We start from the raw sequence: 55,810 nt of genomic DNA, 5'->3' as shown, positions 1-55,810 counted from the left end.
ATCCACCGGGCGATCCCGCAGGCGACGAACGTGACGTACCTCGTGACGGCGGGCGGGGCGTCCGTGTACCACCCGGGCGACTCGTTCGACCAGCCGGGGGAGGCGGTCGACGTGCTGCTGACGCCGGTGTCGGGGCCGTGGATGAAGCTCGGGGAGGCGGTCGACTATGCGGCGGCCGCGCAGGCGACGTACCTGGTGCCGATCCACGACGCGCTGAGCTCGGAGCTGGGCCACGCGATGGCGGCGCGCCAGCTGTCGACGCCGGCCCTCGCGGGGGAGCACACGTTCCGGCGGCTGGCGCCGGGCGAGTCGCTCACCCTGTAGCGGTCACAGGAACGGTGCGAGCGGGGAGACGAGCCGTTCGCCGACCTTGTTCAGGGTGCGGCGGGCGGCCCACTCCTCGCGCGTGAGCTCACGGGCGTTGGTCAGGTCCATCGTGAAGATCCGCTCGAGCGTGGCCGCGACGTCGGTGTCGACGATCTCGAGGTTGATCTCGTAGTTGCCCGTCAGGGAGAGCCGGTCGATGTTGGCGGTGCCGATCGTGGACCAGCGGCCGTCGACCGTGGCCGTCTTGGCGTGGATCATCGCGTCGGTGTAGAGGAAGATCCGCACCCCGCCGCGCAGCAGGGTGGCGTAGTGCCCGCGGGCGAGCCAGTCGGCGACGACGTGGTTGGAGCGTTCGGGCACGAGGACGCGCACGTCGACGCCGCGGCCGGCGGCGGCGAGCAGCGCGGCGAGGATCTCCCGGTCGGGGATGAAGTACGCCTGCGTGATCTGGACGTGGCTCGTGGCGCGGTCGATCGCGTCGAGGTACACGTTCCGGATGGGGAAGACGAGGTCGCTCGGGGAGTTGCGGGCCGCGCGCAGCTGCGGCAGCCAGGTGGTGGAGCCGACGTCCTTGAGGACGGGCAGGTCGGGGGTGCGCCACCGGTTCCAGAAGTCGACGAACGCGTTGCGCAGCTCCCACACGGCGGGGCCGGCGAGCCGCAGGTGGGTGTCGCGCCAGTGCCGCGCGTACAGGGCGCCGATGTTGTACCCGCCGACGAACCCGATCTCGTCGTCGACGACGAGGAGCTTGCGGTGGTCGCGCCCCGACGCCCGCAGCGGGGAGACGAGCACGCCGGCGCGCACCCAGGGGAAGCGGAGCACGTGGATGCGCGCGGACAGGTCGAAGAAGGAGCGCCGCACGACGAGATTCGCGAACGCGTCGTAGACGACGTACACCTCCACCCCGCGGGCGGCGGCGGCCTCGAGCGCGTCGCGGAAGCGCTGGCCGACGTCGTCGCCCTTCCAGATGAAGGTCTCGAAGAAGATGCGCTGCTGCGCGGCGTCGATCGCGTCGAGCATCGCCGCGTAGAGGTCGTCGCCGAAGGTGTAGACGGTCGTGGTGGTCGCGCCGACCGTGCTGATCGCGGGCGGGGCGGTCGGGAAGGGGGCGTCGAGCGGGTGGGCGTGGCGGCGCACCCGCTCGGCGGCGACGAGCGCGAGCCCGGTCGCCACGGGCACCGCGGCCGCGACCAGGCCCACACGGGCGGCCGCGCGGCGCACGCCGGCCCACCCGATCCCGGCCGGCGGCGTGACGGACAGGCGCGGCAGCCGGGAGGTCAGGGCGGTCAGGCGTGGCACGGGACTCACGCTATCGGTCGGCCGGTGTGGGTGCAGACCGCGCGGCGACGTCCGCGCAGGTCGCGCAGCGTGCTGTGCGTCATCCCGCCGTCCCCGTGGGCGCTCGGACGTCCTCCCCGTCGACGGCGGCGGCGTCGTCGTACGGCTCGGCGCCGACGCCGGTGATCGCGGCGTCGAGCGTCGCCGTGAGGGGGTGGGCGCGGATGGCGGCGGCGAGCTCGCCCTCGATGCGGTCCAGGTAGACGCCCGTGGTGGCGATCGACGCGTGGCCCAGGAGCTCGGCGACCACCTTGACGTCCCAGCCCTGCGCCACCAGGAGGGTCGCGGTGGTGTGCCGCAGCGCGTGCGGCGTGGCCGGGCGGCGGTACGCGGCCGGCATGCGCCCTACCGCCCGGGCGAGGAGCCCGCGGATGGCCTGCGTGTCGACGCGTCGGCCGCGCCACGTGAGCAGCAGGGCGCGCTGGGCGTCGTCGTCGTCGGGGCGCAGCGCGGCGAGGCGCGGGCGCAGGCCCGTGACGTAGTCGTCGAGGGTCGCCGCGAGCGGCTCGGACAGCGCGACGGTGCGCACGGCGCCGCCTTTGCCGAGGATGCGCCAGCGGGTCTGGCCGGGCTCGCGCGCGAAGTCCTCGACGTCGGCGCCCGCGAGCTCGGAGACCCGTGGGCCCAGGACCAGCAGGAGCGCGACGACGAGGCGGTCGCGCAGGGCGAGGTCCTGGTCGCGGCGGGACGGCTCCGCCGGCGCAGGAGCGGCGGACGTCTCCAGGAGCGACTGCGCCGCCGCCGACGTCAGCGCCGTGCGGGCGACCCGCAGGCCGCCGCGCACCCGGGCCGGCGGGGCGGCCCACAGCATGGGGTCGGCCTGCACCCAGCACTCGCGCGCCGCGTGCGAGAAGAACCGCGTCGCGGACTGCCGGAAACGGTTGACCGTCGCCGTCGAGCGGCCGGGGCCGCGCTTGCGGTCCGGGTCGGCGAACCGGCCGTCGGGGGAGGACTGGTAGCGCACCAGGGCGTCGTCGACGTCGTCGCCCGTGACGTCGTCGAGCACGCGCTGCGGGCCGAGCAGCGCGGCGAGCTCGGTGACGTCGCGCGTGTACGAGCGGGCCGTGGCGGGGGAGAGGACGCCGCGGACGGCGTCCTTGCGGACGGCGGCGAGGTAGCGGTCGGCGGCCTCGGCGACCGTGAGGAGGGTGAGCCGGGGTGGGGCGACCAAGGGAGGACCTCCTGCGGGGCTGCGGCAGGGCTGCGACCTGCGACGACAGAGGCGATGCTAGGAGAAGGGTCCGACAGGCGTTCACGTTATGTCAGACGGCGGTGTTGTGCCATACACAGTGGTTTGGGTGATATGTCCGGCTCGTGACGTCTCAGGGTCGCGCGGGGAGACGTCCGGGGTCGATCTCGGGGGTTCGCCCGATGTGGCGCCGCCGTCCCGGTTCGTACGGTCGGTGCATGCAGCAGACCGAGCGCCCCGGGGCGAACCCGCCGAGCCCGCCGAGCCCCGGGGTCGCCGTCTGGCGCGAGGTCGCGTGGCGCACCGCGATGACGCTGGGCCTGGTCGCGCTGGTGAAGCCCGTGGCGGAGGCCGTCGCGCGGGCCGCGCACGCCGACCTGGGGGCGAAGGTCCCGCCGGCCGTCGTCCTGGGGATCTCGCTCGTGTGGATCGTCGTCGTCGCGGCCCGGCGGCACACGCCGGCGGTGGCGACGCTCGTGGCCGCCGGCATGGTGCAGGCGTTCGCGGGTGCCGTGCTGGCGCTCGCGACCACCTGGGTGTTCGACGGCGTGCCCGGCGGGCCGCTGGTGCACCCGACGCAGCTCGTCGTCGCGCTCGGCGCGGGCGCGCTGTGGGGGCTCGTGTGCGGCGTCGTGGCGCAGGCGCTGCAGAACGCCCGTCAGGGGCTCCGGCCCTCGTGAGGGGACCGTCGTCTCCCTCAAAATGACATAATGTGCATTATCGGTGTCTGGCTAGAGCCCCTCCCGACGCTGCTCGATCCCCAGGAAGCGGCGTAGCCCGTCGGCTCCCTCGACCACGACGTCGTCGCCAGGACGGACGAACGTCGCGGGCGTCACGACGACGCGCTGCTCGTCGACCCCGACCGTGCCCTGCTGCGTGTGCTGCACGATCCGGTGCCGGCCGTTGTCCGTGTACCCGACCTTGCGGCTGACGGCCGCCGAGGCGTGGTTCCCCACGATGTACCCCGACTCGCACCTGCTCGCTCCCAGCTCGTCGAACGCGAGCCCGACGGCCATCTGCCGCATGAGCGTGCCGGTGCCCGACCCGTGGTGCGCTCGGCCCAGCCACGAGCCGGTGGCGACGACGCCCGTGTGGGCGAAGTCCCTGGCGTGCAGGTCCTGCATGCCGACGAGCACCCCGTCACGACGGACAGCGAGCGCCAGCCGCCATTCGTGCGGCGCGAAGGTCGCCCGCTGCGTCCACCACCACGCCAGCGACGTCGTCGGGAACCCTGCCGGGGCGCCGAGCGCGAACGGCTCGGCGTGCCAGTCTCGGAGGAACGGCATGGGCAGGCCGGGGTCCTCGATGCCGCCGTGGACCAGCTCGACGAGCTCGGGCAGATCGTCGTCACGCAGGACGCGAAGCTCCACGGGCCCGCAGGCGATCCGCAAGGCGAACGGAGGAAAGATCTCTTCCAGGGTGAGCATGCTGGATTGTCTCCGACAACCCCCGCCCGCCGACAGCGAGCTCGGTGTTCGGTCCGCTCCCCCGCGGCACGGCGCTCAGCGCCTGGTCTCGTACCTGGTCAGGAGCACACCGTCGGGGAACGTCCGGGTCTCCACCAGGTTCAGGTCCACCCAGCTGTCCAGCGCCGTGAAGAACGGCGTCCCGCCCCCTACCAGGACCGGTGCGGTGGCCAGCAGGTACTCGTCGATCAGCCCGGCCCGCATGGCCGCCGCGGCGAGCGTGGCGCCGCCGATGTCCATGTGTCCGCCGTCCTCGGCCTTGAGCCGGGCGATCTCGGCGACCGCGTCGCCGGAGACGAGGCGGGCGTTCCCGTCGACCGCGCCGATCGTCGAGGAGAACACGACCTTGGGCATGTCCCGCCAGCGGTGGGCGTACTCGACCTCCGCCGGCGTGACGCCCGGCTGCTGGTCGGCGGTCGGCCAGTGGGAGCTCATCGTCTCCCAGAGCCTGCGCCCGTACAGCGCCAGGCCCGTCGCCCCCACCCGGTCCGACCAGAACTGGAACAGCTCGTCGCTCGGCACGCTCCAGCCGATGTCGCCGCCCGGCGCGGCGACGTAGCCGTCCAGGCTGACGTTCATGCCGAAGGTCAGTCGTCGCACAGTCCTCAGCCTCCCCCGCGATCCGTCCTCGGCACGTTCAGACCGGCGTGGCGCCGGGGAGTCATCGGTGGGCCGATTCCTCTCAGGTTCCGTGTCGCGCGTCGTCGCGGGTAGCCTTCGCCCCATGACCGGCGCCCGGCGAATGACGGCCCCCCTCGTGGGGTCCCTCGCCGTGCGCTGATTCGCAGCCAGTCGAGCCCACACCGGTGGGCTCGACCGACACGCGGGCCCGCTGCCGACCAGACAGCCCAGGAGGTCCCGCCATGACCCCGTACTACGTCACCACGGCGATCCCGTACGTGAACGCCGCGCCCCATCTGGGGCACGCGCTCGAGTTCGTCCAGGCCGACGTGCTCGCCCGCCACCGAAGGCTGCGCGGGCACCCTGTCCGGTTCCTGTCCGGGACCGACGACCATGCCTTGAAGAACGTCATCGCCGCGCGGTCCGCCGGGATCCCGGTCGCCGACTACGTCGGGAGCGCCGCAGACCGGTTCGAGGCGCTGCAGCGGCGCCTCGAACTGAGCTGCGACGACTACATCCGGACGTCGTCCGACCCGCGGCACCGGCCCGGCGTCGAGTACCTCTGGCGGCGGTGTGCCGATGCCGGCGACTTCTACCAGCACACGTACGAGGGCCTCTACTGCGTCGGGTGCGAGCAGTTCTACGAGGCCGACGCCCTGGCGGACGGGCTGTGCCCCGAGCACGGTACGGCGCCGGAGCCCGTCACCGAGACCAACTGGTTCTTTCGCCTCTCGCGCTACGGCGACCAGATCCGGGCTGCCATCACGTCCGGCGCGCTGACCGTCAACCCTCCCCAGAAGCGCAACGAGGTCCTCGCGCTCGTCGACGCCGGCCTGAAGGACTTCAGCGTCTCGCGCCCGGCAGCGCGCGCGGACGGCTGGGGCATCCCCGTCCCTGGGGACCCGAGCCAGGTGGTCTACGTGTGGTGGGACGCGCTGGCCAACTACGTCACCGCGCTCGGCGTCGACCAGCACACCGATGCCTACCGGACGTGGTGGTGCGGCGACGGAGAGCGTGTGCACGTGATCGGCAAGGGCATCACCCGGTTCCACGCCGTCTACTGGGCGGCGCTCCTGCTGTCGGCGGGCGAGCCGCTCCCCACGACGATCCACGTGCACGACTACGTCAACCTGGGCGGGGCGAAGCTCTCCAAGAGCACCGGCAACACCGTCGACCCGATCGACCTCGTGGACGCCTACGGCATCGACGCCTTGCGGTGGTGGGTCACGCGGGAGGTCACCCTCCTGGGCGACACAGAGTTCACGACCGCCCGCCTGGTCCAGGCGCACGACGCCGACCTGGCCAACGGGCTCGGCAACCTCGCCCATCGCACGTTGACCTTGCTGCACAAGCACTACGGGGGCCGCCTGCACCCCGACGACGGGCCGGTCGCCGGGCCCGGCTGGAGCAGCGTCGGGCTTGACAGCGCCTGCGCCGTCCTGCCGGCGAAGATCGACGCCGCCCTCGCAGCGGCAGACTTCCGCTCCGCGACGGGACAGGTCACCGCCGTCGTCGACATCGCCAACCAGCTGCTGAACGCAGCGCAACCCTGGAAGGACGCCAAGGATCCCGACGGCGACCCGCGACGCACGCGGCGCCTGCTCAGCACGGTCGTGCGAGCCTGCAGGACGATCGCCACCGAGCTGACGCCCTTCTGCCCCACCGGCGCGACGGCCCTGGGCGAGCAGCTGGGCGAGGGCGAACGCAGCGGACCTCCCGCACCGGTGTTCGGCCGCCTCGGCTGACCGGCGGGTGGGGTTGCCCCGCTCCCCCGCCGCGTCGAGCAGCGCCCGCGGAGCGGCCCTGTGAGCGAGCCGACGCCGCTGCCGGACGCCGTGCTGCTCGTGGCCGCGCGTCCGTCGTGACAGAGTGCACACGGACGGCGTGCACACGGACGGCGTGAGCGAGAGGACGGGCACATGACCCAGGTCGAGCTTCACCGCGACGCCCTGCGTGCCCTCCCGGCCGAGGAGGTGCCGGCGTACCTGACCGCCCGGTCAGGTCTTCCGGGGCCACGCTCGAACCTCGAGCTCCTCACGGCGTTCGGGGATGTCGCGCCGGCCGGCCTGATCCTGGACCTCGCCGCCAGCCCCGACGAGTACCTGCGCGCCTGCGGCACCGCCGCGGTCGGCAGGCTCCTCGTCGAGAGCCCTGCGGACACGGCCCTCACCGCGCTGCTGCACGCCCGCGCCGCGGACCCGTCGTGGCGCGTGCGCGAGGCGGCCGCGATGGCGCTCCAGCGGGTGGGCGACGTCGACGGCGCCGCGCTCCGCCTCCTGGTGCAGGCGTGGGCGCACGACCCGCACCCGCTCGTGCGCCGCGCCGCGATCGCCGGCGTCTGCGAGCCGCGGCTGCTGCGCGACCCCGCCACCGCAGCGGCAGCCCTCGCCGCGTGCCGGGCCGCGACCGACTCCGTCGAGGCGCTGCCCGCCGACGCACGCCGCGACCCGGACGTCCGCACGCTGCGCCAGGCGCTGGGCTACTGCTGGAGCGTCGCCGTCGCGGGCGACCCCACGGCCGGACTCCGGGCCTTCGCCGCCCTGGAGCGCTCCCCCGACCCCGACACCGCGTGGGTCGTGCGGGAGAACCGGAAGAAGGCGCGGCTCGTGCGTCTCCTGCCCGCCTGACGGAGACCCCGCCGAGCGTCAGCGCAGCCGGCGCACCGGGACGTCGAGCTCCGCCGACCGGCCCGGTGCCACGCGCTCGACGCGGAACACCGGCCGGTCGTCCTGTTCGGCGACGGCCTCCACGAACACGCCGTCGCGGAACAGGATGGCGGCGTGGTCGTCGACGGCGTAGCCGGCCTCGAGCGACCCGTCGGCCACCCAGCGCTGGTACCGCTCGCGGCGACCCGGCTCGCCCAGGTAGTGCGGGCACGCGCTGCCCGCGACGAACCCGAGCCCGTCGGCCAGCGGTGCGAGCGGACCGAACGAGTCGGTCGAGGACCCGTCGAACCAGCAGTTCATGCCCGCGCTGATCCCCGCCAGGACGGTGCCGTGCGCCGCCGCCTCGGCCAGGATCGACGGCAGCCCGTGCAGGCGCCAGAGCGCCAGCAGGTTCGCCGTCGAGCCGCCGCCGACGTAGACGACGTCCTGCTCCAGGAGGACCTTGGGGTCCGCGTAACCCCAGGGGGCGTGGCAGAACAGCGAGAGCACCGACGTCTCCGCCCGGCCCGCGAACGCGGCCTCGAAGCGCTGGCTGTAGCCGTCGGCGTCCCCGCTGGCCGTCGGCACGAAGCAGACGCGCGGGTGGTCCTTGCCCGTGAGGTCGAGCAGGAAGTCGTCGATCGCCGATGTCCCGTCGTCGGACATCGAGAAGCCACCGCCGCCGAGCGCAAGCACTGTTCCGAGCATGGTCGGAGGCTAGGGCATGCCGCGCGCTCCGCGCAGGTCTCCGTCCGCCGCCACGGGCAGGCCCGCCGGCCTCCGGGCCGCCTAGCCTTCGTCGTGTGAGGCGCCTGGCTCGGACCCTGTCGTGGTGGGCGAAGGACTACGCCTTCGCCGTCCGCCGGCAGGTTCGTGGAACGCTCCGCCGTCGCGGCGCGCGGGAGCTCGGATCGGGCAGCCTCCGCCCCGTCGTGCTGCTGCCCGGCGTCTGGGAGCCGTGGGGGTTCCTCGGGTCGCTCGGCGACACCCTGCACGCGGCCGGGCACCCGGTCCACGTCGTCCCCGGCCTCGGGCGCAACGGCCGCCCTGTCGCCGACGTGGCCCGCGACGTCGCCCGTCTTCTCCAGGCCCGCGACCTGCGCGACGTCGTCCTCGTCGCGCACAGCAAGGGCGGGCTCGTCGGCAAGTGCGTCATGGCCGACCTCGACCCGCAGCGCCGGGTCACGCACCTGGTCGCGGTGTGCACGCCCTTCGCCGGCTCGGCCTACGCGCGGCACCTGCCCTCCCGCACGCTGCGCGCGTTCTCCCCGGACAACCCGACGCTGCGGCGCCTGCACGAGCGGACCGACGTCAACGCGCGCATCACGACCATCACCGGCGTCTTCGACCCGCACATCCCGGCCCGCGTCGCGCTGCCGGGCGCGACGAACGTCGTGCTCGACGACGGCGGGCACTTCCGGCTGCTCGACCACCCTGAGGTCCGCGCGATCGTCCTCGACGTCGCGAGCCGGGCGGCAACGACGGGGCCCTGAGCCCGCGAGTGTCAGGCGGCGGGCTGGGGCATGGCTCGGGGCCAGGTCTGGGTGATCTCGTGGTGGTCGCCGTCGACGGTGACGTGTGCGGTGGCGCCGTTGAGCAGCGGGAGGTGCGGGGGGACGTGGCCGATCTCGACGTCGAGGACGATCGGGATGTCGAGGCCGCCGAGGGCGTCGAGGGCGGCTTCGTGCTGGGTCATGCCGCCGTCGCCGGTGCCGGCGGGGGCGTTGGTGCGTCCGAGGAGGATGGTCGTGGCGTGGTCGAACCAGCCGGTGTAGCGCAGGTGGTGCAGGTTGCGGCAGATGGTGTAGGCGTCGTCGTCGGCGGCCTCCAGGTAGACGACGAGGTCGCCGTGCTGGGTGCCGAACTGGCGGACGTCGGCGTAGGGGGTTCCGGCGATGCCGGCGAGCACCTCGATGCATCCGCCGATGAGGGTGCCGGTGGCGTCGAGGCGGTCGGTGCCGTGGAGCTGCCAGGTGCCGGGGCGGGGGTCTTTCCAGGTGGTGGCCGTGGGGGTGGCGAGCGGGTGCCACCCGGCGACGACGTGGCTGTCGTGCTGGGTGACGGGTCCGGTGGACTCGGCGAGGTCGAGCCAGTGGGTGAGGCCGGCGGGCGCGGTGTAGGGGGTGTCGGCGAGGTTGTCGCCGTGGAGCGTGGGCAGGCCGGCGCGCAGGGTGAGGGGGACCATCCAGGCGGTGGAGTCGGAGTAGCCGACGACCCAGGTGGGTTCGGCGGCCGCGAGGGCGTCGTAGTCGAGCTGGTCGAGGAGGTCGAGGGCGGTGCCGGCACCGCCCCAGGGCGGGACGACGGCCCGGACGGTGGGGTCGGTGAGCATGGCGGTGAGCTCGGCGGCGCGTGCCTCCTTGGGGGCGGAGACCCACCGGTCGGCGCTCATGCAGTCACCGACGACGACGTCGTACCCGCGGCGGCGGAGCCACTCGATGCTGAACGCGATGCGTGCCTGGGCGCGCTCCCCGACCCCGGCGGAGGGTGAGGTGACGCCGATGCGGTCGCCGGGGCGCAGCGGGGGCGGGAAGCGGAGCGTCATGGCGTGCATCCAACCACGTCAGGGCGCTGCGCCCGGTCGCGGTCAGGCGTTGTACATCTCGTGCATGTTGGGGGCGGGGCGTTCTCCGTAGGCGAGGCGCTGGGCGAGGCGGGCGAGGCGTTCGCCGACGGTGCGCTTGTCCTGGGGGTGGAGGTCGTTGAACTCGCCGACGTCGTACCCGGCGGCGAGGCCGGTGCGCGGCAGGGTCAGGACGTGGCGTTGCGCGTCGCGGAGGGTCTCCCAGCGGGCGAGCAGGTCGGGGTCGGTGGCGGTGCCGGCGCTGGGGTCCCAGTGGGCGAGCTGCTGGACGAGCACGGGCAGGTCGTCGCCGAGGAGGGCGCGCCAGGAGGTGACGAGCGCGGTGAGGTGGTCGGCGTAGGTGTCGGGCTGGGCGGTGTTCGACTCGCCCTGGTACCAGCAGATGCCGGCGAGCCCGGTGCCGGCGAGCGGGGCGATCATGCCGTTGTAGAGGCCGCCGGGCAGGTTGCGGGCGAACGTGGTGGCGGGGGCGTCGGCGGCGACGGTGCCGGTGCGGCGTCGCCAGGGGCCGGTGAGGTCCCAGGTGCGGGTGTCGGTGGCGACGAACCGGTTCTTGAACGGGGTCCACCGGCCGGCGCCCTGGAACGCGAGGAGGCGCACGGCGAGGGTGACGTGCTCGGCGTCGGGCAGGGTGATGTCGTAGTTGCGGGGCGGGTAGGCGTAGTGGGTGACGCCGACGCGCACGCCGTCGACGTAGACCTCGTCCTTGTCGGTGGCGGTGCCGAGGAAGATCGCGGCGGCCTTGCCGCGTTCGGCGGCGGGGACGTCGAGGGTGGTGCGGAACCAGGTGGCGCCGCTCCCCTCGACCGGGTCCGTCAGGGGTGCGTGCTCCCAGGCGGTGTCGTCGTGGGACGGGGCGGCCCAGCCCTCGGCGAGGCCGGCGTCGGCGGCGTCGAGCGCGTCGAGGTAGGCCTGGGTGACGGCCTGCTCGGCGGCCTCCTGCGCGGCGACGACGGCGGGGTCGGCGCACCGGTCGGCGGCCGTGAGGTCGACGCCGAGGCGTTCGAGCTCGGTGCGCGGGAGCCAGGCGTCGATGGGGGTGCCGCCGACGCCGGTGGCGATGATGCCGACGGGCACGTTGTACCGCTCGCGCAGAGCGCGGGCGAAGAAGTACCCGACGGCGGAGAAGTCGGGCGCGGTGGCGGGGCTGAGCGACGTCCACGCCACCCCGGTCGCGTCGAGCGGGTCCAGCGGTCCGGCGACGCGCGCGACCTGCGGGACGGCGACCTGTCGCAGCAGCGGGTCGGTGACGGTCAGCGCGTCGGGGAACGCGTGCCGGGTGCGGGAGAGCCAGAGCTCCATGTTGGACTGCCCGGCCATGAGCCAGACGTCGCCGACGACGACGTCGCGGCGGTGCAGGGTGTCGGCGCCGCACGTGACGGTCAGGGTGCGGGGCTCGGCGGAGGCGGCCAGCGGCCCGAGGGTGACGGTCCAGGTGCCGTCCGCGGCGGCGGTGCCGGTCCAGGCCTCGCCGCCGAGGCCGAGGGTGACGGGCGCGCCGGGGGTGCCGCGGCCGGTGACGGTCAGGGGCCGGTCGCGTTGCAGGACCGTCGAGTCGGCGAGCAGGGCGGGGATCTGGAGGTGCACGGGGCCAAGGGTGCCCCGAATGGGTGGCGCGGCGCCAGCAGGCGGCGCGCCGGCGTCCGCGCGCGACGCCGGGCCCGCGTCGGGTGACGCCCGATCCCAGCGTCGCCCGGCGGCGCGGCGGTCAGGACGCGACGTACTCCGCGAGGTGCTGCCCGGTGAGCGTCGACCGCTGGGCGACGAGCTCCGCCGGCGTCCCCTCGAAGACGACCCGGCCGCCGTCGTGCCCGGCGCCCGGGCCGAGGTCGATGATCCAGTCGGCGTGCGCCATGACGGCCTGGTGGTGCTCGATGACGACGACGGAGCGGCCGGCGTCCACGAGCCGGTCGAGCAGCGCGAGGAGGTGGGCGACGTCGGCCAGGTGCAGGCCCGTGGTGGGCTCGTCGAGGACGTAGGTGCCGCCCTTCTCCCCCATCTGCGAGGCGAGCTTGATGCGCTGCCGCTCTCCCCCGGACAGCGTCGTCAGCGGCTGGCCCAGGTTGACGTAGCCGAGCCCGACGTCCACGAGCCGGTCGAGGATCGTGTGCGCGGCCGGGAGCGGGGCGGGGCCGCCCTGGGCGAAGAACGCCTCGGCGTCGGCGACGGGCATGGACAGGACCTCGGAGATGTCCTTGCCGCCGAGCCGGTACTCGAGCACGGACGCCATGAACCGCTTGCCGCCGCAGTCCTCGCACGGCGTCGTCACCGTGTCCATGAAGCCGAGCTCGGTGTAGATGACGCCGTTGCCCTTGCACGTGGGGCAGGCGCCCTCGGAGTTCGCGCTGAACAGGGCCGGCTTGACGCCGTTCGCCTTCGCGAACGCCTTGCGGATCGGCTCCAGCAGGCCCGTGTACGTGGCGGGGTTAGAGCGGCGCGACCCGCGGATCGCGCCCTGGTCGATGACGACGACGTCGTCGCGCTTCGCGAGCGACCCGTGGATGAGCGAGCTCTTGCCCGACCCGGCCACGCCCGTGACGACCGTGAGCACGCCGAGGGGGACGTCGACGTCGACGTCCCGGAGGTTGTGCGTTGACGCGCCGCGGATCTCGACCGCACCCGTCGGGGTCCGCACCGTCTCCTTGAGGTGGGCGCGGTCGTCCAGGTGCTTGCCCGTGAGCGTTCCCGAGCCGCGCAGCCCGTCGACCGTACCCTCGAAGACGATCTCTCCCCCGCCCGTGCCCGCGCCCGGACCCATGTCGACGACGTGGTCGCCGATCGCGATGGTCTCCGGCTTGTGCTCGACGACCAGCACCGTGTTGCCCTTGTCGCGCAGCTGCAGCAGGAGGGTGTTCATCCGCTGGATGTCGTGCGGGTGCAGGCCGATGGTCGGCTCGTCGAACACGTACGTGACGTCCGTCAGGGCCGACCCGAGGTGGCGCAGCAGCTTGATGCGCTGCGCCTCGCCGCCGCTGAGCGACCCCGACGCGCGGTCCAGCGACAGATAGCCCAGGCCCAGCTCGACGAACGACCCCAGCGTCGCCCGCAGCACGTCGAGCAGCGGGCCCGCCGCGGGCAGGTCGAGGCCGGCCAGCCACTCGGTCAGGTCGCTGACCTGCATCGTCGCGACGTCGGCGATCGACTTCCCGGCGATCTTGCACTCCCGCGGGCCTGCCGTCAGGCGCGTGCCCTCGCACTCGGGGCACGTGCCGAACGTGGCCGCACGCTCCGCGAACGCGCGGATGTGCGGCTGCATCGCGTCCGGGTCCTTCGAGAAGACCGACTTCTGCAGCTTCGGGATCAGGCCCTCGTAGGACATGTTGATCCCGGAGATCTTGACCTTCGTCGGCGCCTTGTACAGCAGGTCGTCGCGCTCGCGGGCGGTGAAGTCCTTGACCGGCTTGTCCGGGTCGAAGAACCCCGACTCGGCGAAGCCCTTGACCATCCACCCGTCGGCCGTGTACCCGGGCACGAGGATCGCGCCGCCGTACAGCGACCTCGACTCGTCGACGATCTCCGCCAGGTCGAGGTCGGACACCTCGCCGCGGCCCTCGCACTTCGGGCACATGCCGCCCAGGTAGACGCGCCCCTTGACGGCCGTCTTCTCCGTGTGGCCGTCCTTCTCGACCGCCATCATCCCCGAGACCGTCGACGTCGGGACGTTGAAGGAGAACGCGGTGGGCGGGCCGACGTACGGCTCGCCCACCTTGGAGTAGAGCACGCGCAGCATGGCGTGCGCGTCCGTGACCGTGCCTACCGTCGAACGCGGGTTCGCGCCCAGGCGCTCCTGGTCGACGACGATCGCCGTCGTCAGGCCCTCCAGGACGTCGACGTCGGGGCGCCCCGACGACGGCATGTACGTCTGCAGGAACGTCGAGTACGTCTCGTTGATCAGGCGCCGCGACTCCGACGCGATCGTGTCGAAGACCAGCGAGCTCTTGCCGGAGCCCGAGACCCCGGTGAAGACCGTCAGCCGCCGCTTGGGCAGGTCGACGGAGACGTCCTTGAGGTTGTTCTCCCGGGCCCCCTGGACGCGGATGGTGTCGTGGCGGTCGGCGGCGATCGTCATGGGCGCCACGCTAGCCACCGCCGCCCACACGCGCCCTGTCAGCCGACCTGTCAGCCGGCCCGTCAGCCGGCCCGTCAGCCGGCCTGGTTGAGGCGGACCTGGTTGCCCGCCGGGTCGCGGAACGCGGCGTCGCGCAGCCCGTACGGCTGGTCGGTGGGCTCCTGGACCACCTCGGCACCCGCGCCGGCGATGCGGTCGAAGTCCTCGTCGAGGGTCGGCGTGGACAGGACGATGGTGGCGTACGTGCCCTTGGCCATCATCTCGGCGATGGTGCGGCGCTCGTCCTCGGTGATGCCCGGGTCGACCGCCGGCGGGTGCAGCACGATGCCCGTCGCGGAGCCCTTCGGTGCGACGGTGATCCAGCGCATGGTGCCCTGGCCCACGTCGAGACGGACCTCGAAGCCGAGCACGTCGCGGTAGAACGCGAGCGAGGCGTCGGGGTCGGTGTGCGGGAGGAAGGTGTTGTAGATGTCCATGCCGTTCAACCTACGGCCGGGTCCGCAGGCGTGGCTTCTTCGATCCTGACCGGTTGCCCGCCCGCCCGGCGCAACGGCCGGGTCGCCACCTTGACCACGCACGTCGGCAGCCCCTTCGCGTCCGCCGCGGCCCGCTCCCGGTACACCGACGGGGCCATGCCCACCAGCTCCGTGAACCGCGTCGAGAACGTCCCCAGCGAGTGGAACCCCACGGCGAAGCACACCTCGGTGACGCTCAGGTCGCCGCGCCGCAGCAGCGACATCGCCCGCTCCACGCGCCGCGTCATCAGGTACTCGTACGGCGACTCCCCGTACGCCGCCTTGAACTGCCGGCTCAGGTGCCCCGCCGAGACGTGCACGCCGCGGGCCAGGGCCTCCACGTCCAGCGGGAGCGCGTACTCCCGGTCCATCCGGTCCCGCACCCGGCGCAGCAGGGCGAGCTCCCGCAGCCGCTGGGCCTGGGCGTCGTCCATGCCCCCGATCGTGGCACCGCCCGCCTCCCGAGGACAGTGCGGCCCGCCCCGCCTAGGTTGGGCCCATGCTGCTCGCGCACGACGACACGCCCGCCGGCTCCACCGCCCCCGCCGTCGTGCTGCTGCACGCCGGCGTCGCCGACCGGCGCATGTGGGACTCCGTCACACCCGCCCTGCGCCACGCCTACCGGGTGGTGCGCCCCGACCTGCGCGGCTACGGCGACACCCCCCTGCCGCCCGAGGAGTACGCCGACGCCGACGACGTCGCCGCCCTGCTCGACCACCTCGGCGTCGACGACGCCGCCGTCGTCGGCGCGTCCCTGGGCGGACGGGTCGCGCTCGAGCTCGCCGCCCGCCACCCCGCCCGCGTGCGCGAGCTCGTCCTGCTGTGCCCCGGCCTGCGCGTCCCCGAGCAGACTCCCGCCGCGCAGGCCTTCGACGACGCCGAGGAGGCCCTCCTGGCCGCCGGCGACATCGAGGGCGTGGTGCGGCTCAACGTCACCACCTGGCTCGGCCCCGACGCCGCCCTGTCCGCCCGCGAGGCGCTCGCGGCGATGCAGCGCCACGCCCTGGAGGTGCAGCTGGCCGCCGGCGAGGCGGAGCGGGCCGACGGCGTCGGCCCGCGGCCGCTGCGGGTGGACGTCGACCCGGCGCGCGTCGCGGTGCCCGCGCTCGTGGTGTCCGGGGCGCACGACCTCGACCACTTCCGCGCCGTCGCCGCGCACCTGGCCGCCACGATCCCCGGGGCGGAGCACGTCGAGCTGTCATGGGCGGCGCACCTGCCGGCGCTCGAACGGCCCGCCGCCGTCGTCTCGCTGCTCCTGGACGCGCTGCGCGCCGACCCCGACGTGCACCGGCCCTGACGGCGGAGGCGCCGCGGGCCCCTCAGCGCCAGCCGAGCGCCGGGGCGACGTGCGTCAGGATCGACTCGATGACGTGCGCGTTGTAGTCGACGCCGAGCTGGTTGGGCACCGTGAGCAGCAGCGTGTCGGCCGCGGCGACCGCCTCGTCGCCCGCGAGCTCCGCGATCAGCTCGTCCGGCTCAGCCGCGTACGAGCGGCCGAAGATGGCCCGCGTCGTCTCGTCGATCATGCCGACCTGGTCGGAGTCCTGGTTGCGGGCGCCGAAGTAGGCGCGGTCCTCGTCGCTGACGAGGGCGAAGATCGACCGGCTCACCGAGACGCGCGGCGTGCGCTCGTGCCCGGCGTCCTGCCACGCCTGCCGGAACGCCTCGATCTGCTTGCGCTGCTGGACGTGGAACGGCTCGCCCGTCTCGTCGTCCTTGAGGGTCGAGCTCATGAGGTTCATGCCGAGCTCGCCCGCCCAGCGCGCGGTCGCGTCGGAGCCGGCGCCCCACCAGACGCGCTCGCGCAGCCCTTCGGAGTACGGCTCGATGCGCAGCAGCCCGGGCGGGTTGGGGAACATGGGGCGAGGGCTCGGCTGCGCGAACGCGCGGCCCTCGACCACCTGGAGAAAGGTCTCGGCGCGCTTGCGGGCCATGTCGGCGGGGGTGTCGCCCTCGCCGGGCTCGTACCCGAAGTAGCGCCAGCCGTCGACCACCTGCTCGGGTGACCCGCGCGAGATGCCGAGCTGGAGCCGGCCGCCCGCGATGAGGTCCGCGGCGCCGGCGTCCTCGGCCATGTACAGCGGGTTCTCGTAGCGCATGTCGATGACGCCGGTGCCGATCTCGATGCGGCTCGTGCGCGCGCCGACGGCGGCGAGCAGCGGGAAGGGCGAGCCGAGCTGCCGGGCGAAGTGGTGCACGCGGAAGTAGGCGCCGTCCGCGCCGAGCTCCTCCGCCGCGACCGCGAGCTCGATCGACTGGAGCAGGGTGTCAGACGCGGACTGCGTGCGCGACGTCGGGTGGGGCGTCCAGTGGCCGAAGGACAGGAAGCCGATCTTCTTCACGCACGCGGCAACGCCGGGGTCCGCGGGCCGATTCCCGCGGACCCCGGCGTGCACCGGCAGGCCGGTCAGCCGACGGTGATGCGGTCCAGCGCCGGCGGGGTGATCGGCGAGGTCGCCGTGAGGTGCTGGGCGAACGCGTCGAGGTCGACGGGGCCGCTCCAGATGAGCGAGCGGTCCGGCTGGAGGAAGACGGAGAACCCGTCGCCGCCGCCGACCAACCGGAGACCGCGCCGGTCCGCCAGAGGCGACCGAGAGCTCACGCGCTCGCTATGGTGACGCCATGCCTGACCGCCTCGCGTCGGTCGGCGAGGACTCCCCCGTGCGGCCCGACGTCGTCGTGCTGCTCGCCGAGCACCTGGCCGACATGTACGCCACCTCGCCGGCCGAGTCCGTCCACGCCCTCGACCCGGCCGCGCTGGCCGGGCCCGGGATCACGTTCGTCACCGCCCGCGACGCCACCGGCACGCTCCTGGGCTGCGGGGCGCTCACCACGCTCGGCCCCGGGCACGGCGAGCTCAAGTCGATGCGCACGGCCGCCGGCGCCCGCGGGCGCGGCGTCGCCACCGCCGTCCTGGAGCACCTGCTCGCGCTCGCGGCGCAGCGCGGCTGCGCGCGCGTCAGCCTCGAGACCGGGACGGAGGACTACTTCGCCGCCGCCCGCCGCCTGTACGCGCGGCACGGGTTCGTCGAGTGCCCGCCGTTCGGCGCGTACGTGCTCGACCCGCACAGCGTGTTCCTCACCCGCGAGGTCCGCCCGCCCGGGTGACGCCGGCACGTCCGTGACATGCCGGAGGCCGGGTCCCCGTCAGGGACCCGGCCTCCGGCGTAGGGGCGATCAGTCGGTGCCGAGCTCCATGGCGGCGGCGTCGAGGAGCTGCTCGCCCTCGGGTGCCTGGCCGCGCGAGGCGATCGCCTGCGCGCCGCCCTCCTCGAGCTCCAGCTCGCCGATCAGCGGCGTCGACTCGCCGGCGCCGATGAGCGCGGCGTGGGCGCCGCCGACGAGTCCGAGCGTGGCGTACTGCTCGAGCTTGGCGCGCGAGTCGGCGATGTCGAGGTTGCGCATCGTGAGCTGGCCGATGCGGTCCGTGGGGCCGAACGCCGAGTCCGCGACGCGCTCCATCGACAGCTTGTCGGGGTGGTAGCTGAACGCCGGGCCGGCGGTGTCGAGGATCGAGTAGTCCTCGCCGCGCCGCAGGCGCAGCGTCACCTCGCCCGTGACGGCGGACCCGACCCAGCGCTGGAGCGCCTCACGGATCATGAGCGACTGCGGGTCGAGCCAGCGCCCTTCGTACAGCAGGCGCCCGAGGCGGCGGCCGTCGTTGTGGTACTGCGCGACGGTGTCCTCGTTGTGGATGGCGTTGACGAGCCGCTCGTAGGCGATGAACAGCAGGGCCATGCCGGGGGCCTCGTAGATGCCGCGCGACTTCGCCTCGATGATCCGGTTCTCGATCTGGTCGCTCATGCCCAGGCCGTGGCGGCCACCGACGGCGTTGGCCTCCAGCACCAGGTCGACCGCCGACGCGAACGTCGCGCCGTTGATGGAGACAGGGCGGCCCTGCTCGAACCCGACCGTGACGGTCTCGGGGGCGATCTCGACGGACTCGTCCCAGAACTTCACGCCCATGATGGGCTCGACGGTCTCGAGGCCCGTGTCGAGGTTCTCGAGCGTCTTGGCCTCGTGCGTGGCGCCCCAGATGTTGGCGTCCGTCGAGTAGGCCTTCTCGGTCGAGTCGCGGTACGGCAGGTCGTGGGCGGCGAGCCACTCCGACATCTCCTTGCGCCCGCCGAGCTCGGTGACGAACTGGGCGTCGAGCCACGGCTTGTAGATGCGCAGGTTCGGGTTGGCGAGCAGGCCGTAGCGGTAGAACCGCTCGATGTCGTTGCCCTTGTAGGTGGAGCCGTCGCCCCAGATCTGCACGTCGTCCTCGAGCATCGCGCGCACCAGCAGCGTGCCGGTGACGGCGCGGCCCAGCGGCGTCGTGTTGAAGTACGAACGGCCGGCCGAGCGGATGTGGAACGCGCCGCAGGTCAGGGCCGCGAGGCCCTCCTCCACGAGCGCCTCGCGGCAGTCGACCAGGCGCGCGCCCTCGGCGCCGTAGGCCGCCGCGCGGCCCGGGACGGACGCGATGTCGGGCTCGTCGTACTGGCCGATGTCGGCGGTGTACGTGAACGGGATCGCCCCGTTCTCGCGCATCCACGCGACGGCGACGGAGGTGTCGAGACCACCGGAGAACGCGATGCCGACGCGCTCGCCGGCCGGGAGGGAGGTGAGAACCTTGGACACGGAAAGAGTATGCACCGGGTTGCATACTCATGCAAAACCCGGGCGCGCGGCGTGCGAGCGCTGTTGCCGCACCTCGCCCACCTGGGCCGAGCACCGCACCTGTCACGGACCAGCGCCGCGCGCGGTCGGAGAAGCGACCACGAAGTGTCGACCGACCACGGCCGCAAGGAGCGCGCGATGCCCGTCCCCGCCACCGCAGGCCCGCCACCGGACGGCCCCGAGCCCACCGAGACGCTCGGGGCGCTGGTCCGCCGGCTGCGCCGCACCGCCGACCTCACCCTCGAAGGGCTCGCCGCCGCGTCCGGCGTCAGCGACCGCGCCCTCAGCGACATCGAACGCGGCGCCGCACGCGGCCCCCAGCACCGAACGATGCTCGCCGTCGTCGACGCGCTCGGCCTCGTCGACGCCGACCGGGCGCGCGTCCTGCGCGCCGCCCGCGAAGGCCGCCGCCGGCCGCCCGCCGAGCCGGGCGGCCTCGCCCTGCCCCGCGGCGTCCCCGACTTCACCGGCCGCGACGCCGAGCTCCGTACCCTGGAGACCGCCCTGCGCCCGCCCCACCCCGACGGGCCCGTCCTCGCCGTCGTCACAGGCCCACCCGGCTACGGCAAGACCAGCCTCGCCGTCCGGGCCGCGCAACGCCTCCACGCCTCCTTCGAGTCCGTGCTCTACCTCGCCCTCGGGGAACCCGACCGGCACTCCCCCGCCACGATCGCCGCCCGCGTGGTGCGAGCCCTCACCGGCACCGAGGCCCGCCGCGGCGAGGAGCCGGACCAGCTCCGCACGGCCCTCGCGGCCCGCCGTGCGCTGCTGGTGCTCGACGACGTCCGGGCCGAGGCGCAGGTCCGGGCCCTGCTGCCCGCCACGGGGAGCTCGGCCGTGCTCGCCACGGGCCGCCGCTCGCTCGCGGGCCTCGAGGGCGCCGTGCGCGTCGACCTCGGCCGCCTGCCGCTCGACGACGCGCACGCGCTGCTGCGGCGCATCGTGCCGGCCGAGCAGGGCACGGCGGCGGGCGTCGAACGCCTGGTGCGGCTGTGCGACGGCGTGCCGCTCGCACTGCGCATCGCGGGCAACCGGGTCGCGAGCCGCCGCTGCTGGACGGCGGACGCGTTCGCCGACCGGCTCGCGCGCGCGGAGCGGCCGCTCGACGCCCTCGTGGCGGGCGACCTGGGCGTGCGCGCGACGATCGCGGTGTCGCACGACCTGCTCGGGCCCGGCGCCCGGCGCCTGTTCCGCCGGCTCGCGCTCGTCGACGCCGCCACGTTCGGGGCGGACCTCGCCGCCCGGCTGGCGCAGGAGCCGCGCGACGACGTCGAGGAGCACCTCGACGAGCTGGTGTCCCTGGGCCTGGTGGAGACGGCAGCGCACGACCGGTACGCGCTGCACGACCTGCTGCGCCTCTTCGCCTGCGAGCAGCTCGCCGCCGCGGACGACCTGGCCTGGGCGGCGCACGCCCGGGCCGCGGCGGCGGTCGCGGCGGCCGCACGCGGCCCGCGGCTGGTGCCGCACGGCGCGCGTGCCTGACCCGTTCCGCGCGGGCCAGGCACGCGCGCCGTACGTCAGCGGCCGGTGACGCCCGCGACGGCGGCGAGGATCGTGGTCGTCACCTCGTCCGGGTGCGAGACAGCGAGCGCGTGGCTCGCCCCGGGGATCTCCTGCGCCGCGCGGGCGCCGGCACGCTCGGCCTGGTAGCGCTGGAGCTCGGCCGGGATGTTGAGGTCGAGCTCGCCCCAGACGAACCAGGACGGCAGCGTGCGCCAGGGTTCGCCGGGCACGTCGAGCCCGCCGCGCAGCGCCGCCTCGGTGACGGGCCGCTGGGTGGCGGCGAGCAGCGCGGTGCGCTCGGGTGCGACGTCGGCGGCGAACTGTGCGGCGAACCTGGCGGGCGCGATGCGCAGCTCGACGCCGCCGTCGGCGAGCGGGTAGCCCTCGAGGGCGTCGGCGAGGGTGCTGCCGGGGAACTTGCCGGACAGCTCGAAGGCGGACTCGCCGACGGCGGGCGCGAACGCGCCGACGTAGACGAGCCCCTGGACGGCGGGGGCGCCGGCGGCGGCCTGCGTGACGACGAGCCCGCCGTAGGAGTGCCCGACGAGGACGACGGGCCCGCCGACGGAGGCGGCGACGTCGCGCACGTACGCGGCGTCGCCGTCGAGGCTGCGCAGCGGGTTGGCGGCGGCGATCGCGGTGACGCCGCGGGCCTGGAGCCCGGCGACGACGCCCTCCCAGCTGTCGGATCCGGCGAACGCGCCGTGCACGAGCACGACGGTGGGGGTGGTGGTCATGACGGTTCCTTCCGGTCGGTGCACGAGGGGTCTCAGAGGGTGCCGAGCGCGACGCGCAGCACGTGGACGGCCTGCTCGACGGCGGCGGTGGTGGCCCGGGACGGGCGCAGCGGGTTGAGCATCATGAAGTCGTGGATGATGCCGTTGTAGCGCAGGCTCGTGGTGGGCACGCCGGCCAGGGTCAGGCGGCGGGCGTACGCCTCGCCCTCGTCGCGCAGGACGTCGTTCTCGTCGACGACGACGAACGCCGGGGGCAGCCCGCCGAGCTCGTCGAGGGTGGCGCGCAGCGGGGACGCGGTGATCTCGGCGCGGGCGGCGTCGTCGGGGGCGTAGCAGTCCCAGAACCAGGCCATGCCCTTCGCGGTGAGGAACGGGCCGTCGGCGAACTCGATGTAGCTGGCGGTGTCCTGCGCGGCGTCCGTGACGGGGTAGTAGAGCGACTGGTGGCAGAAGGCGACGTCGCCGCGCCGCTTGGCGAGCAGCGTGAGCGCGGCCGTCATGTTGCCGCCGACGGAGTCGCCCGCGACGGCGAGGCGGCTCGCGTCCAGGCCGTGGTCCGCACCGTCGGTGGTGATCCAGCGCGCGACGGCGTAGCCCTGCTCGATCGCGACGGGGTAGCGCGCCTCGGGCGAGCGGTCGTACTCGACGAACACGACGGCCGCCTGCGCACCGACGGCGAGCTCGCGCACCAGGCGGTCGTGCGTGCCGGCGTTGCCGAGCACCCAGCCGCCGCCGTGCATGTACAGCACGACGGGCAGGGGGCCGTGCGTGGCGGGCGGGCGCACGACGCGGACGCGGACGTCGCCCACGGCGGCGGGGACGGTGAGCCACTCCTCGTCGACGCCGGGCTGGTCGACGGGTGCCGCCTGGATGTCGTCCAGCACCTTGCGCGCCCCCTCGGGGCCCAGCTCGTAGAGGAACGGCGGTTCGGACGTGGCGTCGGCGATGGCCTGCGCCTCCGGCTCGAGAACGGGTGAACTCATGGCTGCTCTCCTTGGGACGGTGTCCGGCGCGGTGCCGGACACCGCCAGGGTCACCGGCTCGGGGGCCTGCGGACCACGAAGGAACCACGCAGGAGTCCGGACGCTGCGTGCCCGTTCCGACGGCCTGCCGATGTCACAGACGGACGCGCTGTCCGGTCAAGAGGGTGAGTCCACACAGGAGGGCACACCATGCACGACATCCTCATCGTCGGCGGCGGGTACGCCGGGTTCTACGCGGCCTGGACGCTGGAGAAGCGGCTGCGCCGCGGCGAGGCACGGGTCACCGTCGTCGACCCGCGCGGGTACATGACCTACCAGCCGTTCCTGCCCGAGGTCGCGGCCGGGTCGGTCGAGGCGCGGCACACGCTCGTGCCGCTGCGCTCGCACCTGCGCCGCACCCGCGTCATGACGGGCCACGTCATCCGCATCGACCACGCGCGCCGTACCGCCCACGTCCGCACCCCCGACAGTCGGGACCATGCGCTCGCCTACGACACCCTCGTGGTCACCGCGGGCGCCGTCACGCGCACCTTCCCCGTGCCCGGCCTGGCGACCGAGGCGATCGGCCTGAAGACCGTCGAGGAGGCCGTCGCCGTGCGCGACCGCGTCCTGACGGCGTTCGCCCGAGCCGCCGAGCTGCCCCCCGGCCGCGAGCGCGCGAAGGAGCTCACGGTGACGGTCGTCGGGGGCGGGTTCACGGGTGTCGAGCTGGTCGGCGAGCTGCTCGCCCTCGGCAAGGACCTGCTGCGGCGCTACCCCGAGATCGGCGCCGACGAGCCCGCGTTCCACCTCGTCGAGGCGCGCGACCGCATCCTGCCCGAGGTCACCGACGCCCCCGGACGGTGGGTGGTGCGACACCTCGAGTCGCGCGGCGGGCACGTCCACCTCGACACCCAGCTCCGCTCCGCGGCCGGCGGGCACGTCGTGCTGTCGACCGGCGAGGAGTTCGACACCGGGCTGCTCGTGTGGGCGGCCGGCAACGGCTCGCACCCCGTGGTCGCGAACCGCACCGACCTGCCCGTCGACGAGCGCGGCCTGCTGCGCGTGCGCGCCGACCTTCGGGTCGGCACCGACGACGCCCCGGTGCCCGGCGCCTGGGCCGCGGGCGACAACGCCGCCGTGCCGGACCTCGCGGCGGGCGACCCGCCCGCCCGCACCGTCCCCAACGCGCAGCACGCGGTCCGCCAGGGCCGGCTGCTCGCCCGCAACATCGTCGCGGACCTGCGCGGGCGGGCCCCGCGCCCGTACCTGCACCACAGCCTCGGCGTCGTCGCGACCCTCGGCCACGGGCACGGCATCTTCCAGTACCGCCGCATCGTGGTCCGCGGCCGGCTGGCCTGGCTCATGCACCGCGGCTACCACGTGCTGGCCGTGCCGACGTGGGAGCGCAAGGTGCGCGTCGCGCTGGGGTGGCTCGCGGCTGGCGTCTTCGGCCGCGACCTCACGCCCCTGCCCGACATCGGCCGGCCGCGCCAGGCGATCCTCGCCGGCGGCGACCCCGACCTGGTCCTGCCGCCCGTGCCCGCCGACGCCGGTCCGCGGTCCTCCGCCGACGCCGGTCTGCGCTCCCCCGCCGGGGCGCTCGCGGCCCGCTGACCCGCGGGCGGTCCGGGCGGTTCCGCCCGGACCGCCCGCGCCCTAGGGTGGGCCGCATGCCGACAGCCGTGGCGCTCGACCAGGCAGTTCCCGACGACGACGTCGCCGCGTTCCTCGCGATCCGCCCGCGCCTGTTCGGCGTCGCGTACCGGATGCTCGGCTCGGCCGCCGAGGCCGACGACGTCGTGCAGGACGCCTGGCTGCGGTGGCAGCGCACGGACCGCTCCCTCGTGGTCAACCCGGCCGCGTTCCTCACGACGGCGACGACGCGGCTCGCGATCAACGCGCTCACGAGCGCGCGGGCCCGCCGCGAGACGTACGTGGGCCCCTGGTTCCCCGAGCCCGTCGACACGAGCGCCGACCCGTTCCTGGGCGCGGAGCGGGCCGAGGCGCTCGACCTCGCCGTGCTCACCCTCATGGAGAAGCTGAGCCCCGCGGAGCGGGCCGCGTACGTGCTGCGCGAGGCGTTCGGCTACTCCCACCGCGAGGTCGCCGACGCGCTCGAGACGTCCGAGGCGAACGCCCGGCAGCTCGCCCGCCGGGCGCGGCTCGCGCTCGCCGCCGACCGCCCCGCCGACCGTGCCGCCGCCCCGCCGGAGCGCCGCCGCGAGCTGCTCGAGGCGTTCGTCGCCGCCGCCCACGAGGGCCGCGTGGCCGACCTCGAGCGGCTCCTGGCCCGCGACGTCGTCATGCGCAACGACGGCGGCGGCAAGGTGCACGCCGCCCGCAAGCCCGTCGTCGGCATCGAAGCCGTGCTCGCGGTCCTGGAGCACGCGTTCGCCCGCTGGTGGCCCGCCGACGCCGTCGCCATGGAGGTGGCCGACCTCAACGGCGCCCCCGCGGTGCGGATCACCGACCGGGCGGGCGCCGTGGTCGGCGTCCTGTGGTGCGACGCCGACGACGCCCTCCGGACGATCTGCACCCAGGTCAACCCCGACAAGCTCGCGCACCTGACGCGCTGACTGTCACATCGGGGCGCGCTGCCCGGTCGAGAGGGGTGAGGGGCAGGCGAAGGGCCCGCCCCCGCAGACCGGAGGTAGTCATGAAGGTCGTAGTCATCGGCGGCACGGGCCTGGTCGGGTCGCAGGTCGTCGCGCTGCTCACGGCGCAGGGTCACGAGGCCGTCCCGGCCTCGCCGGACTCGGGCGTCGACACCGTCACGGGCGCGGGCCTGGCGGAGGCGTTCGCGGGCGCCGACGTCGTCGTCGACCTGACGAACTCGCGCTCGTTCGCCGACGACGACGTGATGGCGTTCTTCACCACGTCGACGGCGAACCAGCTCGCCGCGGAGGCGGCCGCGGGCGTCGGGCACCACGTCGCCCTGTCGATCGTGGGCGCCGACCGCGCCCCGGAGAGCGGGTACCTGCGCGCCAAGGTGGCGCAGGAGCGGCTCATCCACGACGGTCCCGTGCCGTGGACGGTCGTGCGGGCCACGCAGTTCTACGAGTTCCTGCCGGCGATCGCGGACTCCGCCACGAGCGACGGCGTCGTCACGCTGCCCACGGGCGCGTTCCAGCCGCTCGCGTCGAGCGACGTCGCCGCGGCGGTCGCGCAGGCCGCGGTGGCCCCGGCGTCGAGCACGACGATCGAGGTCGCGGGCCCGGAGCGCTCCGCGATGGACGCGGTGGTCCGCTGGGCGCTGGCCGCGAAGGGCGACCCGCGCACGGTGGTGGGCGACCCCGAGGCCCGGTACTTCGGGACGCACCTGGACGAGACGACGATCGTGCCGGTCGGCGACGACGCGCACCTCGCGTCGACCACGCTGGCGCAGTGGACGGAGCAGCGCGCGGCGGCCGTGGCGGGCTGAGCCGCGCCGTCGGCGCGGGCGTCCCGGCGACCGGCCGGGGCGCCCGCGCCCTCGCGCTACAGGGCGCGCAGCCGCGCCCGCTCGGCCGGGTCCAGGTGCTCGGTCGCGTAGCTCAGCGCCGTGCGCGGCATGCGTGCGGCGTGCTGCTCCAGGAAGTCGAGCAGCGTTGCGCGCGACACGCGCTTGCCGACCTCGCGCAGCATCCAGCCGACCGCCTTGTGCACGAGGTCCGCGCGGTCCCCCAGCAGCCGGGCGGCGTACGTCAGCGCGGGGCCCGGGTCGCCGGCCTTGGTGAACGCGAACGTCGCGAGCATCGCCACCCGCCGCTGCCACAGGGACGACGACGACGCGAGCGGGTCGAGCACGGCCGCGACGTCGTGCGCAGGCGGCCCGAGCAGCCAGTCGCCGACGAGCCACTCGGCCGAGGAGTCGACCAGGTCCCAGTTGTCGACCCGCCCGGCGCGGACCGCGTCGAGGTAGCGGGCGTGCAGCGCGGCGCGCTCGGCGTCGTCGCGCGTGCGGACCCGCGAGGCGCGCTGGTAGCGCGCGACAAGCACGAGCAGCGCGGCGGCGCGGTGCTCGTGGACGGGGCTGTCGAGGAGCACCGACGCCTCCGCCGGCGGCATGCCGGCGGCGCGGCGCACGAGCGCGCGCACCTGCGGCACGGTGACCCCGGCGATGACGTCGCCCTCGCCGTACTGGCCGGGACCCGTCTGGAGGTAGGTCGCCACCGTCGCCGCCCGGACGGGGTCGGCGAGCGCGTCGATGGCGGCGGCCAGGGCGGACGCGGTCAGGAGCTCGTCGCTCACGGTCGGCCCCGGGCCGGCTCAAGCGGCCAGCGCGTGCCCGACGGCGCGGACCAGGCCGGTGGTGCTGAGCGCGCCGCGGCGGTACCGCTCGACGGCGTCGGAGAGCTCGGCCGCGTTGCGCGCCCGGAGCGAGGCGGGGCGGCCGTGGCCCGTCCACACGGGGCGGTCGAACACGGCCTCGCGCACGGCCGGCCCGCGGAACAGGCGGCCCGGCAGGGAGGCGCGCTGCGGGCCGGCCTCGAGCGGGTCGCCGTGCGGCGGCGCGCCGGGGATGCGGGCCAGGAGCGAGGGGCGGTACCGGGCGCCGGGATCCCACCGTCCGGCGGGGGGCTCGGACGCGCGGACGCCGCTCGTCGCGCGGGGCACGCCCACGGGCTCGGGGCGTCGCACGGTCGCGGTCGCCGTGGGGTCGACCCCGGGATCCTCGGCCATCGTCGCTCCTCCCGCGCGGCGCCGGAGCCGCGTCCACCCGTCGTCCCGCCCCATTGTCCCGCACGTGCGACCTGCGGCAACAGCCCCGCGGGGGTCAGGCCTCGGCGAGCGCGGCCAGCCGGTCGACGGACGCCTGGAGCTTCGCCGGCGTCGTCGCCCGGGCCCGCTCGAACCGCTTCTGGTCCGTCAGCCCGGTCCAGTCGTAGGTGTGCGTGACGCGGGTGGTGGCGTCGTCGAGCGGCTCCAGCTCCCAGCGCCACAGGTGGCCGGGCTGCGGGGCGGCCACGGGCGCGGGCCTCCACGCGATCCGGCGGCCCTCGGCGAACTCCACGACGTGGTTCTGCCGCACGGTGCCGCCCGTGTTGGTCATGAGGAACGAGTCCCCGACGGCGTGCACCCGCTGCCCGGGCGCGGCCTGCGACAGGTTGCCGTTGCCGTCCCACTCGGGCTGCCGGGCCGGGTCGGCGATGAGCTCGAAGATCGCCTCGGCCGGGGCGGACACCACCCGGCTCGCGGACACCACACGCGTCTCGTCGGTCATGCGCCCATCCAACCACCGCCCCGCGGGGGGCGGCGTGTCGGCATGCGCCAACCCGGGGGCGGGCCGGGTCGGTTCGGCCGAGAATCGTCAGGACTGACCACGGCCGCCGCGGCGGCCCCGTCCGGGAGGCCCCCGCATGCGCATCGCCGTGCCCAAGGAAGTCAAGAACAACGAGTACCGCGTCGCGGTCACGCCCGCCGGCGTGCACGAGCTCGTCCGGCACGGCCACAGCGTCCACGTCGAGGCGGGCGCCGGCGCGGGGTCCTCGATCACCGACGACGAGTACCGCCACGCGGGCGCCACCATCGAGCCCGACGCCGCCACCACCTGGGCCGCGGGCGAGCTCGTCCTCAAGGTCAAGGAGCCCGTCCCGGCCGAGCACGGCTTCCTGCGCGAGGGGCAGGTGCTGTTCACCTACCTCCACCTGGCCGCCGACCGGGACCTCACCGACGAGTTGCTCGCCCGCGGCGTCACGGGCATCGCGTACGAGACCGTGCAGACCGACGCCGGGGCGCTGCCGCTGCTCGCGCCCATGTCCGAGGTCGCCGGGCGGCTCGCCCCCAGGTCGGCGCCGCAGCCCTCCTCAAGGCCGCCGGCGGGCGGGGCCTCCTGCTCGGCGGCGTGCCGGGCGTCGCGCCCGGGCACGTCGTCGTCCTGGGCGCGGGGGTGTCCGGCATGAACGCGGTGCGCGTCGCCGTCGGCATGGGTGCCCGTGTCACCGTCGTCGACCGGTCGGCGCGGGCGCTCGCCGCCGCGGACGACCGCTACACCGGGCGCGTGCAGACCCTGGCGTCGAACGCGTGGGAGATCGAGCGGGCCGTCCTCGACGCCGACCTGGTGGTCGGCGCGGTGCTCGTCGCGGGCGCGAAGGCGCCCGTGCTCGTGTCCTCCGACCTCGTCGCGCGCATGCGGCCCGGGTCGGTGCTCGTGGACATCTCGATCGACCAGGGCGGCTGCTTCGAGGACTCGCGCCCGACGACGCACGCCGACCCGACCTACCGCGTGCACGGCTCGACGTTCTACGCGGTGGCGAACATGCCGGGCGCGGTGCCCAACACGTCCACGCGCGCGCTGACGAACGTCACGCTCCCCTACGCCGTCGAGCTCGCCAACCTCGGCTGGAGGGCGGCCATGGGCGCCGACCCGACCCTCGCGCGCGGGCTGAACACGCACGCCGGCGTCGTGACGCACGAGGGCGTCGCGGAGGCGCACGGGCTGGACCTGACCCCGGTCGGCACGCTGCTCTGACGCGGCGACCGGGCCGCCGCGCCGCCGGCCGGTGCCACGGACGGCGACGCGCCGCGACGTTCGGCGACGCGCCGCGACGTTCGGCGGCGGGTCACGGGGCTCCGCGGCTGCCGCGCAGTGCCCCACGCGCGGACGTAGCGTCGAGCCGTGACGGCGGCCGGGTGGGTCCGGGGGTTCGTGCGCGCGACGGTGCTGGTCGCCGTCGTGCTCGTCGTGCCCGTGGCCGCGGGCGCCGTCGTCGGGGGCACGGGCGGTGTCGGCGTGAGCGTGTGCGCCGCCCTGTACGTCGTCCTCGTCGCCGTGCGCGCCGGCTGGGGACGGGCGCTCGCGGCCCTGCCGGTCATCGCGGCGGCCGTGCTCGCCGGCGGGGTCCTGGCCTACTCGGGCGCCTGGGTGGCGCTGCTGGCGGCGCTCGCGGCGGCCGCCGGGGCGGCGACGGTGCGCGGGCTGGGCGTGCCCGCGCTGCTCGTCGGCGCCGCCGCGGCCAGCGCTCCCCCGCTGCCCGCGGACGCCGACGCCCTCGCCCGCGTCGCCTGGGTGCTCGCCGTCGGCGCGTACGTCGTGCTCGCCGCGCGGGCGCTGCGTCTGCCGCGCGTCGTACCCGTGCCCCTGCTACCGCGGCGGGTCGCGGCCGTCGTCGCCGTCGTCCTGGCCGCCGTGGTCGGTGCCTGCGCGCTGCTCGCGCAGGCGAGCGGCAACCGCTACGGGTACTGGGCGCCTGCCGCGGCGTTCCTCATGGCGCTGCCGGTCCCCGGCCTGCGCGTGTCACGCGCGGCCCTCCAGCGCGTGCTCGGGACGGCCGCCGGCGTGGCCGCCGGGGTCGGCGTCGCCACGCTCGGGGTGCCGCTCGGCGTCCGGCTGGCGCTCGCGGCGGTCGGCATCGTCGTCACGGTCGCGGTGCCGCGACCGCTGTGGCTGTCGGTCGGGACGACGTCGCTGGCGCTCGTGCTGCTGCTCGACCCGGGAGGGTCGGGCCTCGTGGTCGGCGAGCTGCGCCTGCTCGCGACGGCGGTGGCCGCCGTGCTCGTCCTCGCGGGCGTCGCGGTGCTGGTATGGCTCGTGCCCCGCCTGGCGCCTGCGAGGGGGACGCCCGCGACATGACGGTGGCCCCCGCCTCCTCGAGGGAGACGAGGGCCACCGGGCTCAGGCCGTCACAGGCCGCCGTCGGGCGTCACAGTCCGCCGCGGGCCAGCAGGTCGGCGAACGACGGCGTCGCGTCGAACTCCGACGCCGGCGGGGCGGGGGTGCGCGCCGCGACCCGCTCCGCGAGGTCCGCACCGGCGCGCGCGATGCGCTCCGGCAGCGGGTTGACCCGGTCGGCCTCGCCGGCCCAGTCGTCCGTGGCGGCGAAGACCGCCGTCGGCAGGACGTCCGCGTGCAGGTAGGTGAACAGCGGCCGCATCGAGTAGTCCAGCGCGAGCGAGTGCCGCGGTGTGCCGCCCGTGGCGGCGAGCAGCGTCGGCAGGTCGCGCAGGGCGTCCTTGTCGAGGATGTCGACGAACGACTTGAACAGCCCCGAGTACGTGGTGGTGAACAGCGGCGTGACGGCGATGAGCCCGTCGGCCGCGTAGAGCCGGTTGAGGGCCGTGGCCAGGTTCCCGGTGGGGAACCCGGTCAGCATGGCGTCGACGACGGCGTGGGCGTGCTCGCGCAGCTCGACCGACTCGACGTGCACGGTGTGCCCGGCCGCCTCCAGGCGGCTCACGGTCGCCTCGGTGAGGCGGTCGGCGAGCAGCCGGGTCGACGACGGGTTGGAGAGCCCGGCGGAGACGACGACGAGGGTGCGGTCGGTGGTCATGGCGCGGTCCTCACAGCCCGAACGCGCGGCCGGCGGTGGGCTCGAGGTGGGCGGGGTCGCCCTCCTCGGCGCGCAGGCCGGTCCAGCGGTCCTCGGTGCCACCGACGTGCGTGTCGCCCGCCTCGCCGGCCGCGTGGGCGGCGGCGACGCGCTCGGCGTGCGTGGGCGGGTCGAGCGGGACGTCGGCGGCGGGGCGCTTGGCCTCGACGATCCGGCGCAGCTCGGGCACGATCTCTCCGGCCAGCAGGTCGATCTGCTCCAGCACCGTCTTCAGGGGCAGGCCCGCGTGGTCGATGAGGAACATCTGCCGCTGGTAGTAGCCGACCTCCTCGACGAACGACGCGTACCGGTCGATGACCTGCTGCGGGGAGCCGACCGTCAGCGGCGTCTCGCGCGTGAAGTCCTCCATCGACGGGCCGTGCCCGTACACGGGCGCGTCGTCGAAGTAGGGGCGGAACTCCTTGACGGCGTCCTGGCTGTTGGGGCGCACGAACACCTGGCCGCCGAGGCCGACGATCGCCTGGTCGGCGCGGCCGTGGCCGTAGTGCTCGAACCGCTGCCGGTAGAACGCGATCATCTGCTTGGTGTGCGTCATCGGCCAGAAGATGTTGTTGTGCAGGAACCCGTCGCCGTAGAAGGCGGCCTGCTCGGCGATCTCGGGGCTGCGGATCGAGCCGTGCCACACGAACGGCGGCACGCCGTCGAGCGGGCGCGGGGTGGACGTGAAGCCCTGCAGCGGGCTGCGGAACTTGCCCTCCCAGTCCACGACGTCCTCGGTCCACAGGCGGCGCAGCAGCGCGTAGTTCTCGATGGCGAGCGGGATGCCCTGGCGGATGTCCTTGCCGAACCACGGGTAGACCGGGCCCGTGTTGCCGCGGCCCATCATCAGGTCCATGCGGCCGTCGCTGATGACCTGGAGCATCGCGTACTCCTCGGCCAGGCGCACCGGGTCGTTGGTGGTGATGAGGGTCGTCGCCGTCGACAGCGTGATGTTCTTGGTGACGCCCGCCAGGTAGCCGAGCATCGTCGTCGGGCTGGAGGCCACGAACGGCGGGTTGTGGTGCTCGCCCGTCGCGAAGACGTCGAGGCCCGCCTCGTCCGCGTGCTTGGCGATCGTCAGCATGTTGCGCACGCGCTCGGTGTCGTCCGGGGTGTGGCCGGTGGTCGGGTCCGTGGTGACGTCGCTGACCGAGAAGATTCCGAACTGCACGGTGCTCAGCTCCCTGATCGAAGAAGGTTCATGCATCCGCATGGACTGGCCGGGTCAACCAGGCCGTCGTCGCGTTCATTCCCGCCGCACAGTCTGTCCTCTCCGGGGCGCTCGCGGCACCCGGCACGGCGCCGGACGGGGGCGATCTGCGTGGCATGTGTCACGACGGCGTCCGTGAGACGCCGTTCGGTTTGCGCACGAGCGGGAAACCCGCGACGCTCGTCTGCGGTAGCCGACGCGGGCTGTGGCGCGCGTCTCACTTGATGGCGGAACAGGACGTCACGTCACGACGTTGGACCTCTAGACCCCCGCCTGTCCCGGCCCCCACGGGCCGCACCACGAACCCCCGACATCCCAGGAGGACGACATGCCTGACCGGTCCCTGCGCGGTATGAGCATCGGCGCCAAGAGCATGGAGTCCGACGAGGGCGTCGACTTCGCCCCGCGTTTCCAGGCGTACTACGACTGCCCCAACGGGCACACCATCATCCTGCCGTTCGCCACCGACGCCGAAGTCCCCCGGTGTGGGAGTGCCGCTGCGGCGAGGAGGCGCTGCTGCGCGACGCCGAGAAGCCGGAGCCGAAGGCCACGAAGCCGCAGCGCACGCACTGGGACATGCTCCTGGAGCGTCGCACGGTCGCCGAGCTGCAGGAGCTGCTCGACGAGCGCCTGGAGCTGCTGCGCGCGGGCAAGCTGCGCCGCGGCGCCTGAGGCGACACGCCCCGTCCGACCACGCGAAGGCCGGCACCCCGACCGGGTGCCGGCCTTCGTCGTGCCTGGGTCGCAGTCGCGGCCGACGCGACGGGCCGGGCCTCGCTCCCCCGGCGCGGGACGCCGTCGGGCGCCGGGGAAGGTCTCGACGCCCCGCGACGACGACCTCAGGCGGTGGGCTGCTCCCTCGCCACGTCCGCGGCCGGCGCGGGGGCCGCGGGGCGGCGGCGTCGGCGGGCGACGCCGTAGCCGAGACCGCCCAGGGCGAGCAGGCCGCCGGAGGCGGAGACGACCCAGCCGGGCCAGTACCCGGCCGCGGTCGCGGGCGTCCAGGTGGTGCGCAGCGGCAGCAGGGCGGCCAGGCGGTCGGAGGTGAACAGGCCAGTGCGGGCCACGAGCGTGCCGTCGGGGGCGACGACGCCGCTGACGCCCACGGTGGAGATCTGGACCGTCGCGCGCCCGTTGGCGATGGCCTGCAGGCGCGTCATCTGGAGCTGCTGCGTGGACTGGGCGGTGACGCCGAAGGACGCGTTGTTGGTGGGCAGGACGAGCACCTCGGCGCCCCGGCGGGTCGCGTCGCGCAGGATCTCGTCGTAGGCGACCTCGAAGCAGATCGCGACGCCCACGCGCACGTCGCGCCCGAGCCGTGGCACGGGCAGGTCGACGACGGGTGGGTTGGTCGCGGCGAACATGTCGGTGGTGACGCGGTCCACCTGGTCGCTGAAGAGGCGGAACAGGGGCCGCCACGGGATGAACTCGCCGAACGGGGCCGGGTGCTGCTTCGCGTACCGCTGGGTGACGCCCTCTCCGGACTGCCACAGCAGCAGCACGTTGTAGCGGCCGCCGCCCTCGGGGTACTCCTGGGAGCCGACGAGGATCGGCGCGTCGACGCGGTCCGCGGCCTGGTCGAGGCTGCGCGCGACGCTGGGGTTCTGCTGCGGGTCCCACGCGGCGGAGTCCTCCGGCCACAGGACGACGTCGAGGCCCGGGTGGTCGGCGCCGGCGGCCGCGCGCGCGGCGACGTCGTCGGCGAGGTCCCGCGTGCCGGCCAGATGGTTGTCGAGGACGCCGGCGGCGTTGTCGGACGCGTGCCCGCCGATGACGGGCACGCTGCCCTGCACGGCGCCGACCTGCAGCACGCCGCCCTGGGCGACGGAGGTGCCGGCGTCGACGAGCTGCGAGCGGTCGGGGACGTCGACGTCCGCGGTCACGGGCGGGCTGTCGACACCGGTCAGGCCCGCGGCGTGCGGCAGGGGCAGCGCGACCGGTCCCAGCACGGCGGCGACGCCGACGACGGCGCACACGACCGCGGGCGCGACCCGGCGGCGGGCGACGGCGGTGACCGCCAGGACGAGCAGGGCCCCGGTGGCCGCGAGCAGGAAGGACACGAGCGGCACCCCGCCCAGCCACGCGGCGCGCGCCGTCGGGGCGCCGGCCACGGACCAGGCCAGGCGGCCCCACGGGAACCCGCCCCACGGCACCTCGGAGCGCCACTGCTCGACCGCGGTCCACAGCGCCGCGAACGCGAGCACGTGCGCCCACGGGCGGCGGGTGACGAACGGCAGGCGGCGCGCCCACGTCCACGCCGCGCCGAACGTCGCGAAGCCCAGGGCGCCCAGCAGGCCGAGCGCGAGCCACGGCACGAGCGCCGTGGCGTAGTACGCCCACCACACGTGCGGCAGGAAGAACGTCAGCCCGGCGACGAGCCCGACGAGGAACCCCCACCCGGCGTGGTCGCGGCGCAGCGCCAGGTGCAGCACGGCGACGGCGACGATCGTCAGCGGCCAGAGGCCGACGTCGGGGAACGCCGCCCACATCGCCACGCCCGCCACGGGCGCGAGCAGCAGGCTGACAGCCCGGGACTCCAGGAACGAGGGACGCACGCCCGCAGCGTACGTGAGGAACCCGACCGCTCCGGGGCCGCACGGCCAGCCCCGCGCACGCCCTGTCGCGGGGCGGGCCCCACGCCGATCGGAACGATGTTTCGGGATCGGAACGTGCGATGCGCCGCACGTTCCGATCCCGAAACATCGTTCCGATCGGCCCGGCCAACGGCCGACGGCCGCGTCAGGCGAACGTGTCGTAGATCGGGACGCCCGCGCGCACCGTCTGCAGGCACTCCGGGGTGCGGGCGTCCGGGTGCAGGTCCGGCAGCACCGGCTGTCCCGCGCGGGCCTCCGCGCTCCACGACGTCAGGCCGCGGCCCGACGACAGCACCCCGTACGAGTCCGCCCGCCACACCGCCAGGTGCGCCGGAGCGCCCACCGTGAGCTCGCCCGCGCCCGTGCCGTCCAGCCCCGCGAGCCGCCAGCCCGCCCGCGTGTGCGCCCGGAACGCCGCCCGGCCCGAGAGCCGCTGCTCGGCGTCCTCGTGCGACACCGCCGCCCGCACCGCCTGCCACGGGTCCAGCGGCGTCACCGGCGCGTCCGACCCGAACGCCACCGGGATGCCCGCCCCCGCCAGGTCCGCGAACGGCGACATGTTCCCCGCCCGCGCCACCCCGAGCCGCTGCTCCCACAGCCCGTCGCGCCCGCCCCACGTCGGCTGCCACGCCGGCTGGATCGACAGCGACACCCCGTACAGCAGCAGCGCCGCCAGCGCGGACGCGTCGACGAACAGCGCGTGCTCCACCCGGTGCCGCGCCGCACGCAACGGCCCCGGACCCAGCGCCTCCGCCGCGACCTCCAGGCCCAGCACCAGCAGGTCCATCGCCCGGTCCCCCACGACGTGGAAGCCGCCCTGCACGCCCACCGCCGAGCACGCCGCCAGGTGCGCCCCGATCTCCGCCGCGCTCAGGTACGCCAGCCCGTCCCCGTGGTCGCCCGTCAGCGCGCTGCCCGGCACCGGCCGGTGGTCCGTGTACGGCAGGCGCAGCGCCGCCGTGCGCGCAGCGATCGACCCGTCGACGTTCACGTCCCCGCCGATGCCCGTCAGGAACGGCAGCTGCGCCATGAGCTCGCGCGCGTCGTCCGCCGACTCCACCAGCTCCCCGCGGTACGCCACCACCTGCGGCACCAGCTCGTGCTCCGCCAGCCACACCAGCTCGCGCAGCCCGTCGCGCGTGTCCGTGTGCGGGGCGCTCATCTCGTGCACCGCCACGATCCCCAGCTCCGCGGCCCGCGCCAGCGCCACCCGGTACGCGCGCGTCCGTCGCGCCGGCGGCAGCGCCTGCGCGACGTCCCGCGCCACGCGCAGCGCCTCCCCGATCACGACGCCCGACCCGTCCCAGCCGGGCAGCCGGTCGAGTCCGGCGCTCGCGGCCAGCGAGGTGGACACGACGGCGTGGTGCACGTCGGCGTGGGTGGCGTAGACGGGCCGGCCTCCGGCGGCGGTGTCGAGCTCTTCGCGCGTGAGCGGCGTGCGCTCGGGCCATGCGGCCTCGTCCCACCCGAACGCGAGGAGCACCTCGTCGCCGTCGGGGTCGGCGGCGTCGAGGCGGCGGGCGCCCGCCGCGATGGCGTCCAGCGCGGCGGCGCGCTTGGGCGCGCCGGCCGGGGACAGGTCGACGGACTCGAGCGCGAGGCCCGTCTCGAGGGTGTGGACGTGCGCGTCGACGAACCCGGGCGCGACGAGGGCGCCGTCGAGGTCGATGACGCGGTCGGCGCGCGCGGCGAGTCCGGCGGCGGTGTCCTCGGCGCCGATCCAGGCCACGACGCCGTCGTCGACCAGCAGGGCCTCGGCGAACGGGTCCGCGGAGGAGTGGATGAGACCGTTGCGGTACAGCGTCGACGTCACGGTGCTGAGACTAGGGCAGAGTCCCCCGCTCGGTGGTGCCGGCTGGCTCGCGTCCGGCGAGGTCGGACGGGTGAGGCTCGGCGGTCAGAGGCTGGAGTAGGCGACGACGCCGCGCAGCACGGCGTCCTGCGCCTTGCGGGCGGTGGCGCGCAGCGCGGGCTTGGGGGCGGCCTGCCCGAGCTGGTCGAGGACGTCGACGACCTGCTTGCACCAGCGCACGAAGTCGCCGGCGGCCAGGTCGGTGCCGCGCAGCACGGCGTCGAGGCCCTTGCCTGCGGCCCAGCGGTGCACGGGGGCGACGATGCCGAGGTCGAGCGGGCCGGTGGCGTCGAGCCCGTTGGCCTCCTCGAGATCGGTCACCTCGGACCACACGCGCACGGTCGCGTCGAGTGCCTGGGCGAGGCGGCCGTGCGGCCCGCCGGGCACGTACGGCTCGCCGGCCTCCTCGCGGCGCCCGGCGTAGACGACGGTGGAGACGGCGGCCGCGAGGCCGGCGGCGTCGAGGCCGTCCCACGCGCCGCGGCGCAGGCACTCGGCCAGGAGGAGGTCGTTCTCGGCGTAGACGCGGCGCAGCCAGGCGCCGTCGGCGGTCGTGGTGAGCTCGCCGTCGGCGGACCGGTCGAGGTAGCGCAGCGTCTCCAGGACGGTGCACGTCTTGTCGAAGGTGCGCGCGACGGTGCCGGTGCGGCCCTCGATGCGCTGGACCAGGCGGGCGTGCTCGGCGGCGAGCTGGTCGTGCCGTTCGGCCCAGCGGGCGTGCTCGTCGCGGTCGGGGCACGTGTGGCAGGGGTGGGCGCGCAGCCGGGACCGCAGGGAGGCGAGCTCCTTGTCGGTGGCGGCGTCGGACCTGCGTCCGGGGCCCTGCGCGGGGCGCGACCCGCCGGGACGCCGGGAGCCGGCATCTCGCGGGGACCCCGGGGCGTCACGGAACGCGCCGAGCGCGTTGCGCATGGTGGAGGCGAGGTCGCGGCGAGCGTCGGGGCGGCGGGGGTTGAACGCCTTGGGGATCTTGACGCGGGCGACGACGGTGACGCCGCCGGGCGCGTCGGCCAGGGTGAGCTTCTTGACCTGCTTCTCCTGGGTGAGGACGGTGGGGCGGGGCCCGTCGAAGCCGCGGTCGTCGTGGCCGGGGTCGAGGACGAGCACGTAGCCGCGGCGGCGGCCGCTGGGCACCTCGACGACGTCGCCGCGCTTGAGGTTCTCGAAGGAGGCGACGGCGTCGGCGCGCCGGGCGCCGGTGGCGGCGCGGGACAGCTCCTTCTCGCGTGCGGAGATCGCGCGGCGCAGGCCCATGTACTGGGCGAAGTCGCCGCGGTCGCAGGTCATGGCCTGCGCGTACCCGGCGAGGGCCTCGGCGTGCGCCTGCGCCTGCTTGGCGAGGCCGACGACGCCCCGGTCGGCCTGGAACTGCGCGAACGACGTCTCGAGGACCTCGCGGGCGCGGTCGTGACCCACCTGGGAGACGAGGTTGACGGCCATGTTGTACGTGGGCCGGAACGAGGACCGCAGCGGGTAGGTGCGCCGGGAGGCGAGGCCCGCGAGGGCGACGGGGTCGAGCCCGACGTGGTCGACGACGACGGCGTGCCCCTCGACGTCGATGCCGCGGCGCCCGGCGCGGCCGGTGAGCTGGGTGTACTCGCCGGGGGTGACGGGCTGGTGCGCGGTGCCGTCCCACTTGACGAGCTTCTCGAGGACGACGGACCGGGCGGGCATGTTGATGCCGAGCGCGAGGGTCTCGGTGGCGAACACGATCTTGATCAGGCCGCGCGCGAAGAGGTCCTCGACGGTCTCCTTGAACACGGGCAGCAGCCCGGCGTGGTGGGCGGCGATGCCGCGTGACAGAGCCTGGAGCCACGTCCAGTAGCCGAGCACGTCGAGGTCCTCGGGCGGGATGGTGGCGGTGCGCTGCTCGACGAGCTGGCGGATCTCCGTCTCCTCGGCCGGGGAGGTCAGCCGCAGCCCGGCGGCGAGGCACTGCTGGACGGCGCCCTCGCACCCGGCGCGGGAGAAGATGAAGTAGATCGCGGGCAGCAGGGCGTCGGCGTCGAGGGCGTCGACGACGGCGAACCGGGGCGGGGTGCGCCGCTGCGGGGCGAGCCCGGCGCCGGCGGGCCGCTGCCCGGCAGGGCCGCCGCGCCCGCGGTACCCGCGGTCCCCGCCGCGGCGCCCGTCGCCGGCCGTGGGGCGCCGCCCGGAGACGCGGAACACCTCGTGCAGCTCGGGGTTGATGGGCGGGTTGACGCCGGGGTCGGTGGGGTCGACGTGCCCGGCGTACAGGTCGTACATGCGCGGGACGCCGCGCGGCTCGCGAGAGGAGACGACGACGTGCTGCCACAGCGGCACGGGCCGCCGCTCGGAGACGACGACGGCGGTGTCGCCGCGCACCATCTCGAGCCAGTCGCCGAACTCCTCGGCGTTGGACACGGTCGCGGACAGGGAGACGAGCTGGACGTGGTCGGCGAGGTGGATGATGACCTCTTCCCACACGGGCCCGCGGAACCGGTCGGCGAGGTAGTGCACCTCGTCCATGACGACGAACTGCAACCCCTCGAGGGTGCGCGACCCGGCGTAGAGCATGTTGCGCAGCACCTCCGTCGTCATGACGACGACCGGTGCCTCCCCGTTGATGGTGGTGTCCCCCGTGAGCAGGCCGACCTTGTCGGGGCCGTGCCGGCGGGCGAGGTCGGCGTACTTCTGGTTGGACAGCGCCTTGATGGGCGTGGTGTAGAACGCCTTGCCGCCCTGGGCGAGGGCGAGGTGGACGGCGAACTCGCCGACGACGGTCTTGCCCGCACCGGTGGGGGCGGCGACGAGGACGCCCCGCCCGTCCTCGAGGGCCTGGCAGGCGGCCACCTGGAAGTCGTCCAGCTCGAAGCCGAGCACGCTGCGGAACTCGGCGAGCCGGGTGCCGGAGCCGACCTGGGAGCGAGTGGTGCGGGCGCGGGAGGCGGCGTACCGCTCGGCCGGGCTCAGGTCCTCGGGAAGCGCAGCGTCGTCGGCGGCAGGCATGCCGTCAGCCTACGGGCGGGACGAGCACCCTCAGCGCACCCGCGCGCAGCTCGGCGCGCACGGGCAGGGTGCCCAGGTGCTCGCCGTCGCCGAACGCGGACGGGAGGTGGTCGGCGCCGTCGGCGGGCTCGACGATGACGGCACGGGCGCGCACGACCCGCACCTGCGGGTGGCGCAGGTGCCTGCCGGCGAGCAGGAGCGGGAAGAGGCGGGACGCCCCGGCGCGGCCGACGTCGCCGGCGAGGACGACGTCGAGGAGGCCGTCGTCGAGGGCGGCGTGCGGGGCGACGGGGATGCCGCCGCCGATGGTGGACCCGTTGGCGGCGGTGACGAGCGCCCCGGCGGAGTCCCACAGCAGGCGGCGGCCGTCGCCGTCGGCCTCGGGGCCGAGGTCGGTGAACCCGGGCAGGGTGAGCAGCGCGGCGAGCGCGGCGGCGTCGGCGGCGACGTGCTCGAACGTGAGCCGGTAGCGCCACGCCCGGTAGGCGAGGATCTCGCGCAGGGCGGCGACGACGTACCGGGCGGACCCCTTGGGGCGCAGCATCGCGTTGGCGCGCTCGTTGACGGCGGCGTCGAGGCCGGCGGACACCGCGCCGGCGACCCAGCGCACAGGCTCCTCGGCGCTCTCCTCGGGCTGCTTGCGGTGCGAGAGCCCGGACCCGGTGACCTGGACGACGTCGACGGCCCGCGTCCCGGCGGCCCCCGCGGCGAGCGCGGCGAGGAGCGCGTCGGTGCCGGCGACCGGCTCGGCGACGGGCAGGCCGAGCGTGCTGGCGAAGTCGTTGCCCGTGCCGACGGCGACGACGCCGAGCGGGGTGCTCGTGCCGGCGACGGCCTGCACGCCCAGGTGCACCATGCCGTCCCCGCCGACGACGACGAGGGCGTCGAGCCCGTCGGTCACGGCGCGGCGGGCGTGCTCGAGGGCGAGGTCGGCGCTGTGCCCGGACAGGTCCCACACGTCGTGCCCGGTCGCGACGAGCCGGTCGACGACGTCGCGGCCCACGCGCGCGCCACGCCCCTTGCCCGCGGTGGGGTTGACGACGACGCCGAGGCGGGCCGCTGCGGCGGCGGCGTGGCGGTGAGGGGTGCCTGGCACGGCGAGAACCGTACCCGACCGGCGCGCGGTGCTCCCGGTCGGGCGGGCCCCGGTCAGGCCGGTGCGGCGACGCGCCGGTTGTCGGCGCGCCGGTCGTGCAGCACGGCCACGCCGAGCGCGGCGAAGTAGAGCAGGCAGATCGGCAGCGCGACGAGCAGCATCGTCCACGCGTCGGGGGTGGGCGTCATGACCGCCGCGAACAGGAACGCGACGAGCACGGCCCACCGCCACCCCTTCGCGAGGGTCTCGTGCCGCAGCACGCCGGCGACGTTGAGCCCGACGAGCAGCACGGGCAGCACGAACGAGAGGCCGAACGCGATGAGGAGCCGCATGACGAACGTCAGGTACTCCTGCGCGGTGAAGAACCCGTTGATGCCGTCGGGGATGAACTCGGTGAGCATGGCCACCGCGTGGGGCAGCACCCACCACGCCAGGGTCAGCCCGCCGAGGAACAACGGCACGGACGCGCCGACGAACGCGTACGCGTACCCGCGCTCCCGCCGGGTCAGGCCGGGGGTGACGAACGCCCACAGCTGGTAGAGCCACCAGGGCGCGGTGACGATCGCGGCGAGGAACAGGGACGCCTTGACCTGCATGTCCAGCGGGGAGCCGAGCGCGGTGAAGTTCAGGGCGATCTGCTTGCCCTGCTCGCTGCCCGCGAGCTCGAGGGGGCGCTGCAGCAGGGCGAGCAGCGGGTCGTAGAGGAACCACCCGCCGACGGCGCCGACGACCAGCCCGAGGGACGCCAGGAAGAGCCGCTTGCGCAGCTCCAGGAGGTGCTCGCGCAGCGGCATCCGCCCCTCGGGGTCGCGGCGGGCACCGGCCACCGGCTAGGCCTTCGGGTGGTTCGGGTCGACCGTGCCCGGCAGCGGGCCCTGGTCGGTCGACGCGGGCGGTGCCGGCGCAGCGGGCGGGGTGGCCGGCGGCGCCGCCGGGGCGGGCGTGCCGTCGTCGGTGAGGTCCTTGATCTCCTTCTTGAAGATCTTCAGCGACTCGCCCACGCTCTTGGCCAGGCCGGGGAGCCTGTTCGCCCCGAAGAGCAGGAAGATGACGACCAGCACGAGGATGATGTGCCAGGGCTGCAGTCCGCCTCGAAGCATGGGTGGTTCCTTCCGTCAAGCGTGCACCGTCGCCGTGGGGACGCGGTGCGACCGCCGCGATGCGATCAGGCCGGTCGGTGCGATCCTACGCGGTCAGGGACGCCCCGCGGTCGGCCCCGTGGCACCCTCGCGGCCACCCTTGCGGTCCGCGAGCCAGGCGTCCAGCGACCAGCCGCGGGCCGTCGCCCACCACCGCTCCCGGCGGGCGTCCGCCCGCGCGGCGCGCGCCGCGCGGAGCAGCGTGACCCGCTCGCGCAGCACGACCGGGTCGTCGAACAGGGTGGGACCCGTGTCCGGCGGGTTCGCCGCGGCCGCGGCGGCGGCGTCCCCGATGCGCGCCGCCGCCGCACCCAGCACCTCCGCGGCGTCACCGGCCGCCCGCGCCAGCCGCACCCCCGTGCGGAACAGGTCGCGCGCCAGGAAGAACGCGCCCACGAGCGTGCCCACCACCAGCACGCCCCAGATCAGCCACCACATGCGCGTCAGCCTACGAGCCGGGCTCGCCGTACGCGGCCAGCGCCGCCCGCGCCGACGCCGCGACCTCCGCCGCGACGTCCGCCGGCTCGACCGCCAGCACGTCCGGCGCCGCCGCCAGCAGCACGCTGCGCAGCCACGCCGGGTTCGAGATCCGCAGCCGCAGCGCGAACGCCCCGTCCGCCAGCTCCGTGACCGCCTCCGTCGCGAGCTGCTCGGCCAGCCACCGCGCCGGCGACGCGAACGTCACCGTCACCGTCGTCGCACCGCCGGCGCTCGCGGCGGACGCGGCGACGTCCTCGTCGCGGTCGACGGCCGCGATGCGGTCGGCGTCTGCGGGCTCGTCGAGCACCGTCGCGGCGAGCACGCGGTCCAGGCGGAAGGTGCGGCGGTCCTGCGCGCGGCGGCACCACGCGAGCAGGTAGGCGGCACCGTCCTGGGTGAGCAGGCGGGCGGGGTCGACGTCCCGCTCGCTGACGACGTCGGACGCCGTGACGTACCGGATGCGCAGGGCGCGCCGGTCGGCCAGCGCCGCGGTGACGGCCTGCAGGACGGCGGGGTCGCCGTCGTGCGCGATCCGCACGTCGACGGCGGACGCCGCCTCGCCCGTGGCGGCGGACAGCTTGTCGAGCGCGGACCGCACCAGGGCCGTGCGCTCCGGGTCGGCCTGCACGGGCGGGGAGTCCACCAGCGCGCGCAGCGCCGCGACGAGCGCGATCGCCTCCCGGGTGCCGAGGCGCAGGGGGCGGGTCAGGCCGCGCGACTCGGTCAGGTGCACGACGCCGCGCTCGACGGCGTCGGCGTCGAAGTCGATGAGGTCGTCCGGCCAGTACCCGGGCGTGCCCGTGACCCACAGCTGGTCGACGTCGTCGCGGATCTGCTTCTCCGTGACGCCGAACCGGTCGGCGAGCTCCGCGACCGGCACGGGCCCGTGCTCGTCCAGGAACGCGACCAGGCCCAGGAGCCGCACCAGGCGGTCGTCGGCACGCTCAGCCACGGGACGCCTCCTCGTCGTGCTCCAGCGCGTCCAGGGCCGCGGCAGCCCGCAGGCGCCGCACCACCTCCGCACGCAGCTCCGGCGGGGCGAGCGCCACGACCGCGTCCGCGTACCCCGCGAGCTCCTCGGCCAGCGTCGTCGCCGACGTGAACGGCACCGCCACCAGGTCCCAGCCCGCGGGCGCCTCGTGCGGCGCGTCCGCAGGCAGCGCGACCGCGCGCGCCCGCACCGCCGACGCCCGTTCCGGCACGACCGCCAGCACCGCCGTGCGCGGGCGCCCCCTCGTCCCCAGCACCGCGTCCACGTCCACGTGGTCCGGGATCGCGAACGCCGCCGGCGTCGCACCCACCCGCACCCGCCCCTCGATGCGCGACAGGCGGAACACCCGCGGCGCACCCCGGTCCACGTCCCGCCCCACCAGGTACCAGCCACCGCCCCGGGCGGCGATCCGCCACGGCTCCACCGTCCGGTCCGCCAGCACCCCCGTCGACGCCGTCCGGTACCGGAACCGCACCACCCGCCGCTCCGTCACCGCGTCCAGCAGCGGCCCGTACGCATCTCCTACGGCCCGGACCCGCGGCGCCAGGCCCGCCAGCGCGTCCACCTCCGCCGGGCCCGCCGCGCCGAGCCCGTGGGCGCCTGCGGCGCCGAGCCCGTGGGCGCCTGCGGCGCCGGGCCTGTGCGCGCCTGCGGCGCGGAGCTTCGTCATCGCCCGCGACGTGTCCGTCCGCAACGTCTTGTCCCCCCACAGCTGCGCCGCCAGCGCCAGCACCCCCAGCTCCGCCGGCGTCAGGTCGATCGGCGGCAACGCGTACGCCTCGTTGTCGATCCGGTACCCCACGTCGTCGCTGTGCCCGCCCGCGTCCACCGTCACCACCGGCACGCCCAGCGACCGCAACGTGTCCTTGTCCCGCTCGAACATCCGCTCGAACGCCTCGAGGCTCGGCGCGTCCCCATACCCCGACACGCCCCGGCGGATCTGCTGCTTGGTCATCGACACGCTCGTGTTGACCAGCGCGATCACAAGGTTCAAGAGCCGCTCCGCGGGCGGCACACCGGCCGGGGACACCCCGGCGCCAGGAAGGTCAGCAGACATCAGGTCGAGGCTAGCCGCCCGGTAGCCTCGAGGCGTGATCACCTGGCGAACCGGCACCGTGGTGTCGCGCGGAAAGACCTGGGGCGCCGCCAACGGCAGCGCCCGCGAGCTCGACGTCGACCTCGACCGGCCCCTCCCCGGCCACGAGGCCCACCGCGTCCGCGCCCTCGCGTACACCGCCCTCGTCGGCGACCCCGCCGAAGGCGACACCCTCCTGCTCAACTGCTCCGCCCTCGCCCGCCAGCTCGGCACCGGCGGCTACGCCCTCGTCGTCGGACCCGTCGGCACCCTCCCCGCCGACCCCCGGCCCGGACCCGGCCACCTCGTCAAGGCCCGCTACACCCCCCTCCAGGCCATGGTCCTCGGCGTCGACGAACAAGAGTCGCCCCACCACCACACCCTCCAGGACGCCGACACCCTCGACGGCCTCCCCGTCGTCGTCGCCGACCTCCACTCCGCCCTCCCCGCCGTCGTCGCCGGCGCCCGCCACGCCGCCGCCCTCGCCGGCCGCCCCGCACCGCGCATCGCCTACGTCATGACCGACGGCGGCGCCCTGCCCGCCGCCTTCTCCCGCACCGTCGCCACCCTCCGCGACCACGACTGGCTCCGCACCACCATCACCGTCGGCCAGGCCTTCGGCGGCGACCTCGAAGCCGTCACCACCCACACCGGCCTCCTCGCCGCCCACCTCGTCACCCACGCCGACCTCGCCGTCGTCACCCAAGGACCCGGCAACCTCGGCACCGGCACCCGCTGGGGCTACTCCGGCGTCGCCGCCGGCGAGGCCGTCAACGCCACCACCACCCTCCACGGGCAAGCGGTCGCGTCCCTCCGCGTCTCCGGCGCCGACCCCCGCGACCGCCACCGCGGCATCTCCCACCACTCCCTGACCGCCTACGGCCGCGTCGCCCTCACCCCCGCCGACATCCCCCTGCCCGTCCCCACCCACGACCTCGAGAACCTCCCCGCCTGGGGACCCGCCCTCACCGCCCGCCTCCGCGACCAGATCGCCACCCTCGCCAGCCACCGCATCGTCCCCGTCCCCGCCGACCAGCACCTCCTCGCGGCGCTCGCGGCCTCCCCCGTACGGCTCTCCACCATGGGGCGCGGGCTGGACGCCGACCCGGCGGCGTTCGTCGCCGCCGCCGTCGCGGGCGTCCACGCGGAGGGACTTGCCGCCGCACGTCGCTAGGCTGCGGGCGTGCGCAGGCGACTCCTCCCCGTGATCGGCGTCGTCGCGCTCCTCGCGGCCGTCGTCGTCGCGGCCGCCACCGGTTCGGGGTGGACGATGATCCCGCCCGGCGCACAGCTCGCCGTCGAGCCGGCCGTCGCCCCACCGCCCCCGACGCCGCTGCCCACCCTGAGCCCCGGACCGGCCGACCCCCACGACACCGGGATCGACTGGCTCCTGGGCGTGCTCGTCGCCCTCGCGATCGTCCTGCTCCTGCTCGTGCTCGCGGCCACCGCCCGCCGCGTCGGCGCCTGGCGGCGCGCCGAGAAGATCGAGCCCGTCGACGTCGACCACCTCGAGAGCGGCCTGGGCATGCCCGGCAGCGCGATCGACCTGCCCGTGCTGGCCGACGCCGTCGATGCCGCGCTCGCCCGGCTGGACGCGGCCGCGACGCCCACCGACGCCGTGGTCGCCGCGTGGGTGTCGCTCGAGGACGCCGCCGCGACGCACGGCTGGGAGCGGCACCCCTCGGAGACGAGCACCGAGTTCACGTCCCGCCTGCTCGGCGTCTCGCCCGCCCCCGCGCCGCACACGGCGACGCTGCGCGGGCTGTACCAGCAGGCGCGCTTCACGACCCACCCCGTCGCGCCGGGCGACGTCGCCCGGGCCCGGACGGCGCTCGAGGCCATCGCCCGCGCCCTCGAGGGGAGGCCCGCGTGATCCGCCGCAGCATCCTCGTCGTGGTCCTCGCCGCGACCGTGGGCGTCCTGCTCGTCGCCGTGGGCGGCGCCGACGTCCCCCACGCCGTCCTGCTGGTCGTGCTGGCGCTCGCCGGGTTCCTCGCCCTGGGCGGGCTGCCCTCCCTCGACGCGCCGTGGCCCAAGCCGCCCACCGAGAACAGGCCGGGCGGCCGCAAGGACGTCAGCGAGCTCTCGTGGGCGGCGTTCACGCGCGACGGGCTCGTCACCGAGCGCGTCCTGCGCCGCGTGCGCCTCATCGCCGCGCGCCGGCTCGCGGACCACGGCGTGCTCTGGGACGGCCGGCTCGGCACCGACCTGGACGGCTGGGGTCGCGACGACCGCGACGCCGCCGAGCACCGCGAGCAGGCCGCCGCGCTGCTCGGCCCAGACCTGCTCGCGTCCCTCAGCACGGCGCGCGCGGTCACGCCGCGCGCCCTGGAGGCCTGGTTCCGCGAGCTCGACCGGCTGGTCGAGGCGCCCGCCGCGGCACGCACCCCCGACGACCCCACCCCCGAAGACCCCGCGTCCGACCCTCCGAGGAGCCCTCGATGACCACCCCAGACACCGCCCCGCTGGCCGTCACCCAGGTCGCCGAGCTCGGCAGGCGGGTGCTCGACGAGGTCGGCACCGCCGTCGTCGGCATGCGCGACACGCTCGAGATCGCCCTCGCCACCCTGCTCGCGGGTGGGCACGTGCTGTTCGAGGACGTGCCCGGCCTCGGCAAGACCCTCGCCGCGCGCTCGCTCGCCACGGCCCTCGGCCTCGACTTCGCGCGCCTCCAGTGCACGCCCGACCTGCTGCCCTCCGACATCACCGGCTCGTCCGTGTTCGACCCGGCGTCGCGCGCGTTCGAGTTCCGGCCCGGGCCCGTGTTCACGGGCCTGTTCCTCGCCGACGAGATCAACCGCACGGCCCCCAAGACGCAGTCCGCGCTGCTCGAGGCCATGGCCGAGCGGCAGGTCTCCGTCGACGGCGTCACCCGCCCGCTGCCGCGGCCGTTCCACGTCGTCGCGACGTCGAACCCCGTCGAGTACGAGGGCACCTACCCGCTGCCTGAGGCGCAGCTCGACCGGTTCATGGTGCGCCTCGCCGTCGGGTACCCCGACCGCGAGCAGGAGTCCGAGGTGCTCCTGCGCCGCGTCGCCCGCCGCCAGGAGGCCGCACCCGTGAGCTCCGTCGTCGACGCCGCCATGGTGCTCGCCATGCAGGCCGGCGTCGAGGCCGTCGAGGTGGACCGCGACGTCGTGCGCTACTGCGTCGACCTCGCCGCCGCGACGCGCGAGCACTCCTCGCTCGAGGTCGGCGCGTCGCCCCGCGGCTCGCAAAACCTGCTGCTGCTCGCCCGCGCCGTCGCCGTCCTCGACGGGCGCGACTACGCCCTCCCCGAGGACGTCAAGCGCGTCGCCGTGCCCGTCCTCGCCCACCGCCTCACGCTCACGCCCACCGCGTGGGCGTCCGCCGTCCGGGCCGAGGACGTCGTCCGGGACCTGCTGCGCACCGTCGCCGGGCCCGCCACCGTGGCCCGGGCGTGACCCGGACCTGGCGTCCCACACAGGCGGCGGCCGTCACGGTCGCCGTCGGCCTCGCCGTGCTCGTGGGCGGCGTCGTCACCGGGCAGGCCGACGTCGCGCTCGTCGGCGTCCCGCTCGTCCTCGCCGTCGTCCTCGGCCGCGCCCTACGACCCGCCGGGACCACCACCGCCACCTTCGAGACCGGCGGACCCACCGAGGTGCCCGGCCTCATCGAGGAGACCCTCCACCTCGAGCCCGCCGCCGGCGCCGACGTCGTCCACGTGCGCGTCTTCGCCCCCGGGCACCGGCCCGTCGAGGCCGTCGTGCCCGCCGGACCCGCCCGCGACCTCACCGTCCGGCTCGCCTCCGAGCGCACCGGCCCTCAGCGCACGTTCCACGTCGACGCCCGCGCCCGCGGACCCCTCGACGGGGCCACCGAGGACGCGGCCACTGCCCGCGCCGCCGACCGGCTCGTGCTCCCCGAGGCCTCCCGCCTCGGCCGCGTCCCCCTGCCGTCGCGCCTGCGGGGCCTCACCGGCCCCCGCACGTCCCGCCGCCTCGGCGACGGCGCCGAGCTGCGCGACGTCCACCCCATGGCCCCCGGCGACCGGCTCCGCCGCGTCGACTGGCGCGCCACCGCCCGCATCTCCCCCTCGCTCGAGTCGCTCCACGTGCGCCGCACCTTCGCCACCGCCGAGGCGTCCGCCGTCCTCGTCATCGACTCCCGCGACGACGTCGGCCCCGACCTCCACACCTGGCGCGGCACCGAGCCCCAGCGCGTCGACGAGCCCACCTCGCTCGACCTCGCCCGGCACGCCGCCGCGTCGGTCGCCGCCGCCCTCGTCGACGCCGGCGACCGCGTCGGCCTCGAGGATCTCGCCCGCCGACGCCGCCCCCTCACGCCCGCAACCGGCAAGCGCCACCTGCGCCGCATCCTCCACGCGCTCGCGCTCGCCGCGCCCGTCGGCGACCCCACCCAGCGCGTCCGGCCGCCCCAGGTGCCCACGGACGCGATCGTCTACCTCTTCACCACCCTGCTCGACGCCACCCCGCTCGCCCTCGTCGAGCAGTGGGCCGAGCGCGGCATCCCCGTCGTCGTCGTCGACACGCTGCCCGCCGTCCGACCCGTCACCGAGAAGCACCTGCGGCTCGCCTGGCGGATCACCACCATGGAGCGGGCCGACCGCACCCGGGCGCTCGAAGCGCGCGGCGTGCCCGTGCTGCGCTGGGCCGGGCGCGAGCGCGACCAGGCGGCCGCGCGCTTCGAGGTGCTGGTCCGGTCCGCGGAGCGGCACCGGCCCGTCGCGGGAGCCCGGCGATGAGCCGCCCGCTGCCGCGCGTCGAGGTGGAGCTGCGGCGCTGGGTGCCGGGCTGGGCGCTGCGCGTCGTCGCCGTCGTGGTCACGGCGGGGACGGTGGTCCTCGCCACGGCCGGCGCGTCAGCCGCCGGCGGCCTCGCGGTCTTCCTGCTCTTTGTGGCCGCCGCGATCGGTGGCTGGGTCGCGTGGCGACCCGGCGCCGCGCCCGCGCTGCTCGGTGCCGTCGTCACCGCGTTCCTGCTCGCGTTCACGCCGTCCGACGGCCGGGCCTCCGCCGCGCTCTGGCTGGCACCGCTCGCCTACCTGGGCGTGCGGCTGTGCGTCTGGGCGGCCGCGACGCGCCCCACCGCCCGCGTCGAGCTCGGGGCGCTCGCCCGCTCCGCCCGCGTCGACGGGATCGTCATCGGGGTGACGGTGCTGCTCGGGGCGGTCGCGTCGCTCCTCGACGGAGGGTCGTTCGCGGGGCTCGTCGTCGGCGCCGTCGCCGTCCTGGGGCTGGTGATCCTCGTGCTGAGCACCGAGGATGGACGACCGTGACCGACGTCCTGCGCCGCTACACGCCCACCGACCGCGACGCGGTCCGCGAGGTCTGCATCCGCACGGGGGCCGCCGGGGGCGACGCCCGCGGCCGCTACAGCGACGACTCGCTCATGCCCGACGTCTACGCCCTCCCGTACGTAGACCTGGAGCCGACGACGGCGTTCGTCGTCGTGCGGACCGACGACGTCCCCGTCCCGCCTGACGACGCCGTGCTGCGCGTCCCCGACGGCGTGCTGGTCGGCTACGTGATCGCCGCCCCCGACACCGTCGCGTTCGTCGACCGCTGGCCGCGCGAGTGGACGCCCGGGTTCCTCGAGCGGCATCCCGCGCCCGCCCCGGCGCCGGAGTCCGGCGGACCCGGGTACACCGAGGCCGCCCTCTGGCGCGACGGCGTCCACCCCGAGCGGATGCTGAGCCCGGGCGCCGAGGTGCTGACCGCCTATCCCGCGCACCTGCACATCGACCTGCTCCCCCGGGCGCAGGGACAGGGCTGGGGCCGGCGGCTCGTCGCCAGGCTCTGCGCGGAGCTCGCCGACCGCGGCGTCCCCGGCGTCCACCTCAGCTACGACGCCGCGAACACCGACGCTCGCGCGTTCTACGACCGGCTCGGGTTCGTCGAGCTGCCCGGCTCGCCCGCCACGGTGCCGCTGCTCGGGCTGCCGACCCGCGGCTGACCGGGCCCGCCCGTAGGGGGCTCTTTGGTGGTGCTGGGAGCTACCGCTGGTCGTCTGGTGCGCTTGGCACACTATTTTCCGAGGTGATCTCACGCCCCGGGTCCGGTACGCCGGCCTCGGTCCAGGCGCGCCGGACCTGCTCGAAGCGCGTCGGCAGCGGTGGCCGCAAGGCCCCGTAGCGCGCATTCGTGCGCTGCACGAAGCGCCGCCACGAGAGCACCAACCCCTGCTTGGTGATGGGCAGGCCGCTGGACACCGTCGTGCCGTTGTCGTGCGTGTGGTGCACCGTGAGCAGCAGCGCGCGCGGCACGGAACCCTCCAGCTCCGCCGCCAGCTCGAGCCGCACGTCCATCCAGTGCCGCAGCACCAGCACCACCTCGGCGGGCACGCGGTGCACGCGCACGGCGCGGTGCTTGCCGTGCCGCACGACGACGCTCCCCTCCCCCGCGTGCGCGCCGACCGCGCCCAGGTCGAGGTCCTCGGCGCGGACGCGCAGCAGGTCGCCGTAGCGCGCGCCCGTGGCCCGCGTGAGGCCGGCGATCACCGCGAGGCGCACGATCTCGGGCTTGCTCCCCGGGCGCAGCGCCTCGACGCCGAGCTGGCGCCACACCCACTCGGCCTCGTCCAGCCCGACGACCGGGCGCGGGTACCGGCCCGGTCCCGTGGCGTGGGGCGCGGCGCCGGCCGTCCTCCCCGTCGTCGTGGCGCGCGCGTCCGCCTCCGCGTGCGGGCTGGCCGCCAGGCCCCCCGACGTCGTTGCGCGCGGTCCGCCGTCGTCGGGCGGGCTGGGCGCCGGGGCCTCTGGGCTGGTGTCGTGGCTGCTCACGGGCCCATTCTGCTCGCTTGGCACACTTTTTCATCGGCATCGTCGCGGCGCGTCGCGGTTACGCTCGGCACGTGGACCGCACCCTGCCCTCGACGATCGCCGCCCCCGTGGACCACGAGCTCGTCATCAAGAAGTCGCGGTTCCTCGCTCATCTCCACCCCGTCGCGTCCGTCGAGGAGGCAGACGCCGTCGTCGCCGCGATCCGCAAGGAGTACTGGGACGCGCGGCACCACTGCGTCGCCCTGGTCGTCGGCACGCACGCCGACCAGCAGCGCTCCTCCGACGACGGCGAGCCGTCGGGCACCGCCGGCGTGCCCATGCTCGAGGTGCTGCGCCACCGCGGCGTGACCGACGTCGTCGCCGTCGTGACGCGGTACTTCGGCGGGGTGCTGCTGGGCGCGGGCGGGCTCGTGCGGGCCTACGGCTCCGCCGTCTCCGAGGCCCTCGACCGGGCGCTGACGGTGCACCGGCGCGTGCTGACGGAGGTCCGCCTGGACGTGCCGCACGCCGACGCGGGGCGCATCGACAACCTGCTGCGCGACTGGGCCGCGACGCACGGAGCCGTCCTCGGCGAGACGCAGTACGCGGAGGTCGCACACCTGACGGTGCTGGTCCCGCCGGCGGAGCTGGCCGCCCTCGCGGACGACGTCGCCGCCGCGACGGCCGGGACGCTCGTGCCCGTCCCGGGCGCCGAGCGCATCGTCGACGTCCTTTCGCCGTAGTACCTGGTTGCGTTCTGGCCGCCAGAACGCAACCAGGTACTACGGCGAAAGGGTGGGTCAGCGGGTCCGGACGCCGTCCGCCGTGACCGTCGCGCCGTCCGGGACCTCTGCCGTCGCGTCCGCCGGGTCGACCTCGAGCGAGATGAGCTCCTCGTCCGGGTCGGGCAGGTAGGCGTCGCCGACGACACGCACGCCCGCGCCGAAGGTCCAGTCGCCGTCGACGGTCAGCGACGTCGCCTCGCGCAGCGAGGGCGGGCCGGCCGGGAAGCGCTCGTCGAAGTCCGCGATGGTCTTGTACATCTTCGACAGCGCGACGAGCGGGGCCGGGACCTGCGCAACGACGCGGAAGTCGTCCGTCAGCGCGTACACGTCGGAGCGCAGCACGAGCAGGTCGTTCGTCGTCTTGACCGGGAGGAACCGCTCGCGGCCCACCTCGATGGCCGTGGCGCCTTCGAACACCGCGACCGCGGCGCCCATGGCCGACTCGATCTGCACCACGGGAGTCGACGACGCGTCCGACGGGTCGACCGTCTTGTCGTTGCGGATGAGCGGCAGCTCGAGCACGCCACCGGTGCGGTCGAGCTCGGCGGCCAGCGCCTCCAGGTCGAACCAGAGGTTGTTCGTGTGGAAGTACCGGTGCCGCGTCGGGTCCAGGCTCACCGCCAGGTCGTCCGGGTGGGTCTGGGCGGTCTCGCGCTGCACGATGCGCCCGTCGGCCTTGCGGACCACGAGCTGGCCGCCCTTGACGTCCGCGGGCGTCTTGAGGCACATCTCCGCGGCATAGGGGGCGCCCGATGCCGCGAACCAGCCCGCGATGCGCGCGTCCGGCGCGCCGCCGAGGTTGTCGCTGTTGGACACCGACGCGTAGCGGAACCCCGCGTCCAGGAGCGCCCGCACGACGCCCGCGGCGTGCAGGGCCGGGTACAGGTCGCCGTGCCCCGGCGGGCACCACTCCAGGTCCGGGTCCGCCGGCCAGGTCACGGGCTCCAGCGTGGCGGCGTCGAGCTTGGGCTCGCGGTTCTGCAGGAAGTCCAGCGGCAGCCCGTCGACGGCGACGTCGTCGTACCGGCCCAGCAGCGCGAGCGTGTCGTCCTGCGTGCGGAACGAGTTCATGAGGATGAGCGGCAGGCGGGCACCGGTCGCGGCGCGGGTGGCGCGCACCTGCCCGACGATGACGTCCAGGAACGTCAGCTCCCCGCGCACCGGCAGGAGCGACTTGGCCTTGTCCATGCCCATCGACGTGCCCAGGCCGCCGTTGAGCTTGATGATCGCGGTGCGGGCGAGCGCGGCCGCGGCGTCGTCGTCGGTGAGCTCGAGCGCGTCGGCGCGCGCGAGCTGCGGCAGCGGGTCGACGTCCTCCTCGCGGATCAGGCCGGAGACGCCGGACTCCAGGAGCCCGTAGAACCGGGTGAACGTCTCGACCGCGGCCGGGGCCACGCCCGCCGCGGTCATCTTGTCGCGTGCCTGCTGGAGGCCGGTGTCACTCATGCTGGGCACCCTAGCGGGGGTGGGTGGCCGGCGCCGGAACACCGGGCGACGATCACTCGAACCGTGACGCGTCCCCGGCGCCGACGCGCATCACCTCGGGATATCCCTCGGACCAGTCGACCACCGTGGTGGGCCGCTCGGGCACCTCTCCCCCGTCGACGACGGCGTCGAGCACGTGGTCGAGCTCCTCCTTGATGGTCCACCCGTCGGTGAGGGGCTCGGTCTGCCCGGGCAGGATCAGGGTCGACGACAGCAGCGGCTCGCCCAGCTCGTGCAGCAGCGCCTGCGCGACGCGGTTGTCGGTGATGCGCACGCCGACGGTCTTCTTCTTCGGGTGCGCGAGCCGTCGCGGCACCTCGGGCAGGGCCCGCAGGATGAACGTGTACGGACCGGGCGTGGCGGCCTTGATGGCCCGGAAGGCGCTGTTGTCGAGGTGCACCAGGTGGCCGAGCTGGGCGAAGTCCGCGCACACGAGGGTGAAGTGGTGCTTGTCGCCCAGCCGTCGGATCTGCCGGATGCGGTCGGTCCCGTCGTGGTAGTCCATGCGGCAGCCCAGCGCGTACCCCGAGTCGGTGGGGTAGGCGATCAGCGCGCCCTCGCGGAGCATCGCGGTGGCCTGTCCGATCGACCGCGCCTGCGGGTCGACGGGGTGGACGTCGAAGTAGCGCGCCATGCGGTCGAGGCTACTTCACCTGGTGGGCGCCGCCCCCGGTAACCTGGCGGCATGCCCGCCGACCTCGACCTCGCCCGGCTGCGGGTGCTCGCCGCCGTCGCCCGCACCGGATCCCTCACCGCCGCCGCCCGCGACCTCGGTATCGCACAGCCGTCGGTCAGCCACCACCTCGCGCGTCTCGAGTCCGAGGCGGGCCTGCCGCTGCTGGAACGCGCGGGCCGCGGCGTGCGGCTCACAGAGGCGGGCGGCCTGCTCGCCGACCGCGCCGAGGAGATCCTGGCCCGCGTCGAGGGCGTGCGCCGGGAGCTGGACGCCCTCGCGGGGCTCCAGGCCGGCCGGGCCCGGCTCGCGGCGTTCCCGTCCGCGCTCGCCACGATCGTCCCGACGGCGGTGGGCGCGCTCCACCGCGACTTCCCCGGCATCGGCGTCGGGCTCCTCGAGGCGGAGCCGCCCGAGGCCGTGGCGTCGCTCGCCGCGGGCGACGTCGACGTCGCGCTCGTGTTCGAGCACACCGACGTCGCGCACACGCGCTCGGTGGCCGACCTGTCGCGCTTCCAGGTGACGGAGGTGCTCGACGAGCCGGTCCACCTGGTGCTGCCCGCCGACGCCGCCGACGCCGACGGCGCCACCCCCACGCTGCGCGACCTGGCCGACTCCGACTGGATCGCGGGCTGCGTCCGCTGCCGGGCCGACCTCGTCGCCCGGTGCGCGGCGGCCGGCTTCGCGCCGCGCATCGCGTTCGAGACGGACGACACGCTCGCGGTCCAGGCGCTCGTCGCACAGGGCGTCGGCGTGAGCCTGCTGCCCGACATGGCCCTGCGGGCGCACCACGCGCGCGACGTCATCACGGTCCGGCTGCCGGGCGCGCGCCGCAAGGTGCTCGCGCTGACCGTGGGCGCCCCCACTCCCCCGACACGCGAGCTGCTGACGCGGCTCGTCGCCGCGGGCGCGGAGGCTCAGGGCCCGCGCTGAGGCTCGGGCCGCCCGGCCGGCTGCTGCGCGGGCCACGACGAGGGCTGCGACGACGGCTGCGACGTGGGCCGCGACGACGGCTGTGACGAGGACGCCGGCGTGGCCCGCGGCAGCGCCGTCGGCTGCACGCCCGGCACCAGCCGGTCCATCATCCGCAGCAGCGCCGACGCCTGGTACACCTCGGCGCGCCGGAACCGGCCGCCGGACGGCTCGAGGATCCCGGCCTCCACGAGGTTGTCGACGACGGTCCGTGCGGTCGGCTTGGACGCGTCGAGGGCCGTCTGGAGGTAGCGGGCCGTGACGACGGGCTGCTCGGCGAGGACGCGCAGCGCCGCGTGGACGCGCGAGTCGGCCCGGAACCGGGCGGTGCGCTCGGCCCAGTCGGCCTCGACCTCCCCCGCCGCCGCCATGACCCGCTCCGCCTCTTCGCACGAGCGGCCCAGCGTCTCGGCGAACCACGCCACGAACCCGCTCACGGCGGCCTGCCGGTCCTCGGGCGCCCCGTGGCGGTACGCGGTGAGCTGGCGGACGTACTCGTCGGTGTCCTTGCGGAGCACGACGGACAGCGGCAGCACGCCCTGGTCCAGCAGGCCCGCCCGGGCGAGGTAGCCGTGCACGAGGACGCGGCCGGTGCGACCGTTGCCGTCCTCGTACGGGTGGATCGTCTCGAACTGGGCGTGCAGGATCGCGGCCTTGACGAGCGGGGTGTCGCCGGACCGGTTGGCGTGGTCGAGCAGGTTCGTCATGAGTCCCGGCACGTGCGCGGCCGGCGGCGCGACGTACGACGCCGTGACCTTCGAGGTGCCGCCGATCTGCACGTCGACCGACCGGTAGGCGCCGTCGTGCGCGTGCGGGGCGATGGCGCGGTGGATCT

The 55,810-nt window shown here is 75.3% G+C and carries 54 protein-coding genes and 2 pseudogenes (2 of these 56 running past the window's edge); 23 read left to right on the top strand and 33 right to left on the bottom strand.

Annotation, left to right across the window (positions count from 1 at the left end):
* Nucleotides 1-324: the final stretch of an MBL fold metallo-hydrolase gene (locus ET471_RS14285; RefSeq protein WP_129189395.1), read on the top strand. It extends 336 nt beyond the left edge of the window; the window shows 324 of its 660 coding nt (coding positions 337-660); its start codon lies beyond the left edge, outside the window; the stop codon is at nt 322-324.
* 3 nt (nt 325-327) lie between these two features.
* On the opposite strand, the gene ET471_RS14280 is transcribed toward ET471_RS14285, so the two are convergent.
* Both ET471_RS14280 and ET471_RS14275 read right to left on the bottom strand, forming a co-directional pair.
* Nucleotides 328-1,626, bottom strand: a complete 1,299-nt coding sequence (locus tag ET471_RS14280) for a phospholipase D-like domain-containing protein (RefSeq protein WP_129189393.1) — start codon at nt 1,624-1,626, stop codon at nt 328-330.
* A gap of 79 nt (nt 1,627-1,705) precedes the next feature.
* Nucleotides 1,706-2,836, bottom strand: coding sequence for a tyrosine-type recombinase/integrase (locus ET471_RS14275; RefSeq protein ID WP_242496300.1), 1,131 nt, complete (start codon nt 2,834-2,836; stop codon nt 1,706-1,708).
* 236 nt (nt 2,837-3,072) lie between these two features.
* Here ET471_RS14275 and ET471_RS14270 point away from each other — a divergent pair, with 236 nt between their 5' ends.
* Nucleotides 3,073-3,534: a hypothetical protein gene (locus ET471_RS14270; protein WP_129189391.1), complete on the top strand. Its 462-nt coding sequence runs from the start codon at nt 3,073-3,075 to the stop codon at nt 3,532-3,534.
* Between the two features lie 51 nt (nt 3,535-3,585).
* Here the strand turns inward: ET471_RS14270 and ET471_RS14265 are convergent, their stop codons facing one another.
* Together ET471_RS14265 and ET471_RS14260 are read right to left on the bottom strand one after the other, a co-directional pair.
* A complete protein-coding gene (locus tag ET471_RS14265) occupies nt 3,586-4,281 on the bottom strand; it encodes a GNAT family N-acetyltransferase (protein WP_129189388.1) in 696 nt (231 codons plus the stop codon).
* Nucleotides 4,282-4,356: 75 nt separating this feature from the next.
* Nucleotides 4,357-4,920: a dihydrofolate reductase family protein gene (locus ET471_RS14260; protein WP_129189386.1), complete on the bottom strand. Its 564-nt coding sequence runs from the start codon at nt 4,918-4,920 to the stop codon at nt 4,357-4,359.
* A 263-nt stretch (nt 4,921-5,183) separates the two neighbouring features.
* On the opposite strand from ET471_RS14260, the gene metG reads away from it, so the two are divergent.
* The gene (gene metG / locus ET471_RS14255) at nt 5,184-6,686 is read left to right on the top strand and encodes a methionine--tRNA ligase (protein WP_129189384.1); all 1,503 of its coding nucleotides are present in this window, start codon (nt 5,184-5,186) and stop codon (nt 6,684-6,686) included.
* A 174-nt stretch (nt 6,687-6,860) separates the two neighbouring features.
* Nucleotides 6,861-7,568: a HEAT repeat domain-containing protein gene (locus tag ET471_RS14250; RefSeq protein ID WP_129189381.1), complete on the top strand. Its 708-nt coding sequence runs from the start codon at nt 6,861-6,863 to the stop codon at nt 7,566-7,568.
* 18 nt (nt 7,569-7,586) lie between these two features.
* Here the strand turns inward: ET471_RS14250 and ET471_RS14245 are convergent, their stop codons facing one another.
* The gene (locus ET471_RS14245; RefSeq protein WP_129189379.1) at nt 7,587-8,294 is read right to left on the bottom strand and encodes a Type 1 glutamine amidotransferase-like domain-containing protein; all 708 of its coding nucleotides are present in this window, start codon (nt 8,292-8,294) and stop codon (nt 7,587-7,589) included.
* 95 nt (nt 8,295-8,389) lie between these two features.
* On the opposite strand from ET471_RS14245, the gene ET471_RS14240 reads away from it, so the two are divergent.
* The gene (locus tag ET471_RS14240) at nt 8,390-9,079 is read left to right on the top strand and encodes an esterase/lipase family protein (RefSeq protein ID WP_129189377.1); all 690 of its coding nucleotides are present in this window, start codon (nt 8,390-8,392) and stop codon (nt 9,077-9,079) included.
* A gap of 11 nt (nt 9,080-9,090) precedes the next feature.
* Here ET471_RS14240 and ET471_RS14235 read toward each other — a convergent pair whose 3' ends face one another.
* The 5 genes from ET471_RS14235 to ET471_RS14215 form a co-directional block, all read right to left on the bottom strand.
* Nucleotides 9,091-10,131, bottom strand: a complete 1,041-nt coding sequence (locus ET471_RS14235) for a S66 family peptidase (protein WP_129189375.1) — start codon at nt 10,129-10,131, stop codon at nt 9,091-9,093.
* Nucleotides 10,132-10,173: 42 nt separating this feature from the next.
* Complete coding sequence (locus ET471_RS18880) at nt 10,174-11,757, bottom strand: sialate O-acetylesterase (protein ID WP_129189373.1); 1,584 nt, start codon at nt 11,755-11,757, stop codon at nt 10,174-10,176.
* A gap of 121 nt (nt 11,758-11,878) precedes the next feature.
* Complete coding sequence (locus ET471_RS14225; RefSeq protein ID WP_129189371.1) at nt 11,879-14,239, bottom strand: ATP-binding cassette domain-containing protein; 2,361 nt, start codon at nt 14,237-14,239, stop codon at nt 11,879-11,881.
* 74 nt (nt 14,240-14,313) lie between these two features.
* Nucleotides 14,314-14,715 carry a VOC family protein gene (locus ET471_RS14220; RefSeq protein WP_207207274.1) on the bottom strand — a complete coding sequence of 134 codons (402 nt, stop codon included), beginning with the start codon at nt 14,713-14,715 and terminating at the stop codon, nt 14,314-14,316.
* A gap of 5 nt (nt 14,716-14,720) precedes the next feature.
* On the bottom strand, nt 14,721-15,188 hold the full coding sequence (locus ET471_RS14215; protein ID WP_129189367.1) for a helix-turn-helix transcriptional regulator: 468 nt from the start codon (nt 15,186-15,188) through the stop codon (nt 14,721-14,723).
* Between the two features lie 65 nt (nt 15,189-15,253).
* Between ET471_RS14215 and ET471_RS14210 the strand changes: the two genes are divergently transcribed.
* Nucleotides 15,254-16,051 (top strand): alpha/beta fold hydrolase, encoded by a 798-nt coding sequence (locus ET471_RS14210; protein WP_129189365.1) that lies wholly within the window; start codon nt 15,254-15,256, stop codon nt 16,049-16,051.
* Between the two features lie 22 nt (nt 16,052-16,073).
* Here ET471_RS14210 and ET471_RS14205 read toward each other — a convergent pair whose 3' ends face one another.
* On the bottom strand, nt 16,074-17,096 hold the full coding sequence (locus tag ET471_RS14205; protein WP_129189363.1) for an LLM class flavin-dependent oxidoreductase: 1,023 nt from the start codon (nt 17,094-17,096) through the stop codon (nt 16,074-16,076).
* A 65-nt stretch (nt 17,097-17,161) separates the two neighbouring features.
* Nucleotides 17,162-17,356, bottom strand: a complete 195-nt coding sequence (locus tag ET471_RS14200) for a hypothetical protein (RefSeq protein ID WP_129189361.1) — start codon at nt 17,354-17,356, stop codon at nt 17,162-17,164.
* Nucleotides 17,357-17,376: 20 nt separating this feature from the next.
* Here ET471_RS14200 and ET471_RS14195 point away from each other — a divergent pair, with 20 nt between their 5' ends.
* Nucleotides 17,377-17,862 (top strand): GNAT family N-acetyltransferase, encoded by a 486-nt coding sequence (locus ET471_RS14195; RefSeq protein ID WP_129189359.1) that lies wholly within the window; start codon nt 17,377-17,379, stop codon nt 17,860-17,862.
* Nucleotides 17,863-17,931: 69 nt separating this feature from the next.
* Here ET471_RS14195 and argG read toward each other — a convergent pair whose 3' ends face one another.
* The gene (gene argG / locus ET471_RS14190) at nt 17,932-19,380 is read right to left on the bottom strand and encodes an argininosuccinate synthase (protein ID WP_129189357.1); all 1,449 of its coding nucleotides are present in this window, start codon (nt 19,378-19,380) and stop codon (nt 17,932-17,934) included.
* Nucleotides 19,381-19,557: 177 nt separating this feature from the next.
* Between argG and ET471_RS14185 the strand changes: the two genes are divergently transcribed.
* A complete protein-coding gene (locus ET471_RS14185) occupies nt 19,558-20,901 on the top strand; it encodes an XRE family transcriptional regulator (protein WP_165350506.1) in 1,344 nt (447 codons plus the stop codon).
* Between the two features lie 35 nt (nt 20,902-20,936).
* On the opposite strand, the gene ET471_RS14180 is transcribed toward ET471_RS14185, so the two are convergent.
* Both ET471_RS14180 and ET471_RS14175 read right to left on the bottom strand, forming a co-directional pair.
* Nucleotides 20,937-21,659 carry an alpha/beta fold hydrolase gene (locus ET471_RS14180; protein ID WP_129189353.1) on the bottom strand — a complete coding sequence of 241 codons (723 nt, stop codon included), beginning with the start codon at nt 21,657-21,659 and terminating at the stop codon, nt 20,937-20,939.
* 32 nt (nt 21,660-21,691) lie between these two features.
* Nucleotides 21,692-22,642 carry an alpha/beta hydrolase gene (locus tag ET471_RS14175; protein WP_129189350.1) on the bottom strand — a complete coding sequence of 317 codons (951 nt, stop codon included), beginning with the start codon at nt 22,640-22,642 and terminating at the stop codon, nt 21,692-21,694.
* A 189-nt stretch (nt 22,643-22,831) separates the two neighbouring features.
* On the opposite strand from ET471_RS14175, the gene ET471_RS14170 reads away from it, so the two are divergent.
* From ET471_RS14170 to ET471_RS14160, 3 genes are all read left to right on the top strand, one after another.
* Nucleotides 22,832-24,238 carry an NAD(P)/FAD-dependent oxidoreductase gene (locus tag ET471_RS14170; RefSeq protein ID WP_129189349.1) on the top strand — a complete coding sequence of 469 codons (1,407 nt, stop codon included), beginning with the start codon at nt 22,832-22,834 and terminating at the stop codon, nt 24,236-24,238.
* A gap of 56 nt (nt 24,239-24,294) precedes the next feature.
* A complete protein-coding gene (sigJ, locus tag ET471_RS14165) occupies nt 24,295-25,200 on the top strand; it encodes an RNA polymerase sigma factor SigJ (protein WP_129189347.1) in 906 nt (301 codons plus the stop codon).
* Between the two features lie 80 nt (nt 25,201-25,280).
* Nucleotides 25,281-26,045, top strand: coding sequence for an SDR family oxidoreductase (locus ET471_RS14160; RefSeq protein WP_129189345.1), 765 nt, complete (start codon nt 25,281-25,283; stop codon nt 26,043-26,045).
* Between the two features lie 56 nt (nt 26,046-26,101).
* Here ET471_RS14160 and ET471_RS14155 read toward each other — a convergent pair whose 3' ends face one another.
* From ET471_RS14155 to ET471_RS14145, 3 genes are all read right to left on the bottom strand, one after another.
* Complete coding sequence (locus ET471_RS14155; RefSeq protein ID WP_129189343.1) at nt 26,102-26,854, bottom strand: DNA alkylation repair protein; 753 nt, start codon at nt 26,852-26,854, stop codon at nt 26,102-26,104.
* 18 nt (nt 26,855-26,872) lie between these two features.
* Nucleotides 26,873-27,286 (bottom strand): hypothetical protein, encoded by a 414-nt coding sequence (locus tag ET471_RS14150; RefSeq protein WP_129189341.1) that lies wholly within the window; start codon nt 27,284-27,286, stop codon nt 26,873-26,875.
* A gap of 94 nt (nt 27,287-27,380) precedes the next feature.
* A complete protein-coding gene (locus tag ET471_RS14145) occupies nt 27,381-27,827 on the bottom strand; it encodes an SRPBCC family protein (RefSeq protein WP_129189339.1) in 447 nt (148 codons plus the stop codon).
* 136 nt (nt 27,828-27,963) lie between these two features.
* Here ET471_RS14145 and ald point away from each other — a divergent pair.
* Nucleotides 27,964-29,075, top strand: a pseudogene (ald, locus tag ET471_RS14140) (alanine dehydrogenase).
* Between the two features lie 147 nt (nt 29,076-29,222).
* Nucleotides 29,223-30,176 (top strand): FUSC family protein, encoded by a 954-nt coding sequence (locus ET471_RS14135; protein WP_129189337.1) that lies wholly within the window; start codon nt 29,223-29,225, stop codon nt 30,174-30,176.
* 70 nt (nt 30,177-30,246) lie between these two features.
* Here the strand turns inward: ET471_RS14135 and ET471_RS14130 are convergent, their stop codons facing one another.
* Nucleotides 30,247-30,873, bottom strand: coding sequence for an FMN reductase (locus ET471_RS14130; protein ID WP_129189334.1), 627 nt, complete (start codon nt 30,871-30,873; stop codon nt 30,247-30,249).
* A 10-nt stretch (nt 30,874-30,883) separates the two neighbouring features.
* Nucleotides 30,884-32,083, bottom strand: a complete 1,200-nt coding sequence (locus ET471_RS14125) for an LLM class flavin-dependent oxidoreductase (protein ID WP_129189332.1) — start codon at nt 32,081-32,083, stop codon at nt 30,884-30,886.
* A gap of 367 nt (nt 32,084-32,450) precedes the next feature.
* Here ET471_RS14125 and ET471_RS14120 point away from each other — a divergent pair.
* Nucleotides 32,451-32,707, top strand: a pseudogene (locus ET471_RS14120) (RNA polymerase-binding protein RbpA); the annotation flags it as partial.
* Between the two features lie 254 nt (nt 32,708-32,961).
* Here ET471_RS14120 and lnt read toward each other — a convergent pair.
* From lnt to ET471_RS14075, 9 genes are all read right to left on the bottom strand, one after another.
* Complete coding sequence (gene lnt / locus ET471_RS14115; RefSeq protein WP_129189330.1) at nt 32,962-34,677, bottom strand: apolipoprotein N-acyltransferase; 1,716 nt, start codon at nt 34,675-34,677, stop codon at nt 32,962-32,964.
* 184 nt (nt 34,678-34,861) lie between these two features.
* The gene (locus ET471_RS14110; protein ID WP_129189328.1) at nt 34,862-36,529 is read right to left on the bottom strand and encodes an amidohydrolase; all 1,668 of its coding nucleotides are present in this window, start codon (nt 36,527-36,529) and stop codon (nt 34,862-34,864) included.
* 84 nt (nt 36,530-36,613) lie between these two features.
* The gene (locus ET471_RS14105) at nt 36,614-39,538 is read right to left on the bottom strand and encodes a DEAD/DEAH box helicase (protein WP_129189326.1); all 2,925 of its coding nucleotides are present in this window, start codon (nt 39,536-39,538) and stop codon (nt 36,614-36,616) included.
* A gap of 4 nt (nt 39,539-39,542) precedes the next feature.
* Complete coding sequence (locus ET471_RS14100) at nt 39,543-40,634, bottom strand: diacylglycerol/lipid kinase family protein (RefSeq protein ID WP_129189324.1); 1,092 nt, start codon at nt 40,632-40,634, stop codon at nt 39,543-39,545.
* A 53-nt stretch (nt 40,635-40,687) separates the two neighbouring features.
* Complete coding sequence (gene tatC, locus ET471_RS14095) at nt 40,688-41,461, bottom strand: twin-arginine translocase subunit TatC (RefSeq protein ID WP_425356558.1); 774 nt, start codon at nt 41,459-41,461, stop codon at nt 40,688-40,690.
* A gap of 3 nt (nt 41,462-41,464) precedes the next feature.
* On the bottom strand, nt 41,465-41,734 hold the full coding sequence (gene tatA / locus ET471_RS14090) for a Sec-independent protein translocase subunit TatA (protein ID WP_129189322.1): 270 nt from the start codon (nt 41,732-41,734) through the stop codon (nt 41,465-41,467).
* Nucleotides 41,735-41,827: 93 nt separating this feature from the next.
* Nucleotides 41,828-42,211, bottom strand: a complete 384-nt coding sequence (locus ET471_RS14085) for a hypothetical protein (RefSeq protein WP_129189320.1) — start codon at nt 42,209-42,211, stop codon at nt 41,828-41,830.
* 10 nt (nt 42,212-42,221) lie between these two features.
* The gene (locus ET471_RS14080; RefSeq protein WP_129189318.1) at nt 42,222-43,205 is read right to left on the bottom strand and encodes a helix-turn-helix transcriptional regulator; all 984 of its coding nucleotides are present in this window, start codon (nt 43,203-43,205) and stop codon (nt 42,222-42,224) included.
* Nucleotides 43,198-44,301, bottom strand: coding sequence for a helix-turn-helix transcriptional regulator (locus ET471_RS14075; protein WP_129189316.1), 1,104 nt, complete (start codon nt 44,299-44,301; stop codon nt 43,198-43,200). The genes ET471_RS14080 and ET471_RS14075 overlap by 8 nt, the downstream gene beginning before the upstream one ends.
* A 34-nt stretch (nt 44,302-44,335) precedes the next feature.
* On the opposite strand from ET471_RS14075, the gene ET471_RS14070 reads away from it, so the two are divergent.
* Genes ET471_RS14070 through ET471_RS14040 form a run of 7 tightly spaced genes read left to right on the top strand, consistent with a single transcriptional unit; the run spans nt 44,336 to nt 50,255 of the window.
* Nucleotides 44,336-45,493, top strand: a complete 1,158-nt coding sequence (locus ET471_RS14070) for a DUF3866 family protein (protein ID WP_129189314.1) — start codon at nt 44,336-44,338, stop codon at nt 45,491-45,493.
* Between the two features lie 9 nt (nt 45,494-45,502).
* Nucleotides 45,503-46,192, top strand: coding sequence for a DUF4129 domain-containing protein (locus tag ET471_RS14065; protein ID WP_129189312.1), 690 nt, complete (start codon nt 45,503-45,505; stop codon nt 46,190-46,192).
* Nucleotides 46,189-46,764 (top strand): hypothetical protein, encoded by a 576-nt coding sequence (locus ET471_RS14060; protein ID WP_129189310.1) that lies wholly within the window; start codon nt 46,189-46,191, stop codon nt 46,762-46,764. The genes ET471_RS14065 and ET471_RS14060 overlap by 4 nt, the downstream gene beginning before the upstream one ends.
* Nucleotides 46,761-47,744 (top strand): AAA family ATPase, encoded by a 984-nt coding sequence (locus ET471_RS14055; protein WP_129189308.1) that lies wholly within the window; start codon nt 46,761-46,763, stop codon nt 47,742-47,744. The genes ET471_RS14060 and ET471_RS14055 overlap by 4 nt, the downstream gene beginning before the upstream one ends.
* Complete coding sequence (locus ET471_RS14050; protein ID WP_129189306.1) at nt 47,741-49,045, top strand: DUF58 domain-containing protein; 1,305 nt, start codon at nt 47,741-47,743, stop codon at nt 49,043-49,045. The genes ET471_RS14055 and ET471_RS14050 overlap by 4 nt, the downstream gene beginning before the upstream one ends.
* Nucleotides 49,042-49,578 (top strand): hypothetical protein, encoded by a 537-nt coding sequence (locus ET471_RS14045; protein WP_129189304.1) that lies wholly within the window; start codon nt 49,042-49,044, stop codon nt 49,576-49,578. The genes ET471_RS14050 and ET471_RS14045 overlap by 4 nt, the downstream gene beginning before the upstream one ends.
* Nucleotides 49,575-50,255, top strand: a complete 681-nt coding sequence (locus ET471_RS14040) for a GNAT family N-acetyltransferase (RefSeq protein WP_129189302.1) — start codon at nt 49,575-49,577, stop codon at nt 50,253-50,255. The genes ET471_RS14045 and ET471_RS14040 overlap by 4 nt, the downstream gene beginning before the upstream one ends.
* A gap of 40 nt (nt 50,256-50,295) precedes the next feature.
* Here the strand turns inward: ET471_RS14040 and ET471_RS14035 are convergent, their stop codons facing one another.
* On the bottom strand, nt 50,296-51,081 hold the full coding sequence (locus tag ET471_RS14035) for a site-specific integrase (RefSeq protein ID WP_242496299.1): 786 nt from the start codon (nt 51,079-51,081) through the stop codon (nt 50,296-50,298).
* A gap of 71 nt (nt 51,082-51,152) precedes the next feature.
* Between ET471_RS14035 and ET471_RS14030 the strand changes: the two genes are divergently transcribed.
* Nucleotides 51,153-51,803, top strand: coding sequence for a YigZ family protein (locus ET471_RS14030; protein WP_129189300.1), 651 nt, complete (start codon nt 51,153-51,155; stop codon nt 51,801-51,803).
* A gap of 57 nt (nt 51,804-51,860) precedes the next feature.
* Here ET471_RS14030 and ET471_RS14025 read toward each other — a convergent pair whose 3' ends face one another.
* Together ET471_RS14025 and ET471_RS14020 are read right to left on the bottom strand one after the other, a co-directional pair.
* Complete coding sequence (locus tag ET471_RS14025; RefSeq protein ID WP_129189298.1) at nt 51,861-53,291, bottom strand: UTP--glucose-1-phosphate uridylyltransferase; 1,431 nt, start codon at nt 53,289-53,291, stop codon at nt 51,861-51,863.
* 52 nt (nt 53,292-53,343) lie between these two features.
* Nucleotides 53,344-53,964, bottom strand: coding sequence for an L-threonylcarbamoyladenylate synthase (locus ET471_RS14020; protein ID WP_129189296.1), 621 nt, complete (start codon nt 53,962-53,964; stop codon nt 53,344-53,346).
* Nucleotides 53,965-54,015: 51 nt separating this feature from the next.
* On the opposite strand from ET471_RS14020, the gene ET471_RS14015 reads away from it, so the two are divergent.
* Nucleotides 54,016-54,936, top strand: coding sequence for a LysR family transcriptional regulator (locus ET471_RS14015; protein ID WP_129189294.1), 921 nt, complete (start codon nt 54,016-54,018; stop codon nt 54,934-54,936).
* Here the strand turns inward: ET471_RS14015 and ET471_RS14010 are convergent.
* On the bottom strand, nt 54,921-55,810 hold the 3' portion of the coding sequence (locus ET471_RS14010) for a Fic family protein (protein WP_165350505.1). Its footprint extends 451 nt past the window's final position; only the last 890 of its 1,341 coding nucleotides appear in the window; the start codon falls outside the window, past its right edge — the gene reads right to left on this strand; its stop codon occupies nt 54,921-54,923. The genes ET471_RS14015 and ET471_RS14010 overlap by 16 nt on opposite strands.

Origin of the sequence: Xylanimonas protaetiae, assembly GCF_004135385.1 — a bacterium.
Classification (GTDB): domain Bacteria; phylum Actinomycetota; class Actinomycetes; order Actinomycetales; family Cellulomonadaceae; genus Xylanimonas; species Xylanimonas protaetiae.
Note: the sequence above shows the minus strand (reverse complement) of the source record. Positions and strands in the feature narration are given on the sequence as shown.

Excerpts from the sequence above, each read along its gene's own strand:
- ET471_RS14210 (WP_129189365.1), top strand. The coding sequence starts at position 15,254 with ATGCTGCTCGCGCACGACGACACGCCCGCCGGCTCCACCGCCCCCGCC.
- ET471_RS14045 (WP_129189304.1), top strand. The coding sequence starts at position 49,042 with ATGAGCCGCCCGCTGCCGCGCGTCGAGGTGGAGCTGCGGCGCTGGGTG.
- ET471_RS14250 (WP_129189381.1), top strand. The coding sequence starts at position 6,861 with ATGACCCAGGTCGAGCTTCACCGCGACGCCCTGCGTGCCCTCCCGGCC.
- ET471_RS14075 (WP_129189316.1), bottom strand. The coding sequence starts at position 44,301 with ATGTCTGCTGACCTTCCTGGCGCCGGGGTGTCCCCGGCCGGTGTGCCG.
- ET471_RS14085 (WP_129189320.1), bottom strand. The coding sequence starts at position 42,211 with ATGTGGTGGCTGATCTGGGGCGTGCTGGTGGTGGGCACGCTCGTGGGC.
- ET471_RS14245 (WP_129189379.1), bottom strand. The coding sequence starts at position 8,294 with ATGCTCGGAACAGTGCTTGCGCTCGGCGGCGGTGGCTTCTCGATGTCC.
- ET471_RS14220 (WP_207207274.1), bottom strand. The coding sequence starts at position 14,715 with ATGGACATCTACAACACCTTCCTCCCGCACACCGACCCCGACGCCTCG.
- ET471_RS14265 (WP_129189388.1), bottom strand. The coding sequence starts at position 4,281 with ATGCTCACCCTGGAAGAGATCTTTCCTCCGTTCGCCTTGCGGATCGCC.
- metG (WP_129189384.1), top strand. The coding sequence starts at position 5,184 with ATGACCCCGTACTACGTCACCACGGCGATCCCGTACGTGAACGCCGCG.
- ET471_RS14195 (WP_129189359.1), top strand. The coding sequence starts at position 17,377 with ATGCCTGACCGCCTCGCGTCGGTCGGCGAGGACTCCCCCGTGCGGCCC.
- ET471_RS14105 (WP_129189326.1), bottom strand. The coding sequence starts at position 39,538 with ATGCCTGCCGCCGACGACGCTGCGCTTCCCGAGGACCTGAGCCCGGCC.
- ET471_RS14225 (WP_129189371.1), bottom strand. The coding sequence starts at position 14,239 with ATGACGATCGCCGCCGACCGCCACGACACCATCCGCGTCCAGGGGGCC.
- ET471_RS14180 (WP_129189353.1), bottom strand. The coding sequence starts at position 21,659 with ATGACCACCACCCCCACCGTCGTGCTCGTGCACGGCGCGTTCGCCGGA.
- tatA (WP_129189322.1), bottom strand. The coding sequence starts at position 41,734 with ATGCTTCGAGGCGGACTGCAGCCCTGGCACATCATCCTCGTGCTGGTC.
- ET471_RS14130 (WP_129189334.1), bottom strand. The coding sequence starts at position 30,873 with ATGACCACCGACCGCACCCTCGTCGTCGTCTCCGCCGGGCTCTCCAAC.
- ET471_RS14025 (WP_129189298.1), bottom strand. The coding sequence starts at position 53,291 with ATGAGTGACACCGGCCTCCAGCAGGCACGCGACAAGATGACCGCGGCG.
- ET471_RS14270 (WP_129189391.1), top strand. The coding sequence starts at position 3,073 with ATGCAGCAGACCGAGCGCCCCGGGGCGAACCCGCCGAGCCCGCCGAGC.
- ET471_RS14235 (WP_129189375.1), bottom strand. The coding sequence starts at position 10,131 with ATGACGCTCCGCTTCCCGCCCCCGCTGCGCCCCGGCGACCGCATCGGC.
- ET471_RS14160 (WP_129189345.1), top strand. The coding sequence starts at position 25,281 with ATGAAGGTCGTAGTCATCGGCGGCACGGGCCTGGTCGGGTCGCAGGTC.
- ET471_RS14020 (WP_129189296.1), bottom strand. The coding sequence starts at position 53,964 with ATGGCGCGCTACTTCGACGTCCACCCCGTCGACCCGCAGGCGCGGTCG.
- ET471_RS14175 (WP_129189350.1), bottom strand. The coding sequence starts at position 22,642 with ATGAGTTCACCCGTTCTCGAGCCGGAGGCGCAGGCCATCGCCGACGCC.
- ET471_RS14215 (WP_129189367.1), bottom strand. The coding sequence starts at position 15,188 with ATGGACGACGCCCAGGCCCAGCGGCTGCGGGAGCTCGCCCTGCTGCGC.
- ET471_RS14150 (WP_129189341.1), bottom strand. The coding sequence starts at position 27,286 with ATGGCCGAGGATCCCGGGGTCGACCCCACGGCGACCGCGACCGTGCGA.
- ET471_RS14055 (WP_129189308.1), top strand. The coding sequence starts at position 46,761 with ATGACCACCCCAGACACCGCCCCGCTGGCCGTCACCCAGGTCGCCGAG.
- ET471_RS14015 (WP_129189294.1), top strand. The coding sequence starts at position 54,016 with ATGCCCGCCGACCTCGACCTCGCCCGGCTGCGGGTGCTCGCCGCCGTC.
- ET471_RS14170 (WP_129189349.1), top strand. The coding sequence starts at position 22,832 with ATGCACGACATCCTCATCGTCGGCGGCGGGTACGCCGGGTTCTACGCG.
- sigJ (WP_129189347.1), top strand. The coding sequence starts at position 24,295 with ATGCCGACAGCCGTGGCGCTCGACCAGGCAGTTCCCGACGACGACGTC.
- ET471_RS14145 (WP_129189339.1), bottom strand. The coding sequence starts at position 27,827 with ATGACCGACGAGACGCGTGTGGTGTCCGCGAGCCGGGTGGTGTCCGCC.
- ET471_RS14185 (WP_165350506.1), top strand. The coding sequence starts at position 19,558 with ATGCCCGTCCCCGCCACCGCAGGCCCGCCACCGGACGGCCCCGAGCCC.